General features: G+C 53.4%; 48 protein-coding genes, 8 tRNA genes, 1 rRNA gene, 1 pseudogene and 1 riboswitch (1 of these 59 running past the window's edge). Of the genes and pseudogenes, 13 read left to right on the plus strand and 45 right to left on the minus strand.

The features are described from left to right. The 4 genes from RT52_RS06940 to RT52_RS06955 all read left to right on the plus strand — a co-directional run. Nucleotides 1-740 carry the 3' portion of an aldo/keto reductase gene (locus RT52_RS06940; RefSeq protein WP_034807813.1) on the plus strand. Its footprint begins 157 nt before the window's first position, so the window shows 740 of its 897 coding nt (coding positions 158-897); its start codon lies beyond the left edge, outside the window; it ends in the stop codon at nt 738-740. A 287-nt stretch (nt 741-1,027) separates the two neighbouring features. Continuing rightward, on the plus strand, nt 1,028-2,290 hold the full coding sequence (locus tag RT52_RS06945; RefSeq protein ID WP_245175484.1) for a hypothetical protein: 1,263 nt from the start codon (nt 1,028-1,030) through the stop codon (nt 2,288-2,290). A gap of 12 nt (nt 2,291-2,302) precedes the next feature. Continuing rightward, nucleotides 2,303-3,547, plus strand: a complete 1,245-nt coding sequence (locus RT52_RS06950) for a hypothetical protein (protein WP_034816212.1) — start codon at nt 2,303-2,305, stop codon at nt 3,545-3,547. Between the two features lie 106 nt (nt 3,548-3,653). Further along, nucleotides 3,654-4,511 carry a pirin family protein gene (locus RT52_RS06955; RefSeq protein WP_034816216.1) on the plus strand — a complete coding sequence of 286 codons (858 nt, stop codon included), beginning with the start codon at nt 3,654-3,656 and terminating at the stop codon, nt 4,509-4,511. A gap of 26 nt (nt 4,512-4,537) precedes the next feature. On the opposite strand, the gene RT52_RS06960 is transcribed toward RT52_RS06955, so the two are convergent. The 4 genes from RT52_RS06960 to RT52_RS06975 are packed head-to-tail and all read right to left on the minus strand — an operon-like array spanning nt 4,538 to nt 6,198. Next, nucleotides 4,538-4,792, minus strand: coding sequence for a hypothetical protein (locus tag RT52_RS06960; RefSeq protein WP_245175486.1), 255 nt, complete (start codon nt 4,790-4,792; stop codon nt 4,538-4,540). Between the two features lie 35 nt (nt 4,793-4,827). Beyond that, nucleotides 4,828-5,319, minus strand: a complete 492-nt coding sequence (locus RT52_RS06965) for a GNAT family N-acetyltransferase (RefSeq protein WP_034816222.1) — start codon at nt 5,317-5,319, stop codon at nt 4,828-4,830. After that, a complete protein-coding gene (locus RT52_RS06970; RefSeq protein WP_034816224.1) occupies nt 5,316-5,618 on the minus strand; it encodes a hypothetical protein in 303 nt (100 codons plus the stop codon). The genes RT52_RS06965 and RT52_RS06970 overlap by 4 nt, the downstream gene beginning before the upstream one ends. A 55-nt stretch (nt 5,619-5,673) precedes the next feature. Beyond that, entirely contained in the window at nt 5,674-6,198 is a 525-nt protein-coding gene (locus RT52_RS06975; RefSeq protein ID WP_034816225.1) for a GrpB family protein, read from the minus strand. A gap of 141 nt (nt 6,199-6,339) precedes the next feature. Here RT52_RS06975 and RT52_RS06980 point away from each other — a divergent pair, with 141 nt between their 5' ends. Beyond that, nucleotides 6,340-6,882 carry a TraR/DksA C4-type zinc finger protein gene (locus RT52_RS06980; RefSeq protein WP_034816226.1) on the plus strand — a complete coding sequence of 181 codons (543 nt, stop codon included), beginning with the start codon at nt 6,340-6,342 and terminating at the stop codon, nt 6,880-6,882. Between the two features lie 58 nt (nt 6,883-6,940). On the opposite strand, the gene RT52_RS06985 is transcribed toward RT52_RS06980, so the two are convergent. From RT52_RS06985 to RT52_RS06995, 3 genes are all read right to left on the minus strand, one after another. Next, entirely contained in the window at nt 6,941-7,927 is a 987-nt protein-coding gene (locus RT52_RS06985) for a M23 family metallopeptidase (protein WP_034807825.1), read from the minus strand. A gap of 168 nt (nt 7,928-8,095) precedes the next feature. Continuing rightward, nucleotides 8,096-8,275, minus strand: a complete 180-nt coding sequence (locus RT52_RS06990; protein WP_034816227.1) for a hypothetical protein — start codon at nt 8,273-8,275, stop codon at nt 8,096-8,098. Continuing rightward, nucleotides 8,272-9,075, minus strand: a complete 804-nt coding sequence (locus RT52_RS06995) for a GNAT family N-acetyltransferase (protein WP_034816228.1) — start codon at nt 9,073-9,075, stop codon at nt 8,272-8,274. Before RT52_RS06995 ends, RT52_RS06990 begins: the two co-directional genes overlap by 4 nt. Nucleotides 9,076-9,142: 67 nt before the next feature. Here RT52_RS06995 and RT52_RS07000 point away from each other — a divergent pair, with 67 nt between their 5' ends. Continuing rightward, nucleotides 9,143-9,670, plus strand: a complete 528-nt coding sequence (locus tag RT52_RS07000) for a GNAT family N-acetyltransferase (RefSeq protein WP_312847622.1) — start codon at nt 9,143-9,145, stop codon at nt 9,668-9,670. Nucleotides 9,671-9,683: 13 nt separating this feature from the next. Here RT52_RS07000 and RT52_RS16505 read toward each other — a convergent pair whose 3' ends face one another. Continuing rightward, nucleotides 9,684-10,685 carry an LD-carboxypeptidase gene (locus RT52_RS16505; RefSeq protein WP_081852678.1) on the minus strand — a complete coding sequence of 334 codons (1,002 nt, stop codon included), beginning with the start codon at nt 10,683-10,685 and terminating at the stop codon, nt 9,684-9,686. Nucleotides 10,686-10,797: 112 nt separating this feature from the next. Continuing rightward, nucleotides 10,798-11,100 carry a hypothetical protein gene (locus RT52_RS07010; protein WP_152545895.1) on the minus strand — a complete coding sequence of 101 codons (303 nt, stop codon included), beginning with the start codon at nt 11,098-11,100 and terminating at the stop codon, nt 10,798-10,800. Nucleotides 11,101-11,253: 153 nt separating this feature from the next. On the opposite strand from RT52_RS07010, the gene RT52_RS07015 reads away from it, so the two are divergent. Together RT52_RS07015 and RT52_RS07020 are read left to right on the plus strand one after the other, a co-directional pair. Then, nucleotides 11,254-11,568, plus strand: a complete 315-nt coding sequence (locus tag RT52_RS07015; protein ID WP_034807838.1) for a hypothetical protein — start codon at nt 11,254-11,256, stop codon at nt 11,566-11,568. Nucleotides 11,569-11,650: 82 nt separating this feature from the next. Continuing rightward, nucleotides 11,651-12,436, plus strand: a complete 786-nt coding sequence (locus tag RT52_RS07020) for an SDR family oxidoreductase (RefSeq protein WP_034816231.1) — start codon at nt 11,651-11,653, stop codon at nt 12,434-12,436. 28 nt (nt 12,437-12,464) lie between these two features. Here the strand turns inward: RT52_RS07020 and RT52_RS07025 are convergent, their stop codons facing one another. From RT52_RS07025 to RT52_RS07055, 7 genes are all read right to left on the minus strand, one after another. Then, nucleotides 12,465-13,256, minus strand: coding sequence for a GNAT family N-acetyltransferase (locus RT52_RS07025; RefSeq protein ID WP_034807842.1), 792 nt, complete (start codon nt 13,254-13,256; stop codon nt 12,465-12,467). A gap of 80 nt (nt 13,257-13,336) precedes the next feature. Further along, entirely contained in the window at nt 13,337-14,404 is a 1,068-nt protein-coding gene (locus RT52_RS07030; RefSeq protein ID WP_034816234.1) for a saccharopine dehydrogenase family protein, read from the minus strand. Nucleotides 14,405-14,531: 127 nt separating this feature from the next. Further along, nucleotides 14,532-15,170 (minus strand): NADPH-dependent FMN reductase, encoded by a 639-nt coding sequence (locus tag RT52_RS07035; RefSeq protein ID WP_034816235.1) that lies wholly within the window; start codon nt 15,168-15,170, stop codon nt 14,532-14,534. Next, nucleotides 15,167-16,159: a ring-cleaving dioxygenase gene (locus RT52_RS07040; RefSeq protein ID WP_034816237.1), complete on the minus strand. Its 993-nt coding sequence runs from the start codon at nt 16,157-16,159 to the stop codon at nt 15,167-15,169. Before RT52_RS07040 ends, RT52_RS07035 begins: the two co-directional genes overlap by 4 nt. Before the next feature lie 36 nt (nt 16,160-16,195). Further along, complete coding sequence (locus tag RT52_RS07045; RefSeq protein WP_034816242.1) at nt 16,196-16,630, minus strand: MarR family winged helix-turn-helix transcriptional regulator; 435 nt, start codon at nt 16,628-16,630, stop codon at nt 16,196-16,198. Between the two features lie 401 nt (nt 16,631-17,031). After that, on the minus strand, nt 17,032-18,162 hold the full coding sequence (locus RT52_RS07050) for a tetratricopeptide repeat protein (protein WP_034816246.1): 1,131 nt from the start codon (nt 18,160-18,162) through the stop codon (nt 17,032-17,034). 50 nt (nt 18,163-18,212) lie between these two features. Further along, on the minus strand, nt 18,213-18,752 hold the full coding sequence (locus RT52_RS07055) for a ribonuclease FAU-1 family protein (protein ID WP_034816248.1): 540 nt from the start codon (nt 18,750-18,752) through the stop codon (nt 18,213-18,215). 209 nt (nt 18,753-18,961) lie between these two features. Here RT52_RS07055 and RT52_RS07060 point away from each other — a divergent pair, with 209 nt between their 5' ends. The 3 genes from RT52_RS07060 (at nt 18,962) to RT52_RS07070 (ending at nt 20,740) form a co-directional block, all read left to right on the plus strand. Next, nucleotides 18,962-19,708 carry a hypothetical protein gene (locus RT52_RS07060; protein WP_034816250.1) on the plus strand — a complete coding sequence of 249 codons (747 nt, stop codon included), beginning with the start codon at nt 18,962-18,964 and terminating at the stop codon, nt 19,706-19,708. A 45-nt stretch (nt 19,709-19,753) separates the two neighbouring features. Then, nucleotides 19,754-19,852: riboswitch (TPP riboswitch) on the plus strand. Nucleotides 19,853-19,914: 62 nt separating this feature from the next. Then, nucleotides 19,915-20,400 carry an energy coupling factor transporter S component ThiW gene (gene thiW, locus RT52_RS07065; protein ID WP_034808099.1) on the plus strand — a complete coding sequence of 162 codons (486 nt, stop codon included), beginning with the start codon at nt 19,915-19,917 and terminating at the stop codon, nt 20,398-20,400. Between the two features lie 76 nt (nt 20,401-20,476). Then, nucleotides 20,477-20,740, plus strand: a complete 264-nt coding sequence (locus RT52_RS07070; RefSeq protein WP_034816252.1) for a hypothetical protein — start codon at nt 20,477-20,479, stop codon at nt 20,738-20,740. On the opposite strand, the gene RT52_RS07075 is transcribed toward RT52_RS07070, so the two are convergent. After that, a complete protein-coding gene (locus RT52_RS07075) occupies nt 20,735-21,214 on the minus strand; it encodes a GNAT family N-acetyltransferase (RefSeq protein WP_034816254.1) in 480 nt (159 codons plus the stop codon). The genes RT52_RS07070 and RT52_RS07075 overlap by 6 nt on opposite strands. Nucleotides 21,215-21,307: 93 nt before the next feature. On the opposite strand from RT52_RS07075, the gene RT52_RS07080 reads away from it, so the two are divergent. After that, entirely contained in the window at nt 21,308-21,706 is a 399-nt protein-coding gene (locus tag RT52_RS07080) for a VOC family protein (RefSeq protein WP_034816256.1), read from the plus strand. Between the two features lie 93 nt (nt 21,707-21,799). Further along, nucleotides 21,800-23,617, plus strand: coding sequence for an LTA synthase family protein (locus tag RT52_RS07085; protein WP_034816259.1), 1,818 nt, complete (start codon nt 21,800-21,802; stop codon nt 23,615-23,617). Between the two features lie 16 nt (nt 23,618-23,633). On the opposite strand, the gene RT52_RS07090 is transcribed toward RT52_RS07085, so the two are convergent. The 28 genes and pseudogenes from RT52_RS07090 to rrf all read right to left on the minus strand — a co-directional run bounded on the left by RT52_RS07090 (nt 23,634) and on the right by rrf (nt 42,177). Further along, nucleotides 23,634-24,518 (minus strand): VOC family protein, encoded by an 885-nt coding sequence (locus RT52_RS07090; protein ID WP_034816262.1) that lies wholly within the window; start codon nt 24,516-24,518, stop codon nt 23,634-23,636. A 14-nt stretch (nt 24,519-24,532) separates the two neighbouring features. After that, a complete protein-coding gene (locus RT52_RS07095) occupies nt 24,533-24,817 on the minus strand; it encodes a putative quinol monooxygenase (RefSeq protein WP_024372439.1) in 285 nt (94 codons plus the stop codon). 110 nt (nt 24,818-24,927) lie between these two features. After that, nucleotides 24,928-27,585, minus strand: coding sequence for an MMPL family transporter (locus RT52_RS07100; protein WP_034816265.1), 2,658 nt, complete (start codon nt 27,583-27,585; stop codon nt 24,928-24,930). A gap of 3 nt (nt 27,586-27,588) precedes the next feature. Next, complete coding sequence (locus RT52_RS07105) at nt 27,589-28,032, minus strand: MarR family winged helix-turn-helix transcriptional regulator (protein ID WP_034816268.1); 444 nt, start codon at nt 28,030-28,032, stop codon at nt 27,589-27,591. A gap of 85 nt (nt 28,033-28,117) precedes the next feature. Further along, nucleotides 28,118-28,489 (minus strand): annotated as a pseudogene (locus RT52_RS07110) (GNAT family N-acetyltransferase); the annotation flags it as partial. A gap of 119 nt (nt 28,490-28,608) precedes the next feature. After that, nucleotides 28,609-29,082, minus strand: a complete 474-nt coding sequence (locus tag RT52_RS07115; RefSeq protein WP_034816272.1) for a YfbM family protein — start codon at nt 29,080-29,082, stop codon at nt 28,609-28,611. Between the two features lie 72 nt (nt 29,083-29,154). Then, nucleotides 29,155-30,087, minus strand: coding sequence for an NAD(P)/FAD-dependent oxidoreductase (locus RT52_RS07120; protein WP_245175485.1), 933 nt, complete (start codon nt 30,085-30,087; stop codon nt 29,155-29,157). Nucleotides 30,088-30,102: 15 nt separating this feature from the next. After that, nucleotides 30,103-30,831, minus strand: coding sequence for a DUF975 family protein (locus RT52_RS07125; RefSeq protein ID WP_051690302.1), 729 nt, complete (start codon nt 30,829-30,831; stop codon nt 30,103-30,105). Nucleotides 30,832-30,927: 96 nt separating this feature from the next. Beyond that, complete coding sequence (locus RT52_RS07130) at nt 30,928-31,134, minus strand: helix-turn-helix domain-containing protein (RefSeq protein WP_034816278.1); 207 nt, start codon at nt 31,132-31,134, stop codon at nt 30,928-30,930. 9 nt (nt 31,135-31,143) lie between these two features. Beyond that, complete coding sequence (locus RT52_RS07135; protein WP_034816281.1) at nt 31,144-31,623, minus strand: DUF2975 domain-containing protein; 480 nt, start codon at nt 31,621-31,623, stop codon at nt 31,144-31,146. Between the two features lie 107 nt (nt 31,624-31,730). After that, the gene (locus tag RT52_RS07140) at nt 31,731-32,318 is read right to left on the minus strand and encodes a YdhK family protein (RefSeq protein ID WP_034816284.1); all 588 of its coding nucleotides are present in this window, start codon (nt 32,316-32,318) and stop codon (nt 31,731-31,733) included. 101 nt (nt 32,319-32,419) lie between these two features. Further along, complete coding sequence (locus RT52_RS07145; RefSeq protein WP_034816287.1) at nt 32,420-32,980, minus strand: hypothetical protein; 561 nt, start codon at nt 32,978-32,980, stop codon at nt 32,420-32,422. Between the two features lie 139 nt (nt 32,981-33,119). Further along, nucleotides 33,120-34,916, minus strand: coding sequence for a glutamine--fructose-6-phosphate transaminase (isomerizing) (glmS, locus tag RT52_RS07150; RefSeq protein WP_034816290.1), 1,797 nt, complete (start codon nt 34,914-34,916; stop codon nt 33,120-33,122). 358 nt (nt 34,917-35,274) lie between these two features. Beyond that, nucleotides 35,275-36,633: a phosphoglucosamine mutase gene (glmM, locus tag RT52_RS07155; protein WP_034804085.1), complete on the minus strand. Its 1,359-nt coding sequence runs from the start codon at nt 36,631-36,633 to the stop codon at nt 35,275-35,277. A gap of 35 nt (nt 36,634-36,668) precedes the next feature. Continuing rightward, nucleotides 36,669-37,949: a CdaR family protein gene (locus RT52_RS07160; protein ID WP_034816293.1), complete on the minus strand. Its 1,281-nt coding sequence runs from the start codon at nt 37,947-37,949 to the stop codon at nt 36,669-36,671. Continuing rightward, the gene (gene cdaA / locus RT52_RS07165) at nt 37,950-38,810 is read right to left on the minus strand and encodes a diadenylate cyclase CdaA (protein ID WP_034804079.1); all 861 of its coding nucleotides are present in this window, start codon (nt 38,808-38,810) and stop codon (nt 37,950-37,952) included. It abuts the gene before it with no gap. Nucleotides 38,811-38,939: 129 nt separating this feature from the next. After that, the gene (locus RT52_RS07170; protein WP_034804077.1) at nt 38,940-39,578 is read right to left on the minus strand and encodes an anti-sigma factor; all 639 of its coding nucleotides are present in this window, start codon (nt 39,576-39,578) and stop codon (nt 38,940-38,942) included. Beyond that, entirely contained in the window at nt 39,575-40,150 is a 576-nt protein-coding gene (gene sigW, locus RT52_RS07175) for an RNA polymerase sigma factor SigW (protein ID WP_034804074.1), read from the minus strand. The genes RT52_RS07170 and sigW overlap by 4 nt, the downstream gene beginning before the upstream one ends. Before the next feature lie 140 nt (nt 40,151-40,290). Beyond that, complete coding sequence (rocF, locus tag RT52_RS07180; RefSeq protein WP_034816297.1) at nt 40,291-41,184, minus strand: arginase; 894 nt, start codon at nt 41,182-41,184, stop codon at nt 40,291-40,293. A 199-nt stretch (nt 41,185-41,383) separates the two neighbouring features. Then, nucleotides 41,384-41,459, minus strand: a tRNA-Ala gene (locus RT52_RS07185). A 10-nt stretch (nt 41,460-41,469) separates the two neighbouring features. Then, nucleotides 41,470-41,544 (minus strand) — tRNA-Gly (locus tag RT52_RS07190). Nucleotides 41,545-41,550: 6 nt separating this feature from the next. After that, nucleotides 41,551-41,623 (minus strand) — tRNA-Lys (locus tag RT52_RS07195). A 5-nt stretch (nt 41,624-41,628) separates the two neighbouring features. Beyond that, a tRNA-Tyr gene (locus tag RT52_RS07200) sits at nt 41,629-41,712 on the minus strand. Nucleotides 41,713-41,718: 6 nt separating this feature from the next. Then, nucleotides 41,719-41,791: transfer RNA gene (locus tag RT52_RS07205), tRNA-Thr, on the minus strand. 27 nt (nt 41,792-41,818) lie between these two features. After that, a tRNA-Val gene (locus RT52_RS07210) sits at nt 41,819-41,894 on the minus strand. 4 nt (nt 41,895-41,898) lie between these two features. Next, nucleotides 41,899-41,973, minus strand: a tRNA-Glu gene (locus RT52_RS07215). Nucleotides 41,974-41,978: 5 nt separating this feature from the next. Then, nucleotides 41,979-42,053 (minus strand) — tRNA-Asn (locus tag RT52_RS07220). Nucleotides 42,054-42,061: 8 nt separating this feature from the next. Next, a 5S ribosomal RNA gene (rrf, locus tag RT52_RS07225) occupies nt 42,062-42,177 on the minus strand. Nucleotides 42,178-42,259 lie beyond the last annotated feature (82 nt).

The following is a 42,259-nucleotide window of genomic DNA, read 5'->3' on the forward strand; positions in this document are numbered from 1 at the left end:
ACGGTGGCTACACGTGTGAAGGGCTGTTTGGAGAAGCGCTTCGCTTGAAGCCGGAGCTCCGTGACCAAATCGAGATCGTCACGAAGACGGGCATTAAGCTTACAGGCGACTTCAATCCGGGCCAGACCATCAACCATTATGACACGACAAAGGCGCATATCATCGCCCAAGCCGAACGGTCGCTCTCAGAGCTCGGCATCGATCACATTGACACGTTGTTGATTCACCGCCCGGACCCGCTCATGGACCCGGACGACATCGCCGAGGCGTTCAACGCGTTGCATGACAGTGGCAAAGTCCGGACGTTCGGCGTATCGAACCATCTGCCGTCACAGCAGCGCCTGCTTCAATCACGCCTGCCTTACAAGCTGGTGACGAACCAACTCGAACTTTCGCCGATGCAACTGAAGCACTTCGAGGATGGGGCGGTCGACCTGTGTCATGAAGAACGGATGCCGCTCATGGCATGGAGCCCGCTCGCTGGCGGACGACTCTTCTCAGACGATTCGTATGCACCACTTCGCGACAAATTGAAAGAAATCGCTGAGCGGCACGGTGCGCATGGAATCGATGTAGTCGTTTACGCCTGGTTATTAAAACACCCGGCGCGCATCATGCCGATTATCGGTTCTGGGAAAATTGACCGAGTCGAGCGTGGCGTCGAGGCACTCGAAGTCGAACTGACTCGTGAAGAATGGTTCGAAATTTTGAAGGCCGCACGCGGCCGAGATGTAGATTAAAGGATTAAATATACAATCAATTCCTTTAATCACATTTTTCAAAAAAAAGTCAATGTAAATACGATTCGCTAAACGATTGATAATCCTTCATTATTCGTCAAAAATCGACACGTTTAAAAACGTTAAATCCCATTTTATATCCATAAGTGTAAAAAGGACCCGATTAGTTCAAGTCGAGCGGTTTTTTCGATTTTTTTTATCAAAATCACTTTAATTTTCCTAAGTCTAAAGTCACAAAAAATTGGTGCTAAAATGATGAAAGTTATTCATTGAAGGAGAGCACCGATGTGAAAAAGTACCTGATTTTCTGTACACTTGCCATATTGACGTTTTTGTTCGGATGTGAAGAAGAGCAAGCGTTTCGCTTACATACAGCCCCAGAGTACTATCAAGGACGGGCGATGCTGCCTTCCGGTCAATTGATTGAGATGACCGAGGCCGATCGGACGACGGTCTTGGACGCCTGCTACCCGGAAGACGCCCTCGCCCTCGCACCAAGAGGAGAGCGCCGTTGGATCGGCACGGTCACGCTGTCACAACCGCTGACGACCAACCGTTCGACCCAAGTCTTCCCGACCGCCACGTTCTTTGAGGCGGAGAATCAGACGTTCGTCGAATGTCAGGTCGATACAATCACCTATATGAAGCAAATCGATGCCGTCCCCGATAGTCTTGCCGCGTTCCGCGATCAAGCCGTCACATATCCAGCCGTCGCCAAACTGCGCAACGCCCAGCCCCACGAGCGGTTACAGTTTTTAAAGGAAATGGATAAACCGTTCGGCAACGAGCCTTATCCGACACGGACCGCTTTCGAGCAAACGCTCGTCCATGTCACGATGCCGTTCAACGGGTCGTTCGATTTGACGTTCGAATCGTCAGAAGGCAATGAGCGTGTCACAATTCCAATCGACGCTGCCTCACGTCAGCCGTTTCGTTCAATCGGATTCGGATTGGAATCAACCGAGAAGATGAACGCGTACGGGGTTTACACCTCCCCGAATCAGGAGGGGTATGACGAGGTGCGACGACCGGAAGACGCCTCGTTCGACCGCTTGCTCGGTGTCCGTCAAACCGAGACGCTCCCGACGACGCTCGTCTCAGGCGAACGGTATCCACTGTTTAGCTTCTCGTTCATGCGTGACAACGTCCCGCATAAAGAAATTGTCTCCATCACGTATCACGAACCGATCCTGTTGCGAGGCGAGGCGTTGAAGCGTGAGATGCGAGCCGAATTCTCGAACCGGCAGCATGCCGTATTTCATGAACTCGCTTTAATCGGCACCGAATCGCGAGATGCCTCGTTCTTGACGCATGTATCGGCCGACGATACGCGCTTCATATTCAAGGCGATCGAACGTTCGAAAGCGACGACCGAACCGGGTGAGCCGGCCTCGATGCCTTACTTGACCGTATTCGAAGGCATCTGCGCCCAAACGTTCGACGTCGGTTATCGAGGTGACGACGTCGTGTTGACGAATACAAAGACCGGGTCCCACTTTAAGCTATTACGGGACGATGCGAACAAATGGCACGACCGCTTTGACGACTAAAGGAGGAATCTTGTGCGCAAAATCAGCATAGTCGCGTCTCTACTTTCCGTCTTGGCCTTGAGCGGTTGCACGGAAGAGGAGACGGCGCTCGAACTCAACGTTCGCCCCCTCTTGTTTGACGGCTATCGCTTCGAGGTCGGAAAGACGTTGACACAGATGGACGAGACGGAGCATACAGCCGTCCATACGATTTGCGACGAGACGGACGTCACGTCGTTACCGGACCGCCCGTTCGTCTTCGATGCGTCATATCGTAGCTTCTCGCGGTTCTCACCCGAGATGGTCTCTCCCCTGACAGGCCTCACCGTCTTCCATGACGACGAAGCGGCATACGCCTACTGCGAGACCGGCCACAGCCGGTATGTGAAACAGATCGACCCGGAACTCATGCCGATTGCCTATCGTGAAGCAGCCCCTGAGCCGCTTCGACCGCGTTCAGCACGTGTGTCCGCCGATACGCAACAGACGCTTCTTGAACAACTCGAGGAGGACGCTCCATATTTCGAGTTCAAACCGTTCAACGTGCCGTTTGTGGCGTTACAGGCCCCCCTGCTCACGACGCTTTCGATCGAGATAAACACGCAGGACGCATCGACGACATTCTCTCGACCTTACGAACCAAGCCTTGGTCTGCAACATGTGACACTCTCGCTTCATATCATTGAGATGAATGGGTTCGTCCAACCGGCGCTCTTTGAATCTTCTGAAGTGAACACATCGCAGTGGCCGCTCGACCCTGTGCCTGACGGCGGCGTCCCGACATTGTCAGACACGTATCCGTTACCTGAGACGCTCGAGTTCGGGAAGACGTACCCGCTCTGGCAACTTTCCTATGATGTCGAAGGAAAAGTTGTCGAGCAGACCATCTCGCTCCGCTATGAGCCACCCGTCACGATGACGCAAGCCGAGGTCGACGCCGCAACGATGACAGCCGATGAGGAAGTGACAATCGGTTACTTCCACAAGACGCCGTTGTCCGGAAAGACCGAGCTCCACGCCTTAGACGCGGTCCAGACGTTGACGACGGACGGTGCGACGTTAAAACAGATCGTGGCACGTGCCGAACCGGTCAAACGGAGCGGCGAGCCGTCCGACTATCCGTTGTTCACGTTAATCGAGGGCGTGACGTCCCAAACATTCGAGGTGACGCTTCATAAGCGCTCGAAAAAAACGGACGTCTTCCTCACGACCGAAGGCAAACATTACAAACTGAACTCCGAGGACAGCGCCACGTGGCTGTCGCTCGCCCCTTACTGACAGACGGTCTTTCCGTCTGTCTTTTACACGTTCTGTAAGCAACATCGTCCAAGCACAAACCGAGACTGTGCGACAATGAAACAAATGACATGAAGGAGTGGATTCGATGACGACACGATTCGTTCGCGACGTCGCCGACAGTTGGCGCGTCTCCTATAAACAAAACGGCTATCCGCACGTTCAACAAGGGTGGGTGTTACCACCGGAGCGTAAAGCCGAGTTCGACCCGTTCATTTTGATGGCCGAAGATTGGTTCAAGCGCGGGACGTTCTCCGACCATCCGCACCGCGGCTTTCAGACGATTACGTACGTCATCGATGGCCGGCTCGAACACATCGACAACCATGGCGGGCATTCGATTCTTGATGCGGGCGACGTACAGTATATGAACGCCGGATGGGCCGCTCGTCACGCCGAGGAGGCCGTCGCCGACGACTTGATCCATACGTTACAACTTTGGCTCAATTTGCCGAAAACACTTAAAACGATGACGACGTCTTATCAAAACGTCTACTTGGAGGACGCGCCGGTCGTCCCAATCGATGGCGGACACGTGCGTGTCTATTCGGGCGATGTCGCAGGCGTCACCGGACCGATGCAGAGCCTCGTGCCGATCACGATGACCGAGATTCAACTGCGCGAAGGAGCGACGTATGACCACGTCTTACCGACGAACCATAACGCCTTCGCCTACGTGCTCGCCGGATCCGTCAATCTCGGTTCGAGCGCGACGCCGCTCGAGAAGACGGATGTCGCGACGCTGACGTTCGACGAAGCGAACGAGGGTGAGAGCACCCTCTCCATCACCGCGACGTCCCGGGCGAAGCTACTCGTCTATTCGGGCGTCCCGCTCCGTGAAGACTATATCGCCCACGGCCCGTTCGTCATGAACACGGAAGACGAGATTCGCCAAGCGTTTCGTGACTATCATGCCGGTGTCTTCGGCCCGCCTGCTGTGAAATAAAAAGTGAGCCACGCGCGATGCGTGGCTCACTCTTTGTCCGGCTTCAACACCGTCTGCTGTGTCGGGACGTGTCCGATTGGGACGGTCCGCTCGAACAAGACGTAACGTTTCCCGTCTACTTCAAACTTTCGATCACCCAAATAGTGCGCGGACTTCCCATTCTCATATAACTTTGTCAAAATCGCCGGGACATACTCATTCAAGTTCGTATAATGCTCGTCAAGCGTCATGACGATATTGCCTTTCTCGTACCCCATCCACTGGTTCGACATGAATAGCATCAAGGAGATTACTCCAAGTACACCTAATATAAAAATTACGGTCTCCATTTCTCGTTCTCCTTCGTTTCTACAGATTTCACAACGACTTGACGCTTGGCAATAAACCCGAGCTCGTCATAGAAGCGGGCCGCGTTTTCATTGGCAACCCAATAGTCGAGTTCAATGGTAGCGAAATCATGGGAACGGGCCCATTCCTCCACGTATTCCATCATCTGACGACCATACCCGAGCCGCTGGTGCCCAGGGTGTATGCTGATTTGTCTGACATAGAGCGTCCGCTTCGCGTTTCGGAAGGCGTTGGCATCACTCGTCACTTCTTGCATCCAAATGTAGCCGACCGGTTCCTCGCTCACCTCGGCGACGAGGAAATGATGCCCCGCTCGATTGATCGTCTCGGCGAAAGCTTTACGTACGCGTTCATAATCGTACGAGGCGAAGAAATTTGGCATGAGCGCGACGTGTCGCTCATGGATCGGTCGGTTCAGTGTCGCAATCAAGTCTGCATCATTCGTCTCAACTAATTTCATTGTCCGTTATAGAACTGGCTGCGGTCTTCCGTCACACCGTGCGGTTTTTCATTGCCACGCAGCGCATGTCCTTTTCCACTTTGTGGCTTGCCATGGAGCCGGTGTTGAATCGGACGAGCGAGCATGTAGCCACCGAGCAAAGAGAGCGGAAATGCGATAAGCGCCATTCCAAATAGAATGAGAATTTGATTATTCGCCCCTCCAAACGTCTCCGTCAAAAAGCTGATCCCAAAATAAAAGCCGACAAACAATACGCCTACGAACGCATACTCGATGCATTTCCCAAGAAATCGTTTCATCGATTCACTCCCTTTCGTTGTTACTCTCTTATACGTGAGAACGATACAAAACGTTTCATTTCGTTTGTTCCGCCATATACCAAATCGTGGCAACGCGTTCCGTCTCCGACACCCACTCTTGCTTCCCTTGGATATAACTCTCGATATCCGTCGGATGTTGCTCGGCGAGCGCTCGTTTCAAGGCCGCATATGTCTCCCGGACGTCGGGGAACGCCTTCAAGTATTCGCGAAACGCCAAGTGACGGGTTACCCCTTCATCACCAGCCTCGAACACGTGGACGTGGACCGTTCGCACGTCGTCTCCCTTCGCAAAAAAGCGACGTCTCGGGATTCCGTGTTCCCCAAAACTTCGATACCCGAGCGCTTCCATATGCCCCGTCAGTTCATCGACTTGCTCAATCATTCGAACGACGGGCATGATGTCGATAATCGGTTTGGCATCAAGCCCCGGAACCGACGTGCTACCGATATGATGGATTGCGACCATCTCCCCTTCAAACAGACGGTTCAACCGGTCTGCCTCTTCTTCAAACCGCGCCACCCACTGTGGGTCGTACGGTACAACCTCGACTCGTCTCATGATGAATCCTCCTTTCTGCATACGCTTCATTCTCTTCTCTTATCATACCCGTTTTGGAAGCCGGTTACAGGCGAAGATGGTTTGTTCGGTTCTGAAATGGGAAAGGCATAGTAATGAAAACAGAACTGGAGAGTGAGACGGATGTTGACACAAGAACAAATCAACACGTTCAAAGAACGGTTGTTAAAAGAGAAAGCAAAGACAGAAGGCTATATGGAAAATCGAGAAGAAGTGTATGACGAAGGCGAGCTGTCGCATTACGATAACCACCCGGCCGACTCAGGCGAAGAGCTCTTCTTGCGCGAGCGCGATCAAGCGCTCACAGAGCTCGACGAAGAATTTTTAACCGATGTCGACAAGGCGCTCATCGCCATCGAGAACGGGACGTATGGAACGTGTGAAGTGTGCGGAGAAGAAATCGAACTCGACCGCCTCGAAATCATCCCTGAGACGACGCTCTGCATCGAGCACGCCCGCGCCCAGGAAGAGGCAGAGCATCAGACGAACCAAGCACGTCCCGTTGAAGAGGACGTTCTTAATCCGTCGGAGACGGCGCGCCATAAACAGCTCGATGGCAGTGACGATATCAATCAAAGCACAGACGCGTTCAGCCAAGTCGAGGACTTCGGTAGCTCGGATACGATTGCCGATAGCGAAGGCAACCACGACCCGACACGCGAATGACGAAAGGCCGCCCTCGGCGGCCTTTTCGCATGAAAAAAGACGCAACGAATCCGTTGCGTCAATATGTGGCCTTTACGGCCGAGGCGCCGCCGAGCAGCTCAGCGACTTTCATCGGGTCGACCGTGTTACCGGCCGAACTCGGAGAGAACGAGTAACTACCTTTATGCACTTCAAAGTGTAAATGTGGACCTGACGAGTTGCCGGTGTTACCGATTTGGCCGATGCCTTCGGCTTGGCGTACCGTCTGCCCTTTCTTCACGTCGATTTTATGCATGTGGGCGTACACTGTCGTCCATTTTTGACCGTCGATGTTGTGTTCGATTTTGACGTGCTTGCCGTATGGCCCACGTCCGCTCACTTCGATGACTTTTCCGTCTGCCGCAGCATAAATCGGGGTCCCGACTTTCGCCGCGATATCGATTCCGTTATGGAACGTATAGCCGAACTGACCGCTCGCCGGGCCGAACCCTTGCGAGAGCCGACCGTTCGCCGGCATCATGAACTTGTCCGGGGCCATCGCCGCATGCTGTTTCTTCAAATCGTTCAATTTATTTGATTGAGCCTTCATCTGTTCGGCAGCGGCTGCATAAGCAGACTGCGTCTCTTCCTTCGAAGCCGTGACTTCTTCTTGTTGCGCCGACAAATCGTCGAGCGTTTTTTTCGCCGTCGCCTTTTGATTCAAGATCGCCTGATGCTGCTTCTCAGATTCTGCCGCTTCGGCTTTCGCGCTCGGCAACACCGACGATAACACTTGCTGGAATAGCGAAGCGTCTGCCGGAGCAAGCTCGTCACGATAGGCATCAATCTGCTTCGTCACGTCATCGATTTCTGCTTGTAGCGTCTCCGCTTTCGCTTCAATCTGTTCGATTTGTTGCTCGGCTTTGGCTACGGCTTGCTTCGATTGCTTTACTTCTTGCTCGGTTTTTTCAATCGATTTCGTCGTATTGAGAAGTGTTGCCGGAGTGATGTCGTTTGCCGACGCCGTCTGCGCACCGCTCAAGATGAACACACCGACGCCTGCCGTAATCATGAATTGTTTCAACATATATAAAGAAAACCTCCAAATGGGATCATTCATTAGCTATAAAAAGCTACATGCTCGAATATACCAATCCCACCTAAAAAGTTCAATATATGAACCATTTCATTTATATGTCGCTTTTATCACAGCACGAAACGATGGTTTCATAATCTTCATCAAAACTTCAAAACTTTATTTTTTCGCCCTCAGTACGATGACGACGATGGCGATTGCCGCAATGACAGTCATCGACGGGCCGCCGATAAGAAAAAGACGTGTCGTCAATGGGGACAAGTTGGTCGTCAAACCGAGAATTGTCAACAGATTGCCGACAATCAAGGCAATCATAAGCACCGGCAAGTAACGGATCATCCACGTTCGCCTCCTTGTTTCATCATTTCATATTGGGCGATCGCATCTTTGACGAAGCCGAGCGTTTCCGCGGCGCTTACGAATGCCGCCCGGTCCGACGTGAGCGTCAAATGGACCGGCTGTTTGGATGCGGCCGCCTGCAACAACCAGACAGCGTCCTCGTCCCGGCCGAACACATCGAGTAGGACCGCGTCCCGGAACAAGAGCGCCCCTTCACGCTCTCCTTCGGTGACACGGAAGAGCGTCGCCTGTTGCTGGGTCGTGCGTACGTCGCGTTGCCAAATCGGACGATGGGCCCCGCTCGGATAATGGTGGTCAAACAGTTCGCTGATCGAAACCTCTTCAATCGTCGCCGACGAAGCGGTCACCGCAGCTTGGTAGTAGACGATTTCCCGAACGACCTCGTACCCGAGACGTTCGTAGAGACCGAGCGCTGCGTCATTGCCCTGAATGACTTCGAGCAACCGTGTCCCTTGTGCCTGTTCGTCAAAACGGCGCATCAACTCCTGCGCGATCCCGAGCTGACGATAACCTGGTGCCACGGCTAAGCCGCCACATCGCGTCACCCAGCCGGTCTCAAGTCGCGCGATTCCACTCAATAAGACGCCGACGGGTCGATCGTCAGCGTAGGCCACGATCGAGCGTGACGGTTGATTTTGATCGCGGACGAGAAAGACCGACTCAAACGTGGCTTCATCCATTTCAAAGCGAATCATATAGTCTGAAAATCCGTCCATGAACGCTGTATAAAGATCATGTAACGGTGGGTTTTGTCGATAGGTGATGTGATGAGCTGTCATCTGTTTATTCCTTTCCCGGTTGTTCGATATAATAAAAAAAGATACTGCATAAGGAGGAACGATGGCAATGATTCGATTAGAACCGCTCCGTGCTATGCATTGGCCCGCTCTTGAAACGTTCTCACTTCCGCTCGAACAAGAGAAGTACACGACACTTCCACGTGACCTCGACGATCCGCTCCCGGAAGGCGTCTACCCGGTCGTGATCACAGCGGATAATCCGGTCGGGTTCTTTTTACTGCACGATACGGAACGGGTGACATCGTACACGGACAGCACGGACGCCTTGTTACTTTCCGCTTTTTCCATCGATTATAGATCACAGCGCAACGGTTACGCCAAGACCGCGCTAACCCTACTGCCAGACTATGTCCGTTCACGCTTTCCGACGATTCGGGAAGTCGTGCTCTCGGTCAATTTGAAGAATGAAGCAGCGTTCGCTTTATACGAACAAGTCGGCTTCACCGATACCGGGCGTCGCATCGACGGCCCCGTCGGTCTACAACGGATCATGTCGTTGCCGCTTCATGCCTCAACGGCGAAAGCACCAGATGAACAAGCCGCCAATCCCGAGGATAAGGATGACGTTCAATAGTTGCCAGACGACATCAATCATGGCGTTCCCCATCAATTCCGATTCTCACCTGTTGAAAGTATCGGTCCGGATGCGGGACGAGTTGTTGTTTCGTCAACGTGTACCGGGCCTCGTTCACGAGCGACGACGCGTCGAGTGACGCCACTTCTCCTGCGACGAGGGCAAAGAAGCGTTCACGGTGGACCGTGACGATGTCTGCCACTTCATCCGATTCGAGCGTGAACGGTTCTCCGGCGTATGCGTAGACGTACGTGTGGGCAAATTCACGGTCAAGGAACGACTCCGTCTCGATTACATCCTCGTATACGCCGAGTGCGGTCAATTGATCGAGTGTCAGTTCGATTCCGAGCTCCTCATGAATCTCCCGTACCCCATCGCGTACCGTCTCACCGGCCGCCAAATGGCCGGCCGCTGTAATGTCGAATCGATTCGGGAAATCCTGTTTCGTCGCGCTCCGCAGTTGGAGGAAGAGTTGGTCCCCTTCGATAATCCAACAGTGGAACGTCTCATGCCAATCGCCATCGCGATGGACGTCAGCCCGTTGCTTTAAGCCGATTTTCTTGCGTCGTTCATCGACGACGGTGAGAAATTCAATCATCGTGTCACCCCATTCTCTAACAGTGTGATGGTACCCGTTCGTCGCGTCGAGCTCGACGTCCACCCCGATTGGGAAAACATGTGACGGAAACGTGTGCCCGATGTCCACGTTCGTCATGATTGGAAATGTTACGTCTCCCAGCACCTCGAGTAACAATGATTCAAACGAAAACGTCGCCCCGCCCGTATCGAGGTGTTCATGTTTTCCAACGATCGTGCTGATGATTGCCTTTATTTCAGGATCTCGAATCATCGCGTTGATTTCGTCTGCACGCGCTTGAATCGACGCCGAACGATATCCTTCCGTCGTTTGTGCACACGCGCCTTCGATTACACGGAATTCCATTTGTCGCAATTGCTGAAGGCCACGTTCATAGCGCTCTGGAAAACGGACCGGAGCCGGAAAGGACGGTGTCATAACCCCTACCGTGTCCCCCGGTTACAGTACGTTCGGTTTCTGTATGTTGTCATCTCACTCACACCTCTCTCTCCTCACTGTAGAGGTTTGACGTGGAGGCTGACAACCTATCTCAAAACAAATCCGGGTCTTCGGACAGCGTCCGAACTTTGCGGACTTTGCGCACCCGTCCCGTCCAACCGAGCGCCGTAAAGAAAAACCCCCCGCCGACGACGAGTGAGATCGCGATGAGCCCGACAACCACACCATCAAAGCCGTACCGTTCCCCGCTATGAACGAGGGCGAGTGGCGAGAACAAGAACGCCGTCAACAACATCGCGGCTCCCCCCACAAGTCTCCGCCTCGGAAACCCGATCGTCCACCAGCCGAACGCGATCAATCCGCATACAACCCCTGCGACTATCCCGAATAGCACCATCGCTGCTCCTCCGCTTCATCATAAGTTGAGGTATACATTCCGCACGAGGGAATGAAATTCCTGTAAAGCTTCTCCAATTAGATTCCCCAATTCCGGGTAAATAAGGATTAGACACCATCGGAACGGGCTTTCACAGAGGAGGCACCCCCCATGAGCACGCGACTCATCTTTGCCCTCACCTTTATCGGGTTGTGTTTAGCTGTCTTTTTCTGGGCCACTACGCTCGACGACAATCGCATCGAAGGGCGTATCGAACAAATCAACATCCCTCAACTCATGATTGGGCATAACGACGATACAGGCAACGAAATGAAGTTGCGGACGGTATTGATTAACGATGAGACCGTCGTGACCGGACTAGCGGACGACGTACAACAACTGCGGACCGGTCAGTACGTCACGGTCGAACTCGTCCCCGACGGCAATTTGAATATCGCCGTCTCGATTCATGTCACGTCGGATTGAGGCGAGAGCAATTTTCGAAAACGAGCATAGTTTTGTACAAACAGTGGAATATGACAAAAGGTAGCAGAAAGGAGCGAATTGAATGATCTCAAATACATTGTTGTCAGGGAAAGTCGCCTTTATCACCGGAGCGGCATCCGGAATCGGTCGAGCCGCGGTCATCCGGTTCGTTCAGGCCGGCGCAAAAGTCGCCATCGTCGATTTGAAGTTAGAAGACGCCGAACAGCTCGCAAGCTTGATTGGAGAAGAGCGAGCGATCGGCATCAGCGCCGACGTGGCGAACGAGGAAGAAATGAAACGTGCCTATGAACAGACGATCGATCGCTTCGGACGACTCGACATCGTCTTCGCGAACGCCGGGCGCAACGGGACGATCACACCGATTGAACATTTGTCGCTTGAAGATTGGAACAGCGTCGTCGAGACGAACTTGACGGGTACGTTCTTGACAGTGAAACATGCCATCCCGCATTTGAAGGACCAGGGCGGTAGCGTCATCCTCACCTCGTCCATCAACGGGAACCGTTACTTTAAAAACTTTGGTTTTAGCGGCTATGCGACGACGAAAGCGGGTCAGACCGGGTTTGCCAAAATGGCGGCCGCCGAGCTCGCCCAGTTCGGGATTCGGGTCAACTCGATTTGTCCAGGTGCCATCGATACGAACATCGATGACTCGACGAACCGGGATGACGCGTTGCTCGCAGAAGTCGTCATCCCGATTGAATATCCGGAAGGCAACCAACCGCTCGCCGGAAAGTCCGGTTCCGCCAAACAAGTCGCGGACGTCGTCTTGTTCTTCGCGAGCAGTATGTCGAGCCACGTCACCGGTTCTGAAGTGTACGTCGACGGCGCGGAATCTTTACTATAACGATAAAGGTCGCCCCGCGGGGCGACCTTTATTTGAGGATCGGGCTTTTCATGACAGCTTTTTGATAAAACGGTTGGAAGCCGAGCCGCTCCATGTTGCGACCCGAAGTCGAGTCGACTTTCGTCGTCACCGTCACGTACTGACAACCGGACGCTTTCGCCTGGGCGATGCGTTCGAGAATCAATTGCGTCTGATAGCCTTTCCCGCGATAAGCCGGAATCGTGCTCGTCAGGAACAGCTCACCCATGCCGTCCTGAACGGCAAGGATGCCGCCCGCCACCGCATTGCCGCCTTCACGGACGAGAAACGCCTGATTTTCTGGTAACGCATAAAACCCTTTCGCCGTATCGACCGTCTCTTGCAAAATCGTCCCCGTCTCGGCGAAGCCAGCCGCGACGGCACGCGCCCATTCATTGACGTTGTCGGCATCGACCCGTTCGACTTCTTGGGCCGGGGCCGCCTCCATCTCCGTTACGTCCAACAGCCAGACGTCGAGAAAATGATCGAGCGTGTAGTTCCGTTCCTGGAGCAACCGGATGAGCGACATATCCGCGAGCGGACACACCTCGACGTGGAGCCGGGACACATTTTTTCCGCGCACCCACTTCTCCATCTGATGCAAATCATAAAAACTCGTCGGACGATTCAAGCCGAAGCCAACAGCAAAACTCATATTGCCCATCCGGAAGACGTGTCCTTTGTTTTCAACAATCAATTCTGAACCTTCATAGGGAGGGGTTTGTTTACGGTGCCGAATATAAGCAGACGTCCCTTCCGCTTTGATGCGTTCGATTCGTCTGGCCAATTCTAAGCGTTTCATCTCAATCCCTCCCTTTACTCTGTCTCGAGTGTAGCACATTTCATCTCGGAACAGATTGTGATTCCGTTACAGGTCCAGGACTATAACCGAACCTCGTCGACAACGAATGAAGAAGACCCTTCAATCTCTTCGATGAAATGTGACCCGAACAGCATCGCCGGCGTGAAACTGCCCGGGATGATATGCCCCGAATGAACGAGACGCTTGACGACGGCGAGCGCCCCGTTCACGGTGAAGGCATACGTGCTCGCCGTCTTGATCCGGACGATCACTTTTCGACCCGAGGCGTTCGTCGCCTCACCCCAGACGTGCGTCGAGGACCGCGCTCGCTCCGACTCGTCCGGTCCCGTCACATGTTCATCGACGTAGCGGAGCAGTTTCCCTTGTACCACGTCGCTGCCGAGAATTGGGCCGAACCACGCCAAAAGCCGCGCGCCATAGGCATAGACAGGCGGAACCGGCACCCACGTCGTGATGTTCGGGATGCCTGTCGTGTAGAAAGCTGTCGAGACGTCGCCCCACGGTATGGCGATGGCCGTCTTTTTCCCTCGTCCGAAGTCGATGTGACGCCGTTTCGCCCCAAGCGGGAATGGCGTCAATTCTCCATCTTTCCGCTCGGCACTGCTCGACCCGAGACCGCGGATGGCTGTTTTCAGCGTCCCGCGCGAGATGCCGGACGCCGCCGAGAAGCCAAGGGCGAGGTTCGTCGCGTCGGGCATGAGTTCTTTTAATTTTCGCGCCACGCAGTCGGTCGGGATGACGTCGAACCCGACACCGGAACAGAGCAACACGCCTGCTTCTTGTGCAAGTTTGGCCCGTTTTTTCGAGTGGATGTATTCGAACACCTCGATTTCCCCGGTAATATCGAGGTAATGTGTATGTGAGGCGAGACACGCCTCGACCATCGGCTGACTCGTATCGGTGAACGGACCGGCACAATGGAGCACGAGGTCGATATCTTTTAACGTCTCCGTCGCCTTGTCGACGGATAGACTAAAGATGCGTGTCTCACACCCGAGTTCTTGACCGAGGCGTTCGATTTCTTCGGCGCGTCTTCCGGCGAGCACAGGTGTCAATCCTTCCTTCACCGCTTGACGGGCAATCAGTTCACCCGTATAACCGTTCGCGCCATAAATCATCCATTTCATCGTTGTTCCTCCTTCAATAATTATGTATCTTCTCTTCTTCCCTTCTTTCACAGACGATACACGACAGCAATCCAATTGAAAAGAACACAAAAAAACCAGCCTATGAAAAGGCTGGTCGATCGATCTATTAGTTGTTTGCAGCTTCGATGCCTTCTGCCGCTTTGGCACGGACCGACTGCATCGCTTCTGTCCATGGGACGAGCTGGTCGAGCATATCGTTCACTGATTGAACTTGGACGTCTTTCGGTGCGAAGTGCGTCCCGTTCTCGAAGTCTGTGAAGAGCGAGAGCGCCGGGTGGACACGGACGTGGGCGATTAAGAGTTCGCTCAACACGCCGCGTAAGTGTTCCGTCGCACGCGCGCCGCCGACCGAACCGTATGAGACGATCCCGGCTGCTTTATTGTGCCATTCGTCGCGTAAGTAATCGAGAGCGTTTTTGAGCGCGCCTGTGATCGAGTGGTTGTATTCTTGGACGATGAAAACGAAACCGTCCATCTCTGCGATTTTTTCAGACCAAGCGCCAGCACCTGTCGCGTCGCCGCCCGGCTCTCCGAGGAGCGGCAAGCTGTAGTCTGCGATATCGATGATTTCATAGTTCGCGTCACCGCGTTTGTCTGCGAGTTCTTTCACCCATTCTCCGACTTGCGGACTGACGCGTCCTTCACGAGTCGATCCGAGTACGATTCCAATTTTCAACATGTTAGTTCCTCCTTGTGAGTTGGCTGGTTCTTCTTGTTTACCAAATAAACGATTTAAAAAGCTCATTTCATTCCCTCATATTCTTTCTCAAACGTTTTTGTACTTCTGACCGTATCGATCGGTCGAACCATAGCTTCAATCTGTTCCCGTTTCGGTTCTAAGAACGGCGGGAGTGACAATTTCTCACCGACCGTCTCGTACGGCTCATCGCCCATGAACCCTGGTCCGTCCGTTGCCCATTCGAACAGGATTTGCGGCGCGACGCGTGCGTAAGACGATTCGAAGAAGAAGCGGTCGACATAGCCTGACGTCGGTAACCCGAACTGTTGCAATCGTGCCGTCCATTCATCGAGGACACTGCGGTCATCGACACGGAACGCGACGTGGTGCACGGTTCCGAACCCTTGGCGCGCGACTGGTGACGTCTCGTCATGGATGACGATGACTTGCGCTCCGTTTCCACCCTCACCTCCTTCAAAGAGATGCGCATCGCCTTCTTGTCCGATTTCTTCGAACAACATGACTTGCTCCATCACTTGTTTGAAATACGTAAAGTCCGCGATGCGGATAAAGATTGGACCGAGGCCCGTGATCGCGTATTCGAGCGGGACCGGTCCGTTTTGCCACGGTTCCCCTGAGGCGACACCGCTGTTGAACTCATCTGAGATGAGTTGGTACGCCTGATCGTCAAAGTCGACGAATGCGAGCGTCTTTTTACCGAATTGCTCAGTGATGCCTTCATGCTTCACGCCGAGGCGGTCGAAGCGGCGCACCCAATACGTGAGGGCTTCATCGGTCGGGACGCGGAATGACGTCTTCGCGATTTCGTTCGTCCCGTGCACGCCTTTTGGGATCCCCGGAAAATCAAAGAACGTCATATCCGTTCCGGCACTCCCCTTATCGTCGGCGAAAAATAAGTGATACGTCTGGATGTCGTCTTGGTTGACCGTCTTTTTAACGAGACGCATTCCAAGGACGTTCGTAAAGAAGTCATAGTTCTTCTCGGCGCTACTCGTAATCGCCGTCACGTGGTGGATTCCTTTTACATGGTTCATCGTAATCGCTCCTTCAAAATCTTGATTTCGAGATAATTAATTAAAATTTTTTGACGCTTCGGCGCGTTTGCCAATCGTCTTCAATTGAGTAATCGTGTCTGCTAAATCGAGTCCGTCGAACAGATCGTCCATCCGTTGTTCATGAGCTGGAAAGATGCGCGACATGAGGGCGTCACCTTCATCAGTTAGCGCCGCATACGTAACGCGCCGGTCGCTCGGACATGCTTTGCGAATCAAGTATCCTTTCGCTTCGAGCCGGTCGACGATGTACGTCATGCTCCCGCTCGTTAATAACACTTTTTTGCCGATTGTTTGAATCGGTTGATCGCCTTTATGATACAACAGTTCGAGCACCGAGAATTCGGTCGGGTTCAGCCCGTACTCGGCGACTTCGTGCTTGACCACGTCTTGAATCGATTGCGAGGCCCGAAGCAACACCGTGATGGCTTTTAACGTTTGCCGTTGTTCCATGTGTTCCCCTCCTCTGCTGAGAGAAAACAATACTTTAAATTTCATTATCTTTAATTCGAGATAAATATATCACGAGGAAAAGCGTCGGTCAATCCATTTGCCTGCAAAAAAACAGATGATGGAATGTCATCTGTTCACATACGGCGAATGACCGCCATCTCCCGCCCGAAGCGATTGCCTTCATCGACAAATCCCAAGCGTTCATATAATCGATGCACGCCCATGTTATCAGGATGATAGCCGACGACGATCGGTTCGGTGCCGAGTCGTCCCCCGTCGGTTATAGCAAGGAAATCGCGTTCGGTTCCATGTACGTCTGTTACGCGTCACTCAACGTGAGCTGACAACACGTATAGCAGTTTTGGTCTGTGATTGGTTGCAGTGTGATCATTCGGTTCTCCTTAGTCATACGTCTCGTCCAAGTTACGCGCGTAAAACGCGATGGCGCGACGATACCGTTTGATGCTGTCATCCGGATTCGGGTTTGCGAGCAGTTCGAGCAACGTGCCGGTCGCTTCACTGTGACGTCCGAGGTTGTAACGGGTCATCGCTTGGAACGCTTTGAGCGCCCCGATGTCCGGAAACTGTTCAATCGCTTTCGTGAACAACTCTTCGGCATCCTCGTAGCGGCCGAGCGCCCGGTACGTGCTGCCGAGCCCGATGTATGTCTCCCGTAACTCGTCTCCGGCGAGGCCGAGGCGAATCGCCCGTTCGTAGTGTGGGACAGCTTGTCGCTCTTCCCCAAGTGCGTCATAACACCAGGCGCAATGGGCGTGCAGGCGCGGATTCTTCTCGTCTTGACGCAGCAACATGAGGAGCAGTTGTTTGGCACGTTCGAGCTCCCCGTTCTCCCGGAGGCGAATCGCCTCGTCGAGTCCTTTCTCTTCCGTACGGACCGGCACTTGCAAGTCGCTCAACTCATCGAGCCACGTCTGCAGTGCTTCGTAAAACCGGCCGACGTGCACCCCGTCGACGAGGGCATGGTGAGCTTGGACGGAGAGTGGGATCATCATTCGGTCACCCGTTGCCGTGAACTTTCCCCAGGCGATGCGTGGGACGCTATCGTGCTTCTCGTCGTTGATCGGATGGCTGATACTCGTGAACGACACCCACGGCACACTCGTGATGAAGAGCAAATCATCCGACTCCTCGTCTCCGACGTAGACGTTTCGCTTCGCCTCCTCCATTCGTGCCGCAACAGTTTCCATAAACGCGGGGAACGACTCTTTGAACGAGACGGTACAAAAGTTGAACACGTCCCCGTCCATCATGACGGTGAACGACGGATGAACGACGTCATGCTCGACGACGGTCTCTCCGCGCATCCGGTATCGAAACTCCGGAATCGTGTTCGCCGTCTTGACCACACCGTATAAGAACAGCTTGAAAAACGATTGTCCGGTTGTCTTCGCATGCGTATGTAATTTTGTGACGTCGAGCGTCGCCGTCACGTTAAAGTGCGGGGCGGCGAACGCCTTGAAAAACTCGTAATGCTTCTTTCGTGGCCACGTATCGATGTCAATCTGTTTCATGGTTCATCTCCCTGCGCTTTTCTTTCACTGTATCAAAGGAAGCCGCGCGTTCAAAGCATTTGCTTCAAGGTCTCGTAATGCCCTTGTGCAAGGTCAAAGTAGACGAAGTCGTTTCGTTCGATCCGCTTGAGCGTCTCTTCAAAATCGTGCCATCCTTTCGCAACGAGCTCCGGCGTCAACTCGCCAGTCAGCCTCGCTTCTTCAAACTCGTCCTCGTCTTTCCGGACGACGTCCCCGTTCGGGAAGACCAAGATGTCGAGCAACAAGTCGTCCATATAGGGAATTCCGTCCTCATAGCCAATCGCCTCGACGATATCGATGTACCACTGGACGATGTGGCCCGAATCATCAAACATGACCGTCACTCCGAACGGTTCATTGTCCGGGAAATATTGGAGCCACGCATAGCCGACGTCGGCCACGATGAATTCCTCTCCGTTATGTTGCTTATACTGCGGGGCCCGGACCGCATCGATTTGAAACAAGGCGACCGTCCCTGAGAAATGTTCGTCATGGACGTCCATCTGGGCATAGCGGTGCTCAAGAATCCGCTCCCAGTCCCGTCGATTGGCAAATTTTCGTTTTGGCATCGTACTCGCTCCTTCATAGCTCGTTTGCTTTAACAGTTCGCCAAAATCCGACAGTTCCCTGTTCAGTCGTACAGATTCTGTTCAGTGAACCTGACCGCCTCACGCCTTACTACACCCCCAACGAAAACGTGTATAGGTTCTCATCCGTTTCCATCCATGCTACGCTTCTTCATAATAGGTAAAATTTGTATGATTAAAGGGTGAGCAGCATGACACGTTTATTTATATTCGGGTTGGGCCTACTGTTACTCGCAGGCTGTACCGATCCAATCGAAAAGCCGGTCATTCCAGCGGATTCGAACGAACCTGGGCCAGAAATCATGAGCGAATGGACACGGGAGGACTTCAAGGACGTCTTCGACCAACACGAAGTCGCCGAAAAATTACTTGAAACCCTCGAGGCGAACGGACTCACGCCATTTCGTGAGACGTTCGAACGGGTCGTCATTACTGGTAACGGCATCCACCACACTTATGCAGACGTCTATCCGTTCCAACTCGACGATGGAACGTACGCCACGGTGTATGAAGACGAGGACGGGTGGATTGCGAACGGGACGGAAGCGATTGCGCCGCTCTTTTGGCAAGAAACGTCGTTCTTACAGTTCGTCGAGGAAATCGAGAAACGGAAATATGGGACGAGCGCCCCACCGGAAGACGTCACGTTGACGCAAGATGCGTTTCAATCGATTTACGATCGTCACGCCTATACGTCCGCGCTCATCGTCGAGCTCGACGAATGGGGCGTATCAATCGCCCGCGAGCCGCTTGAGGATGTCATCATCGCCGGGGACGGCGTGACCGAAGTTACCGCGGATTTGATTGTATTTGAGGTCGAGAGCGGGTATGCCATCGTCTACGACCGAGACGGAGAAATCTTTAAAGGGCCCGAGTCCATCGCGCCACTGTTCTGGAACGAAACGGATTACAAACATCTGCTCGAGAAGAACGAATGAATCATCGAACGCTTATGATGACACTATGTTATACTTAAACGAATAAACGACCACTAGGGGAGCCTTCGGGCTGAGACGGCAAACGCCGGACCCTTTGAACCTGATCTGGCTCATACCAGCGTAGGGAAGTGGCATGGGATTCGTCTGTTCCACGCCACTTTTCCTTTTGGAGAAGTGGCGTTTTCATTTTGAAAGGAGACTCATTTATGCGTATTCAACAACTCACTTGGATGGCCATGCTCGTCGCCATCGCGATTATCGGCTCACTGTTCATCTCGATTCCGACCGGAGTCGCCCGGGCTTTCCCGATCCAACATATGGTGAACGTCATCGCAGCTGTTACCGTCGGCCCGCTCGGTGCCGTCCTCGTCGCCTTTGTGACCGGACTCGTACGGGTCATGACCGGTACCGGCTCCCTACTCGCGTTCCCTGGCGGCATGATTGGTGCACTTCTCGCCGGAATCTTCTATATGAAGACGAACCGCGTCGCCTTCGCCGCAATCGGTGAAGTGATTGGCACAGGGGTCATCGCCTCGCTCATCGCCGTGCCTTACGCGAAAATCTTGATGGGGTCTGAGTTCGGCGCGTTCTTCTTTTTCCCGGCCTTTCTCGCTTCGAGTGTGACCGGCGCCTTACTCGGCTGGATTGTGCTCGCTCGCGTCAAACAGTTGCGTCCTGCTCTCAAACAATAATTGAGTCGTTTGGCCTCTCCTTTCCATTCAAATCAATGGTAAAATAAGGGTGTATCATTCGGAAGGAGTGACTGGATTGACTCGATTACAGTTAGGGGTGATTGGAGCGACTGCTCTTGTGATCACCGCCCTGTTATTTACGTTAGAGCGTATCGCGGCGTATACGCGTTGGCACGCCTTGGTCGCTACAGGCGTTTGGCCTGAGGAACCGACCGTCATGGATCTGTTGGCGCAAAATTGGTTCATCCCGCTCTTCGGCTTCATCGCCATCATCTGTTTCTTCATGGCCGGGAATTCGGTTAAAGCGACCACAACGAAAACAGGGACGACCGCCTCATGACGGTTGTCCCTGTTTGACGTGATACACCCAAATCGCTTCTCCGTTCCATTCGTCGATGCGGCCGCTATCGACGAATCCACCTCGCTGATAAAACCGCTTCGCCGGTTCATTTGCCGCGTGTAAACTGAGGACGATGTCATCCACGTCGAATCGGTCTTGAATGAAGATGAGCGCCAACTGTAGAAAGCGAGCTCCGAGCCCCTTTCCCTGTTCACGCGCATCCATCATAAAACGGTCGAGCCACACGTAGCGGTCGATTTTGTTCTCCGCCCCAATCATCATGAAGCCGACCGGTCGTTCGTCGAGACAAAGCGCATAGCACTGCCACGCGTATTTGACGTCGACTTCCATCTCGCGAAGCGATTCCGCATTCGTTTCGATGAAGCGGGACTGCTCCGCAGCGACGGTCAAGCCGATGACGGCGTCCCGGTTCGTGTTATCAACCGGTTGAATCGTTAACACTTCCGTATCCATCCTTTCGCCTCCCCGGTATCCTATACGCCCTTTGCCCATGAAAAGTTCCGTTTCCAATATGGATTCGCTAAACTAAAAGAAAGGAGTGATACGATGAAACAAATCCACCATCTCTGCATCCAAACGCCCGACTATGAGGCGTCCAAACGATTCTATGAAGCGCTTGGATTCGAACTCGTTCAGGAATCGCCTGACTTTCATACACGGGCGTTCAATAGCTGGCTCAAGCTCGGCGACTTTTATATCGAGCTCCAGACGGCAAAAGTCGACGAGACGTTGACCCCCTATTCTAAACACGTGGCCGGCCCTGTCCATTTCGCTCTGTACGTAGACGACCTCGAAACAGAAGTGCGACGGCTCGAGGCGCTCGATGTACCGTTCTTACCGAAACAGGGCGGCAACATCTACTTCGTCGTCGACGGCTATTTAAGCAAATTAAAAGCCCCGGAAGGCACGATCATCGAACTTCGGGACTCGTTTTTAATCAAGTGAGGCGACGCGCCTCACTTTTTTTGTACACCGTGATGTTTTTGGCCACTTGAAAACAGGAACACTTAACCAACTTGGTTTTCTTGGAGGCAACGCATGAAATATCTCGATTATTGGACTTACTTGATTCTCTCGCTCCTCAAGCTCTATTTATTCAGCGTGCTGACGACGAGTGCATTCACATTCCACTTCTTCCTCGTCAACGTCGGCATGATCCTCATGATGACGAGCTGGGCATTACTCGTTCGACCGAACGTCCGGCGATGGATCCTCCTCGCCTCGCTATTTTTACATAGCACCTTGCTCATCTCGGACGCTTGGTATTACCGCTATTTCGGAAACGTCTTGTCGGTCGCGCTCTTGTCAGATGCCGGCCAGATGGGTGACGTCGGCGGTGGGTTCTTGACGTTGATTCAGGCGACCGATTTCCTCATTTTCGCCGACTTACTCGTTTTCGGGGCACTCGTGATGTATCAAAAGCGTCACCCGATTCGTGAGACGAGAGGGCTGCGGATGGCCGGGATCGGCTTTTTGGCCGGAGTCGTGCTGTATAGCGTCCCACTTTACGTCAATTATCCACCGGACGACCGGACGACCATCTCGAACATGCGTGAGTACTATAAATACGGATTTTGGGGTTATCACGGCTTAGACGCGGCGCGTGGCCTCCGTGACGGGGCCGGACTCGGGAAGTCGTTGACTGACGTCGACCAATCCAACGTCTCCGCCTTGTCTCCCGCGACCGTGAGCGCCTCGTCCGATACGAACGTCATCGTCGTCCAACTCGAGTCGTTTCAAGCGTCCGTGATTGGCCAAGTCATCAACGGTCAAGACGTGACACTAAATTTGAATGCGCTCCGCGACGAGATGCTTTATTTCCCGAACGTCTATCACCAGACACATGAGGGCCGGACGTCGGATGCGGAGTTCACCGTCAACACGTCGCTCTACCCGGTCAAGTCGGGATCCGTTTACACCCAGTACGCCGACCACACGTTCGACGCCTTGCCTGAACGATTGAAAGCAGCCGGTTACGACACGGCGGCGATGCATGCGTTTGATAAGACGTTCTGGAATCGGGATAACTTTTACGACAATATCGGCTTCAATCACTTCTTCTCCGCAGAGGACTACCCAGACGGTGAGGTGATCGGCATGGCGCTCAACGACCAAGACTTCTTGACGGAGTCCGTCCGTTTCATGGAGACGCTCGAGCAGCCATTCTATTCGTTCGTCGTCGCCTTGACGAGCCATACGCCGTATGACATCCCGGACCGTGAGAAACGGCTCGACTTGTCCGGCTATGACGACCCGCTCCTCCAAAACTATTATCACACCGTCCACTATGTCGATACGGCCGTCGGGTTGATGGTCGACGCGTTGAAGGCGAACGGCATGTGGGATGACACGCTCGTCGTGTTTTACGGCGACCATGACAACGGGTTGACCGCTCCCGGCGACGAGATGGCCGAGAAAGAAGGGGCCATGTCCGTCACCGATGTCTTTACGCTCGACCGGGCGGTACCGCTCTATATCAAACCGGCCGGGCTCGCGCGAGGCGAGGTGATGCAAGCGAGCGGCGGTCAACTCGACTTCGCCCCGACCATCCTCGAGTTGCTCGGGATGACGCCCGGCTATATGCTCGGAAGTTCGCTTCTCGATGACGAGCCCAACTTGACCGTGTTCCGAAACGGCTCGTTCCGTTACGACGATGTCTACTTCGACCCGGATTTGACGAAGCCGTTCGGGGCCGGCACGTGTTATGCAATCGATTCAGGAGACCCGCTCCCGTTCGACGCCTGCGCGCCGTATATTGACGAAGCGGCCGACCAGTTACGCCTTTCCGACATCATCGTCGAAAAAGACGCCTTATCCGCCCTTACACAAACCGACAAACAAGCCGCCCCGGACTAATCGGGACGGCTTGTTTTTAGTAGACTTTCCGGAGCGTCGCCACATCGATCTTTTTCATCGGCAAAAACGCCTCGGTCACGCGCGCCAATTGCTCCTTTGTTCCGGTCGTCATCATCTCTTCCATCTCCCACGGCACGATTTGCCAGGAGACGCCATAGCGGTCCTTAAGCCAGCCGCACTGTTCCGCTTCCGGGACGGCCGACAGCTTCTCCCAATAGTCATCAATCTCGGCTTGCGACTCACAAAACGCGATCAGCGACTGCATCTCATTGAACGCGAACTGATGGTCCTCCGCACTGTCCATGGCGACAAACTCGCGGCCGGACAAGACGAAGCGGGCGTAATTGAGCTTCCCTTCCAACTCCGGACCGTCTGTCGCCTCGTAACGGATCAGATGGTCTTCGAGCACGTACGAATCCGGGAAGGTGGAAACCCAGTCATTCAGTGCCGCTTCGGCCTGACCGAACACGTCACCGACGAACAAGAGACACGGCGTCACGGTTTGGATGTCCATCCCGCCGCTATGCATGATCTGCCACGACACACCGTGTTTGTCTTTCAACCAGCCGTAACGCTCGCTGAAGTCATACGTGTCGAGCGGCATGAGTACGTCCGCGCCGTCCACGAGCTTGTGCCAAAGCGTCTCGACTTCTTCTGACGTCGGGAACGTGACCATGTAGGAGATGGACGGGTTGCGCTCTTTCAGCGGGCCGGCGCCGAGCAGTTGGAAAAACTGGCCCGACAGCGACAGCGTGACAATCGTCGTCTTGCCTGACGGCGTATCGGTAAGTGTCGTCGTATAGTCGACGAACGAATCTGGAAATACCGACACGTACCATTCGGCGATGCGCTCGACATCGCCTTCGAACCAAATGCACGGGATGATCGGTTGCGTAATCATCAGAGAAGCTCCTTTCAGATTTCACGAAGTCGATACACGTCACGGACGGCGAGCAGCGTCTCGGCTTGTTTTCGGTACGCCTGATAATGGTCGGAGTTGATATGTGCGTCAAGTGCCGCCTCATCCCGGTACTTCTCGTAAAACACGAACGTGCCGGGCTCATCGATTGACTCATGGAGCACATACGTGAGACATCCTTCTTCTTGTCTCGACGGCGGGATGACCGCATCGAGCGCTTGCTGTAACGCTTCTTCTTTCCCTGGATGTGCCTTTAATATCGCGGTGATTGTGATTTCCATAGCTGTTTCCTCCTCATTATGAAATGCAATCTCATCTTATACCACGTTCCCGAATCGCGCTGAATGTATACGCCAAAGCGGACACCTCACACGTGAGATGTCCGCTCGGTTCACTCGTCTTTCTTTTTAGGTTTGAACGGCCACCACACCCCGTCACCGAACGAGACGGTGATGGCCGGGATGAGTAACGGCAACACGATCAACCCGTATAGTAACAGCCCCGTGATGACGATCGTCGCGATTTGGACGAGACTGAGCACACCTGATGGGATCATCGCCCCGAACGTACCCGCGAGGATGACGGCAGCGGTCATGATGACCGTCCCCATCTTCGTCATCGAGTGGACGAGTGCGTCACGTACCGTCATCCCGTTAATCGACTCTTCGCGGAATCGATCGAGGAGGAAAATCGAGTAGTCGATGCCGAGCGCAATCAACATGACGAACCCGAAGAACGGTACGGCCCAGCTGATCCCGTCGTAACCGAGTCCTTCCACGAAGATGAGCTCCGTGATGGCCGCCGATGTGTAGTACGTCAACAAGAGCGAGCCAATCATATAGAGCGGCATGATCATCGAACGGAATAGAATCGTCATGACGACAAAGAGCGTCACGAGCATGATGGCGACCGTCCGATTGAAGTCGTTCGTAGACGTCGCATTCAAGTCACTATTGATGCTCGAAATGCCGGCATAACCAATCGTAGCCGCTTCAAACGGTGTATTCGTGACGATGCGGTCCATCGTCTCTTTCACCGCCTCGACCGTATCGATCGCTTCTGGTGAGTACGGGTCCATGTCGAGGACGACCTCGAGTTGCGTGGCGGTCCCGCCATCGAACATGTAACGGTCAACGGCTGGCGCGAACGCGTCCGACGTCAATGTCCCTTCCGGTAAAAAGACGCCTGTATCACGTAAACCATCCGCTTCGCTAAGTGCCGATAAGAAGGACACGGCCTCGCCTAAGCCGGCTTCAATCTGTGACAATCCAGCGTTCGCTTCACCGACTCCGGTGGCGAGCTGAGACAGTCCGGCTCCGAGTTCCCCAATTTGCGCGCCTTGTGCCGTTAAAGCCGAAGCGGCTTCATTGATGCCTGCTTCGATTTGACCGAGCCCGACAGACACTTGTCCGATACCGGCTACGGTCGCTGGAATGTTTTGTGTGGCCGTCAAGCCTTGTCCAATCAAACCGAGTTGGGCGTTCAATTGACCAAGTCCTGCCGCTGCTTCCGCGAGTGGCGCCCCCGCGCTCGAGGATCCCGTCGGTAGTTGAGCAACGACGGCGTCAAGCCCTGACTCGACCTGGGCGAGTCCTGCTTGTACGTCCCCGAGTCCGCTTTCGGCTTCAGCAAGCCCACGGCTCACTTCCGCGAGTTGGGTATCGACATAAAAATCGTCAATGACGTCACCGGTCGGTCGCGTGATCGACCGGACACCGCTCACACCGTCCACGTTCTCGAGTTCGTTTGAAAACTTCTCGATGTAGGCGACGTCGTCTTCTGTCAGTGCCGCATCTCGTTTCAAGATGACTTGGACCGGGAGTGACTCGCCTTTTCCGAACCCTTCCGAGATCAAATTGAGCCCTCGGACCGAGTCATAGTCATTTCCGATCTCATCGACCGTATTGAACGACCGGGCGTCATCGTATGTGAACAATACCGGTACGGTGATCGCCGCGACGACGAGAATCGAGACGAACGGGCGATTGACCGATAATCGGCTGAACGCCGCCCAGAGGCGGCTGTCGTGATGTTCGCCCGCTTTCTTTGAAGGCCAAAATAAACGATGCTTGAGCGTCGCCATAAAGAACGGAACGACAGTGAACAAAATCAAGAGCAAGACGGCAATCCCGACGGCGACGGCGACGGCCGATTTAAAGATCGGGAAATCGGCAAAACCGATCGAGGCGAAACCGACGAACACGGCGAGCCCACTGATGAGAACCGTTCGACCGGCCGTCTTATACGTGTTGACGATCGCGTCTTCAATCGCGTGACCGGCCCCAAGCTCTTCTTTATACCGACTGAGGAGCAGGATACAATAGTCTGTCCCGATTCCGAACAGAATCGCCACGAGGAAAATCTGCGTGTAATTCGAGACGGGGAAGCCGAACCAATCGACGAAGAAGGCGACGAACGATTGGCTGAGAAGATACGTGAAGCCGACCGCGATCAACGGGATGAACGGCGTCACAATCGAACGGAAGACGAGTAGGAGCAAGCTGAAAATCAAGACGACAGTGATGATTTCCGTCTTCTTCAACCCTTCCTGCGCACTCAAGTTCACATCGTTATTGATAATCTCTTCCCCAGTGATGTACACCGTTTCGTCTTCAGGTAAGATGTTCGCCCGTACATCGTCCGCGAAGGCGTTGATGGCCTCGCTCGACCCTTCGACCGTGATCGGGACGAGCACGATGCGCTCATCTTCTGAAACGAGCTGTGCTTCGGTCTCTTCATTTTCGAACGGGTCGAGGACGTCCTTGACGACGTCGTCGCGCGTTTCGATGTCACGGATGACCCGGGAAATATCGGTCCGTTCGGCCTCGCCGAGCGAATCGAACTCGTAGACGAGTGAAATCGTCTTGTCGCTCTTCCCAGCTGCATTTAATATATCTTGGGCCCGTTGCGAGTCCATATCTTCTGACAATTGGAAGCTTCCGGCCTGTTCGGCCTGTTTCGTCAAGTTCGGTGCCGCGATGAACAAGCCGGACGTTAAGACGATGAGGCCAATCAAGATTCCCCAGCGCCATTGAATAATGTTACGCAATGCTTATTCCTCCCCAATCCGAAGCAGCTGTTTGATTTTCCGGAACGTCCGGACGAACTGTTCGATTTCTGCCTCGTCGATGTTTCCGTCGAGTAACGATTCGACGTAACGGTACACGGCCGCATCGGCCGCTTCGACGATATGACGACCGGCCTCCGTCAATTCAATCAACCGCTCGCGCTGGTCTTGACCGCGTCGACTGACGACAAGGTCTTTGTCGACGAGTTTTTTTAAGCGGTTCGAAATGGCGCTTTTATGCACCCCTTGCTTCTCTGCTAACTGTCCGGCTTGAATCGGCCCGAACTGTTCGAGCAACTTCAACAACTGCAGCTGTTCGCGTGAGTACTCGCGCCAGACGTCGCCTTCCATCGCATCGATGACGTGTTCGGCACCTTGAAACATGACTTCTTCAAATAATTGTACGGATTCCCGCATCAATTCTTTCATCGTTGGTTTACCCCCTAAACTATATTCATCTAGTTTATGCCCTAAACTAATAGTAGTCAATAAAAACGACCGATGCAGTCGTTGCTCATCGGTCGAGTGTATATACGTATGTATAGAACGTGAGCAGTTGTCCTGACCATTCAATCTGTTTTTCCGCGCCCTCACGGATGAATCCGACACGTCTTAACACGTGCTGAGAGGCCACATTGTCGTTCGTCGTCTCGGCAATGAAGCGCCTGAACCGTGGTAACTTAAACGTCAGCCATTGCCGTAAAGCCTCCGTGGCATACCCGCGTCCGACATGAGCCGCCCCGATTCGATAGTCGACTTCCCCGGTCTCAGCATCAGTGTGATGAACGTTCAGGCGTCCGACGATTGTGTCATCCTCCCAAATCAAGTAATAATAGCCCTCACCGTTCGCCTGTTCGGCCAAAAGGCGCTCGAGTGACTGACGAAACGACTCCGGCTCAGAGTAGGCGTTGCCTCAGCTCGGGACCGAACGCTCAAAATACGCACGGTTTTCACACTCGAACGCGTACAAGCAGGCTTCGTCCTGGCGGCATAACGGCTTTACGCTCAGCCGATCCATGTGACGAGCGCCCCGTTCTCGTCAGCCGCTTGTTTGAAGACACGCTTCAACTCATCGAACTGTTCGAATAAATACTGTTTCTCTTCCAGCCCCCATTCGCTCTCAAACGGATACAGTTGCTGCTCGTTCATCGTCGTGACGTCATAGCGCGCTTCAAGCGCATCGAGTTTGATGTACTGAAGCCGTGCGGACAAGTCCGCCACTTCTTCCGGCGTCAAATAAGCGATTCCCGCCTCTTCGTCCAAGACGTCGCCTCCAAACACCACTTTCCCGAGCGAATGACGGTCAATGTCGTCCAAGTCCGTCTCCCCGGTCAACAAGAAATAAAGCCCGTGCCACGCCTTGTCGATATCGGTCTGCCGGTCTTCGTCTTCCAACAGTTCGTCGAAGCGGTCCGGCTCTTGAAGCAGTTCTGTCAACTCTTCGCTCGATACCCGCATGTATGTACCAACCATCCCCATGTCTGATTCCCCTCTCCAATTCGTATGTCTGACTATTCGGCACGGTCATGAAAAAAACCTTCCGAAGAAGGTTTAGCGCATCGCTTCCGCAACGCGGAGTCCTGAGACGTATGCACTCTCAAATCGCGTTCGACCTGAGGCGTCGTCCGGCTCGAGGAAGACGTCACCGGCCAAGAAAATCGGCTCGTCACGCAATCGATAGTATGGCTCGTTCCAGACGTCGGTCGCCTGCGCATAGCGCCACCGCTTCAACTGGCTCGATTGAATCACGGCCGACCCCGTCACCGTTTGCAACAAGCGCTCAATCTCACAAAGCGTGTCTTCGTCCGGCCGCTCATACCATGCCGCACTCCATGCCTCATCCATATAGACGCTGACGAGTTCCGACTTCGAGATGCCTTTTTGGCGATTGTTGATGACTTTCAATAAACCCGATGCCAAGTCCGTATCGCGAATCCCGTCCGGACCGATGGAGACCTCGCTTCCGAATTCGAACAAGCCGACGAACGTCGGGGCGTAAGTCAATCCACGTAACGCCGCGTCAATCGGAAAATCCGCGAGCACGTCAAACGTCTGCGGGAGCGGCGACGTGATAATTAGACGTTCATATTGCCGCATCGTTACATCTGTCCGTACAATGACTGCCTCGTCCATCATCGCAACTGCTTCGACTCGCTCGTTTAAATGGACGGTCAACCCCTCGGCCAACTGCTTAGCCAACGCGTTCATCCCACCGGCGGCGACGTAGCGTGGATACGGGTCGGCGTACCAGACGTTCACCCAACCTTTCCTCTGCCAGTCGGCGACATCTTGTTTGAGCGCTTCCCCGCGTACGGTGAAATAGACCGCCCCGTGATCGGCTTTCCCGTCCCCGATTCGTCTTGTCGCCAAACGTCCCCCGACGCTCCGGCCCTTCTCAATCAGTTCCACTGTATGACCGTGGCGAGCGAGTTCGCGTGCTGCGACAATCCCACTCAATCCGGCACCGATAATCCCAATCTTCATGTTCATCCCCCTCTTTCACGAAGATTGTATCACGTGAGCGGCAGCTACGTCGGGCTCACGTATGCTTTTCCACTGCGCGTCATACTCGCGGCGCGCGTCTTCATACATGACGGCGAAGCGGCTGACGACGAGCGGGCGGATGAGTGCGGTCGCAACTAACAGGGACAATGCAGCGAACAGCACGGAGTCGAAGCGGAAGAAGAGGGTCAAGCCAATCAAATATACCGGCACAACCGGTAAAATAAGTTTGAACGCGTCCCATTTCAGTCCGCGCATTAAAGCACGCGACTTCGTGATGGCCGCTCGGACAGACAACTCCGGCTCATCGTGCAAGATAAAGTACGTGAACGCATAAGAGAAAAATTTAATGATTCCTGGGACGAGGAAGAGAAGCGTCCACAACAATTGCAACACCGTCAACAGAATCGTGGCCGCTACATGTTTGTCATACCGCTGACGAAGCGGTCGAAACACGTGCTTGAACTGACTTTCCTCTCTTCGCACCGTCCCCAGTAACACCCAGTGGTAACCGATGATGATTGGATACAGCATGAAGGAAACGACCGCGCTGCCGATTAACCACATGCCACTAGCGAACAGTGTGTCTGCCCTCATCCCGTATAAAGTCGGGTCCACTATGGTTCCCGCTTCCACTATGAACGCACAGGCAAATGACCAAGCGAGTAACATTCCCGTCTTTCCTTTCAACGCGGTGTGCGCCCGTTCATTCCATGTCTGGACCATCTTGTTTCCCCATTTCGTTCGTCTTTCCTGTCTTATACGCAACGTGATGAAAAATGTTTCAACCTCCACAAAAAAACAGGGCACTCGCCCTGTCGATCAGTCTTCCCGATATTCCAAAATGTCGCCCGGCTGACAGTCGAGCGCTTGACAGATTGCTTCAAGTGTCGAGAAGCGGATCGCTTTTGCTTTTCCCGTCTTTAAAATCGACAAGTTTGCCATCGTGATGCCCACTCGTTCAGAAAGTTCGGTCACACTCATCTTTCGTTTCGCCAACATCACGTCTAGATTTACGATAATCGCCATCTGCTCACCTCACACCGTCAACTCGTTTTCGTGCTTCATGTCGATGGCCCGCTTCAACAGTTTCTGTAACAGCTCGGCAAAGACGGCAACGACGAACGAGGCAAAGACAAACGCGAGACCGATGAGAATGAAACCGGGTGCGTCATCCTGCTCGGCGAACCAATAGAAGAACGGCAAAATCGCCACGTAGACGACCGTAATCATGACGGCACTATACTTGATATGACGAAGCGCTCGGACCGCCTCGAGTGAAAACGCCTCATTTCGATCGATGTACCCGAGCAGTTTGAACGTCTGATACAAGGCATAGAAAAACGGTACGGACGCCACATACATTCCAATCACAATCGGCTGGATCGAGCTTTGGATCCATCCCCCGCTTTCTGTCGCTTCCCGCCAGATGTGCGGTAATGCCCATGCACAACCACCGAGGATTGGAAGCGTTAAAACGATGACAGCGACCTTCAAAAACCATGTCTCTCGTTTCATCTCGTCGACACCCCCACTTCGTTTGATGTCTTTATCATACTGTCCTTTTTATTGATTATCAATAAAAATATATTGTATCTCATAAAGAATGACCTTCACATTGAAGGTCATTCTTTCGGTTCTAACTCATCTTCCGTCACCCATTTATGGTTCGTCACTTCTTCCCCGTCCTGGAGCATGAAGTTAACCATATAGACGGTCGTCTCTTCACTCGAGTCGATGGTCGCGTTCGCTCCGTCCATGCCTTCCATGTGGTCGGCTCGAAGCGTCACTTCGGTCCCATCGGCGAGCGGCGCGTCCTCGGTCGTGTCGAGTTCTTCATGTATCACCCATTTGTGATTCTCGACCGGTTCGCCGCCATCGGTCGGGGTGTACGTCACCGCATACGCTGTCGTGTCATAGGCGCCAACGATTTTTGCCTCGGCACCTTCCATCTCGAGCATATGGTCTGCAGTCATGACGACTGTCGAGTCGACCGGGTATGTCGGATTCGATGCTTCCTGTAGGCCGTCCGGCACTTCATCGGAACCCGAGTGGTCCATCGTGCCATGCGCCTCTTCTTGTTCTGCGTTGTGCTCCTCGGTCACATCGATTGCTTGATCTTCTTCTGTCGTATCACCCGTGTCACCGCATGCGGCAAGTGACGTCGCAAGTAGCATGGCACCAAGTGTCGTTGCCCATTTTTTTTGTTTCATCAAATCGCTCCCTTCTATCTGTCACTTCCCTTCATCAATATTTGATATGCGGGTCTGACTCGATTTGTTAGCAAATTGAAAAGACCGTCCGAAGACGATCTTTAATGGACGCGTTTCACATCTTCGAACAACCCAAGCGCTAACCCCGCCACCATACCGATCGTTGTCACAATCAGCACGTAGTTCAAGTCGACGCCTTGCCAGAATTGTCCTTGCATGATGTTCGTCACTTCAATCAGAACGGTCAAAGCAAGTGCCGTCAATAGACTGATCCCGAAGAAGAATCCGAACGTTTTTTTACCAAAAACAATCACCCCTAACACCGTACCAAACACTGTCGTCACAGTGACTAAAAACATAGCATTGGCAAATGACTCCCCGACAGACGGCACAAGCGAGGCGGTCATTTCACCGACGGCAAATCCGAGCAAAATCGCACCGACCATACCAATCGTACTTAACCCGACGTTTCGAATGAGATGTTCACGGTAGCCAAGCAGGACGAACAGAAGCCCGCTACCGACAACACCCGTGAGGAAGGTGACGAGGACGCCCGCTTCAATGAAGAGACTGAACAGAAAACTGCTGAGCAGAAATGAGACAAATCCAATCAACAAACCAATCACCCAATGCATATGATGATTTCCATGGACGATATTCATGATCCCCATCTCCCTTATAGGCTTATACTTTTTTATTACCGTTTCCATCGAATCGAAACGAGATTTCCCCCTGTTGTTCCACGATTATACAGAACCGTTCACAAAAAAGACCAAGGTGTCTCCACCTTGGTCTTGTCACTTATTCAACTGTTACCGATTTCGCCAAGTTACGTGGCTTGTCGACGTCACAGTCACGCGCGAGTGCCGCGTAATATGAGATGAGTTGAAGCGGTAATACCGTCACGAGTGGTGTGAGGAGTGGCTCGACACGTGGCAAGACGAATGAATCGCTCTCGTGTTCCATCCCTTCCATCGAGATCGTGCAGGCAACGGCGCCACGCGCGACGACTTCCTTGATGTTTCCGCGGATGTTGAGGTGCGTGTTCGGTTGCGAGACGAGTGTGATGACCGGTGTGCCGTCTTCAATCAACGCGATCGGTCCGTGCTTGAGCTCTCCACCTGGGTAACCTTCCGCTTGGATATACGAGATCTCTTTGAGCTTGAGGGCCCCTTCGAGACCGACGTATGAATCCATGCCGCGACCGAGGAAGAACGCGTTGCGTGATTCTTTCAAGAACTTGTCAGCCAACTGCTCGAAGATTTCTTTTTGTGCCATGACTGAGTCCATGATCGTCGCGATGCGCGCGAGCTCTGTCATGAGATCAAACGGTACTTTCTTCCCGTTCGCACGGGCGATGTCGTAGGCGAGGATGGCGAGCACGGCGATTTGGGCCGTGTACGCTTTCGTCGACGCGACCGCGATCTCCGGGCCGGCGTGGAGGAGCATCGTCTCGTTCGCCTCACGCGAGAGCGTCGAACCGGCAACGTTCGTGAGTGTGAGCGCTTTGTACCCACGCTTCTTCACTTCGACGAGGACGGCGCGGCTGTCCGCTGTCTCACCTGATTGTGAGATGAAGAGGAACAACGGCTTCTCCGTGAGGAGTGGCATGTTGTAGCCGAACTCTGACGCGACGTGTACTTCAGTCGGTACACCCGCGACGCGCTCGATCAACTGTTTGCCGACGAGACCCGCGTGGTAACTCGTACCGCAAGCGATGATATAGATGCGGTCCGCCTCCGAGACGAGCGAGCGCACGCCTTCCGTGAGCTCGATGTCACCGGCGTCGTTCTGGTAGTGCTGGATGATGTTGCGGATGACGGCCGGTTGCTCGTCCATCTCCTTCAACATGTAGTGCGCGTACGTGCCCTTCTCGATGTCCGAGGCATCGATCTCGGCCGTGTACGGCGCGCGTTCCAACACCTCGCCGTCGAGCGTCTTGATCGTCGCCGACTCGCGGGTCAAGATGACGATCTCGCCGTCGTGGAGCTCGAGGTACTGGTCCGTCACCTGGAGCATCGCCATCGCGTCAGACGCCACGACGTTGAACGTGCCGTCGCCGAGACCGACGAGGAGCGGTGACTTGTTCTTGCCGATATAGAGGCGCTCTTGGTCCTCCGAGTCGATCATCGCGATCGCGTACGAGCCGTGGAGCTCAGCGAGCGTCTTGCGGAACGCCGCCTCGACGTCGCCGAGCGCGACGAAGTTCTTCTCCATGAGCTGGACGATGACTTCCGTGTCCGTCTCCGACTTGAACGGGACGTCGAGCGTCGCCTTGAGCTGCTCGTCGTTCTCGATGACACCGTTGTGGACGAGCGTGAAGCGCGCCGTCGTGCTCTGGTGCGGGTGGGCGTTCGGGACGCTCGGCACCCCGTGCGTCGCCCAACGTGTGTGGCCGATCCCAATCGTGCCGTCTACTTCTGCTGGGACGATTTCGCGTAGCGCGGCGATGCGTCCGACTTCCTTGTGAACGTTGACACCGTCTTGCATCAACGCAAGGCCAGCCGAGTCATAGCCACGGTACTCGAGTTTCTCAAGACCTTTGAGAAGGATTTCCTTCGCTCCGGTATTCCCAATCATTCCTACAATTCCACACATAAACAATTCTCCTCTATATTCGATTTCTCGAAAAAGGAAACGGGCTTTTTCTAAGAGCTGTCATCGTCTTTCACTTTGTCCGTCCGGTCACCCGGGCGTTTTACTGAAAGACTCTTAGTCGTGACAGGCGACTAGAAGGCATCCGCCGAAAATCTCGATCACCTTCGTCCTCGTCAACTCCGTAGAGTTCTGGCGCTTTCTCGTACTCTGTGCCCCTCCGTTTCTAAGGTCACGCTCTTAATAGTACAAATCACACCCCCATTCGTCAAGAAAATCACTAGATTTCACAGTGACAAAACGGAAACAAAAAGGGAATCCACAGTTGGATTCCCTTGTGTTATTCCCTGTTTGGATAAAATTATCCTTCCACACCGTAATCTTCACGTACGACTTGGGCGATTTTTTCGACGTAACGGTCACATTCTTCCGCTGTCGGCGCTTCCGCCATGACACGGACGAGCGGTTCCGTGCCCGACGCGCGGACGAGGATGCGCCCGTTCCCGTTCATTTCCGCCTCTGCCTCTTGAATCGTCGCGAGGACGCGTTCACCGTTCATCGCCTCGTTCTTATCCGTTACACGGATGTTGACGAGTTTTTGCGGGTACACTGGCATCTCCGCTGCGAGTTCAGACAGCTTGCGCCCTGTCGATTTGACGATTTGGGCGAGCTGAACGCCAGAGAGCATCCCGTCTCCTGTCGTCGAGTGATCGAGGAAGATCAAGTGACCCGACTGCTCGCCACCGAGTGTGTAATTGTGTTTCTTCATCTCTTCGACGACATAACGGTCACCGACTGCCGTTTGAAGCGCCGTCATGCCCGCTTCTTCAACCGCCTTGTGGAAGCCGAGGTTACTCATGACCGTTGCGACAATCGTATTGTCTTTCAAGCGGCCTTGCTCGCTCAAATACTTCCCACAGATGTACATGATCATGTCGCCATCGACCACGTCACCGTTCTCGTCGATGGCAATCAAACGGTCGCCGTCGCCGTCAAACGCAAGACCCATATCCGCACCCTTTTCACGCACGAATTCAGCCAAATGCTCTGGGTGGGTCGAACCGACGCCTTCATTGATGTTCAAACCGTTCGGCGAGTTCCCGATTGTCGAGACGTTCGCTTCGAGGTCTGCGAACAGACGCGCCGCAAGTCCGCTCGTCGCGCCATGGGCGCAGTCGAGGGCGATATGAAGACCGTCTAAGTCCTCATCGACCGTCTGTTTTAACAGCTGAAGGTACTTCTGGGCGCCTTCATAGTAATCCGAGACGAAGCCGAGGTCTTTTCCGACCGGACGTGGCAACGTGTCTTCTGACGCGTCTAAAATGTCTTCGATTTCTGCTTCCGTGGCATCGTCGAGTTTGAATCCGTCGCTACCGAAGAATTTGATGCCATTATCGGCGACTGGGTTGTGCGACGCAGAGATCATGACACCTGCCGTCGCATCGAGTGACTTTGTCAAATACGCGACACCTGGTGTCGAGATGACGCCGAGACGCATCACTTCTGCCCCGATTGAGAGAAGACCCGCGATGAGTGCACCTTCAAGCATGTGACCTGAAATACGTGTATCGCGGCCGATCAAGACTTTCGGCTGTTCACCGGCCGGCAAGTGTTTCGATAACACATAACCACCGGCGCGTCCTAGACGATATGCCAATTCTGCTGTTAACTCTGAGTTCGCGACACCGCGAACCCCATCTGTTCCAAAATATTTACCCATATGATCATTTCCTCACTTTTGTATGATTGAACGCCTTATTGAAGCGAAGACGTCTCTGTTTCGTCATCGACGCTCGTCAATTCGACGTCAATTGTTTTTGGCGAGACGACCGTCACGCCTTTTGGTACTTCATAATCGACATCCACGCCATGTAACCCGCTCGGCAGACCGGTCAAGTCGAGCGTAACGCCTACACTATTCGACGTGACGCTCTCGAGGAGCGCTCGTTTCCCCGACAGCGTCACACTGACGACGTCAGGCGACCGGAGCGTATAGTTCGTCCGATCAAAGCCACGAACGCTTACCGGCACCGTCAGACGGACCCGCTCGGTCAATTCGCCTGAATCGTCACGCGTATCATCAATCCCGCGAACGAGCAATTGCACCTCGACTTCTTTCTTGCCGAGTGCCGTTGCACCATCCGGCAACTGGAGCGTCGCTGTGACTTTATTATTTCCGTCTAAGCCGTCTAAATCGATTGGGATTGTCTCGATTACATCGAGGTTGGCGAGCACGTCAGTCGGTGCGAACACCCGCACTTCCGTGTCGGCGAGAAGTGTATCGACGAGACGATATTCATCCGCGACGTCACCGGTCGTTACGACCTCAATCGGGACGACCGCACTCTGTTCATATACCGGGACCGTCACACGAATGATGTTTGGTTCTACCGTGACGTTGAGCGGGTTCCCGTTCGCATCTAAAATGGTCGGCGGTAACTCTCGGGTGAACGTCTGATTCTGGTTGGCGACATCGATGTTCAAGGTGATTTCTTTCACGTTTTGAATCCGACTCGCCCCACCCGACACCTTCACGGTCGTCGGTTCGATTTCAGCGTCCCCGACGACGTACCCTTCTGGCAACTGGTCTTTATTTAACATGTTAACGGAGACCGGTACTTCCACCGTCTGTTTACGATCGATGTAAATCTCGACCGTGTCCCGTTCGAGTTTGACGTTCACATCCCCCCCGAAACCACGGGCCTCGACCGGGACGCGATGAAATCCGGTACCGAGATTCGTCAAGTCGACGAATACTTGATAATCTTTCACCAATCGAGTCATCGTCAAACTGCTTGATGGTCCTTGGAGCTCGACGTTTAGCTCTTCCGGCACGTTATAGGCGACGTACTGGACCTCATCGAAAAAGACTTCCACCGGCACATCGAGCGCCATCGAGCTTTGACCGACAATCGGCAAGGCACTCGATGAGCTCGTCGACGAACTCGTCTCGGCGACCATAAAGTATAAAAGGATAGCTAAAGCAAGTGCGATGATGCGGAGAAACCATTTGTGTTGTAACCACTGATCAATCACTTACTTGTCCCCTCCTTTTTTGCCGAAGAACGAGAGCGTCGTCTCTTTCTCTTCGATGACGAGTTCTTGAATCAACTTGTTGCGAAGCGCCTCCTCGTCTAACTCACGATACAGACGCCCGGCAATCGCGAGCGATACAGCTCCCGTCTCCTCGGACACGGTGAGCGTCACGCTATCTGTCACTTCACTGACGCCAATCGCTGCACGGTGCCGTGTCCCGAGTGCCTTGTCGATGTGAGGACTCTCCGATAGCGGCAAATAACAAGCGGCAGCGGCGATTTTCCCATCTTGAATAATCATCGCCCCGTCATGGAGTGGCGTGTTCGGGATGAACAAGTTGATAATCAATTGCGACGTGATGTGCGAATCCATGCGAATCCCTGTCTCGACGTACTCGTTCAAGCCGGTGTCCCGCTCGATTGCAATCAATGCACCGATTCGGCGTTTCGACATATATTGCGCCGAACTGACAATCGCCTCAATCATTTGACGCTGTTTGTCCTCATCGCTCGTACTCGTCCGACCGAACAGGTTGCTCGTCCGGCCTAAGTGTTCTAGCCCACGTCGTAACTCTGGTTGGAAGATGATGATGATTCCGAGCAGACCATACGTGATGACTTGATTCAGCAAGAATTGCAACGTCTTTAATCCAAAGAATCCACTGAGGAACCAACTGACGAGGATAATCGAAATCCCTTTAATCAGTTGAACCGCTTTTGTGCCACGGACGATCATCATCAGCTTGTAGATGACGTACGTGACGACGACGATATCTAAAACGTCATTCAAATAATCGTACCAATGTACGTTCTCCGAAAGACTAAAAAATGATAAGAATGAAACCTGTTCCAGTAGCGGCAAATGCTCCCCTCCTCAACTACCTAGCCAATTGTGCAAGTTTCATTATATCACATTTCCAAAACGAAGCATCGCTTGGCGATAAAACGAAACCAGATTGAAACGAACAAAAAAGACGCCCGATGGACGTCTTCAAAATAACTGTTTGATGGAATACCAGAGCCATTCGAAAATCTGGTCAATTTGCTCGAGTTCACCAGTCACTTCACCGGCACTCGCCAAATACGCACGACCGTGGACGGCCGTCGCATTGCCTTCGACTTTGCCTTCGATGCGGAGATCGCCTCCTTGAACGGTGATGTCGCGTTCAATTGTAACACCTTCCGGTACGACGACTTCGTTGGCCGTGACCACGATGCCTGGAACTTTTGTATACGTCATCGTCTCCGCCGAGCCGTTCCATAACCCGAGCGTCGCACTCGACATCAAACTGAAGAAGAGTACAGCGGCGATGAGCCCGGGATGCTTGCGGAACCACGTCATCTGTCTCGAGTGCGTCCGTCGCACCTTCTTTGTTTGGATTGGTTCCGGAACAGCCGTCACGACGTGCGTCGGACGCGCTGTCGCGTCAGGTAAAGCTGCCATGACCCGTGCCGTGAAATCATCAGACAGTTTCGGGCGTGGCAAAGCTTTCAGTTCGGCATCGATTCGTTCGTATTGAAGGTAAGCCTCATATAAGGCGTCGTCCTCGAGTAATTGACGGAATTCGTCTGATTCTTCGGGCAGGATGCCATCTTCCAAATATTGTTGCAGTTTCTCTTCAGGAGTCAATTGAACCCCTCCCTGTTTTGAAAGATTGTTTTCAACATTTCTCTTCCCCGGAAAATCCTTGTTTTAACCGTTGCGACCGGCAGATCGATCATCACGCTAATCTCTTTTAAAGACAAATCATCCACGTACTTTAGAAGGAGCGGGATGCGATACTTGTCAGGGAGTTGCTTGATCGCGTCATGCATCTCGCCTCGAATCTCGCGATGAACGACTTGCGCATCGGGTTGGGGCGCTTCATCAGCTAAGTGGTCTTGATACGTAAGACCCTCGGTACCCGCGATTTCCGCATCCATTGAATACTCCGGCTTACGCTTGCGGAGTCGATCGATGGAAACGTTCGTCGCGATTCGGTACAACCATGTTTTGAACTTATATTGTGGGTCGTACGTCTCAATCCGTGTGTAGGCTCGAATGAACGTCTCTTGGGCAGCGTCCTCGGCTTCGCCACGGTCATATAATATCTTATAGGCGACAGCAAAGACACCATCCTTGTACAGTTCTACCAATTCAGCAAACGAATCGTGATTCCCCGACCTCAATTCGTCGACCAAACGGGTGGTCAGCCGTTCCATCAATCCACTCTCCCTCTCCGCAGCGATGCGGTCATCCCTCTATACGTTCCGTCCCTCGAATAAGTTTCAACTCCATCAAAAAAAGTTTCCAAACCCATTGTAACAAAAGGATTTGGAAACTGTAAGGGATGGAAACTAATTCAACTTTCCAATAACAGGTTTTCTTTGGATTTCACAATCGTCTCGCAGAGCGCGAACGCCAACTGGGCCGTCTTGTCTTCGACATCAAGGGATGGGTTCAGTTCAACGAGTTCGATGGCAATCAACTCGTCTGCGGTCATCGCTTCAGCGACAATCGCTTTCCCTTCTGCAGCGGTCAATCCCCCATCGACCGGCGTCCCTGTCCCTGCGACGAGGCTCGCATCAAAGCTATCCATGTCAAAACTGACATAAAAACGACCGACGCGTTCACGTAAATAGGCAATCGCCTCTTGCATAATCACGTCCGCACCGCGCGTTCGAACTTCTTCGACCGTGATGACTTTAATCCCGAGTCGATTGATTTCACGAATCTCCCCTTCATCGATATCGCGAAGTCCAATATAGACCAGGTGCTCCGGCAGAAGCTTACGCTCTCTTCCTCCGACCTCCGTCAAACGGACATCCCCCATCCCCATGGCGGCTGCAAGCGGCATGCCGTGAATGTTCCCCGAAGGTGACGTCTCACCTGTATTCAAATCCGCATGGGCATCCACCCAAATGACGCCATATGGACCAGTTTTAGCAAGACCTGCGAGCGTTCCGATGGCCATGCTATGGTCGCCTCCGACAATCAATGGGAAACGATTCGCCTGAACTTCCTCATGGACGGCTTCCGCGAGCTCATTGACCGTGTATAACACGCCATCTACTCGTTTCAAGTGCTCTTCATTCTCACGGATTTCGGATTCAGGCAACACGCGGATTGTTCGCTTTGCCGTTCCCTCAGGCAATAACGCCTCTAATCCGAGTTCCCGTAGTTTACTCGGACCCTGATCGACTCCGTCTTTCCCCTGTCCATAACGGAGTGGTACTTCAATATATGACCATTGCATAGCCATTCCCCCTTGACCGATTAATACCTTTATTGTAAACGCTATCAATCAAGTGGTTCAACTTCGCACGGTCGTGTATAAACATACAAAAAGGCAGCCTGAATGGTGGCAGGCTGCCTTTCTCTGTACTCTCAAGTGAATGGTTCATGGTTTTAGGCAAAAAAAACTTAAGTCATCAATAACTTAAGAAACAAACAAATGGTGGAGCCTAGCGGGATCGAACCGCTGACCTCCTGCGTGCAAGGCAGGCGCTCTCCCAGCTGAGCTAAGGCCCCGGGAATGATATGGAGCGGAAGACGGGATTCGAACCCGCGACCCCGACCTTGGCAAGGTCGTATTCTACCACTGAACTACTTCCGCAAAAAATGAGCCATGCAGGGCTCGAACCTGCGACCCTCTGATTAAAAGTCAGATGCTCTACCAACTGAGCTAATGGCTCAAACCTGGTGGGGGGGGGCGGATTCGAACCGCCGAACCCGAGGGAGCGGATTTACAGTCCGCCGCGTTTAGCCACTTCGCTACCCCCCCAAGGAGTGCCGGCGAAAGGATTCGAACCCTCGACCCTCTGATTACAAGTCAGATGCTCTACCAACTGAGCTACACCGGCATATATGGTTTGATTGATTATAAAAGATGGTGGAGGATGACGGGATCGAACCGCCGACCCCCTGCTTGTAAGGCAGGTGCTCTCCCAGCTGAGCTAATCCTCCATAATGGTGACCCGTACGGGATTCGAACCCGTGTTACCGCCGTGAAAGGGCGGTGTCTTAACCGCTTGACCAACGGGCCTAAATTGGCTCCGCAAGTAGGATTTGAACCTACGACCTACCGGTTAACAGCCGGTTGCTCTACCACTGAGCTATTGCGGAACGATCTTGCCTGGCAACGTCCTATCCTCACAGGGGGAGACCCCCAACTACTTTCGGCGCTGAAGCGCTTAACTTCCGTGTTCGGCATGGGAACGGGTGTGGCCGCTTCGCTATCGCCACCAGACAAAGAAAATATTAACATCGTCCATCGGACGTGTCAATCACCTTCAGGGTTTGTTCCCTGAAAACTGAAGTTCATCAATTGT

The sequence above is a fragment of the Exiguobacterium alkaliphilum 12/1 genome (assembly GCF_000714435.1).
In the GTDB taxonomy this organism is placed as follows: domain Bacteria; phylum Bacillota; class Bacilli; order Exiguobacteriales; family Exiguobacteriaceae; genus Exiguobacterium; species Exiguobacterium alkaliphilum.

What these genes read in the sequence shown, in the direction of transcription:
- RT52_RS07095 (WP_024372439.1), bottom strand. Translation starts at nt 24,817, where the DNA reads ATGGAAATCACAATCACCGCGATATTAAAGGCACATCCAGGGAAAGAA.
- RT52_RS07080 (WP_034816256.1), top strand. Translation starts at nt 21,308, where the DNA reads ATGAAACAAATCCACCATCTCTGCATCCAAACGCCCGACTATGAGGCG.
- RT52_RS07040 (WP_034816237.1), bottom strand. Translation starts at nt 16,159, where the DNA reads ATGAACCATGTAAAAGGAATCCACCACGTGACGGCGATTACGAGTAGC.
- RT52_RS07075 (WP_034816254.1), bottom strand. Translation starts at nt 21,214, where the DNA reads ATGGATACGGAAGTGTTAACGATTCAACCGGTTGATAACACGAACCGG.
- RT52_RS07000 (WP_312847622.1), top strand. Translation starts at nt 9,143, where the DNA reads ATGATTCGATTAGAACCGCTCCGTGCTATGCATTGGCCCGCTCTTGAA.
- RT52_RS07025 (WP_034807842.1), bottom strand. Translation starts at nt 13,256, where the DNA reads ATGAAACGCTTAGAATTGGCCAGACGAATCGAACGCATCAAAGCGGAA.
- rocF (WP_034816297.1), bottom strand. Translation starts at nt 41,184, where the DNA reads ATGCAATGGTCATATATTGAAGTACCACTCCGTTATGGACAGGGGAAA.
- RT52_RS07050 (WP_034816246.1), bottom strand. Translation starts at nt 18,162, where the DNA reads ATGAAACAGATTGACATCGATACGTGGCCACGAAAGAAGCATTACGAG.
- RT52_RS07105 (WP_034816268.1), bottom strand. Translation starts at nt 28,032, where the DNA reads ATGAAAGAATTGATGCGGGAATCCGTACAATTATTTGAAGAAGTCATG.
- glmS (WP_034816290.1), bottom strand. Translation starts at nt 34,916, where the DNA reads ATGTGTGGAATTGTAGGAATGATTGGGAATACCGGAGCGAAGGAAATC.
- RT52_RS06980 (WP_034816226.1), top strand. Translation starts at nt 6,340, where the DNA reads ATGTTGACACAAGAACAAATCAACACGTTCAAAGAACGGTTGTTAAAA.
- RT52_RS07045 (WP_034816242.1), bottom strand. Translation starts at nt 16,630, where the DNA reads ATGGAACAACGGCAAACGTTAAAAGCCATCACGGTGTTGCTTCGGGCC.
- RT52_RS06955 (WP_034816216.1), top strand. Translation starts at nt 3,654, where the DNA reads ATGACGACACGATTCGTTCGCGACGTCGCCGACAGTTGGCGCGTCTCC.
- RT52_RS07055 (WP_034816248.1), bottom strand. Translation starts at nt 18,752, where the DNA reads ATGCCAAAACGAAAATTTGCCAATCGACGGGACTGGGAGCGGATTCTT.
- RT52_RS07130 (WP_034816278.1), bottom strand. Translation starts at nt 31,134, where the DNA reads ATGGCGATTATCGTAAATCTAGACGTGATGTTGGCGAAACGAAAGATG.
- RT52_RS06970 (WP_034816224.1), bottom strand. Translation starts at nt 5,618, where the DNA reads ATGAAACGATTTCTTGGGAAATGCATCGAGTATGCGTTCGTAGGCGTA.
- RT52_RS07085 (WP_034816259.1), top strand. Translation starts at nt 21,800, where the DNA reads ATGAAATATCTCGATTATTGGACTTACTTGATTCTCTCGCTCCTCAAG.
- thiW (WP_034808099.1), top strand. Translation starts at nt 19,915, where the DNA reads ATGCGTATTCAACAACTCACTTGGATGGCCATGCTCGTCGCCATCGCG.
- RT52_RS07090 (WP_034816262.1), bottom strand. Translation starts at nt 24,518, where the DNA reads ATGATTACGCAACCGATCATCCCGTGCATTTGGTTCGAAGGCGATGTC.
- RT52_RS07135 (WP_034816281.1), bottom strand. Translation starts at nt 31,623, where the DNA reads ATGAAACGAGAGACATGGTTTTTGAAGGTCGCTGTCATCGTTTTAACG.
- glmM (WP_034804085.1), bottom strand. Translation starts at nt 36,633, where the DNA reads ATGGGTAAATATTTTGGAACAGATGGGGTTCGCGGTGTCGCGAACTCA.
- RT52_RS07035 (WP_034816235.1), bottom strand. Translation starts at nt 15,170, where the DNA reads ATGAGCTTTTTAAATCGTTTATTTGGTAAACAAGAAGAACCAGCCAAC.
- RT52_RS07115 (WP_034816272.1), bottom strand. Translation starts at nt 29,082, where the DNA reads ATGGGGATGGTTGGTACATACATGCGGGTATCGAGCGAAGAGTTGACA.
- RT52_RS06975 (WP_034816225.1), bottom strand. Translation starts at nt 6,198, where the DNA reads ATGAGACGAGTCGAGGTTGTACCGTACGACCCACAGTGGGTGGCGCGG.
- RT52_RS07145 (WP_034816287.1), bottom strand. Translation starts at nt 32,980, where the DNA reads ATGAATATCGTCCATGGAAATCATCATATGCATTGGGTGATTGGTTTG.
- sigW (WP_034804074.1), bottom strand. Translation starts at nt 40,150, where the DNA reads ATGGAACGGCTGACCACCCGTTTGGTCGACGAATTGAGGTCGGGGAAT.
- RT52_RS07030 (WP_034816234.1), bottom strand. Translation starts at nt 14,404, where the DNA reads ATGAAATGGATGATTTATGGCGCGAACGGTTATACGGGTGAACTGATT.
- RT52_RS07015 (WP_034807838.1), top strand. Translation starts at nt 11,254, where the DNA reads ATGAGCACGCGACTCATCTTTGCCCTCACCTTTATCGGGTTGTGTTTA.
- RT52_RS07020 (WP_034816231.1), top strand. Translation starts at nt 11,651, where the DNA reads ATGATCTCAAATACATTGTTGTCAGGGAAAGTCGCCTTTATCACCGGA.
- RT52_RS07140 (WP_034816284.1), bottom strand. Translation starts at nt 32,318, where the DNA reads ATGAAACAAAAAAAATGGGCAACGACACTTGGTGCCATGCTACTTGCG.
- RT52_RS16505 (WP_081852678.1), bottom strand. Translation starts at nt 10,685, where the DNA reads ATGACACCGTCCTTTCCGGCTCCGGTCCGTTTTCCAGAGCGCTATGAA.
- RT52_RS06965 (WP_034816222.1), bottom strand. Translation starts at nt 5,319, where the DNA reads ATGAAATTAGTTGAGACGAATGATGCAGACTTGATTGCGACACTGAAC.
- RT52_RS06960 (WP_245175486.1), bottom strand. Translation starts at nt 4,792, where the DNA reads ATGCTATTCATGTCGAACCAGTGGATGGGGTACGAGAAAGGCAATATC.
- RT52_RS06985 (WP_034807825.1), bottom strand. Translation starts at nt 7,927, where the DNA reads ATGTTGAAACAATTCATGATTACGGCAGGCGTCGGTGTGTTCATCTTG.
- RT52_RS07125 (WP_051690302.1), bottom strand. Translation starts at nt 30,831, where the DNA reads ATGGTCCAGACATGGAATGAACGGGCGCACACCGCGTTGAAAGGAAAG.
- RT52_RS06990 (WP_034816227.1), bottom strand. Translation starts at nt 8,275, where the DNA reads ATGATCCGTTACTTGCCGGTGCTTATGATTGCCTTGATTGTCGGCAAT.
- RT52_RS07060 (WP_034816250.1), top strand. Translation starts at nt 18,962, where the DNA reads ATGACACGTTTATTTATATTCGGGTTGGGCCTACTGTTACTCGCAGGC.
- RT52_RS06995 (WP_034816228.1), bottom strand. Translation starts at nt 9,075, where the DNA reads ATGACAGCTCATCACATCACCTATCGACAAAACCCACCGTTACATGAT.
- RT52_RS07120 (WP_245175485.1), bottom strand. Translation starts at nt 30,087, where the DNA reads ATGAAGATTGGGATTATCGGTGCCGGATTGAGTGGGATTGTCGCAGCA.